This window comes from uncultured Alteromonas sp. (assembly GCF_963976965.1).
GTDB classification, from domain to species: domain Bacteria; phylum Pseudomonadota; class Gammaproteobacteria; order Enterobacterales; family Alteromonadaceae; genus Alteromonas; species Alteromonas naphthalenivorans.
In genome coordinates this window covers 57,672-100,703 of the sequence record NZ_CAXBMP010000017.1, presented here as the reverse complement: position 1 = coordinate 100,703, position 43,032 = coordinate 57,672, and the positions used below count along the sequence as shown (strand labels likewise).

The 43,032-nt window shown below is 43.9% G+C and carries 39 protein-coding genes (1 of these 39 cut by a window edge); 22 read left to right on the top strand and 17 right to left on the bottom strand.

The window, feature by feature from the left end; translation table 11 throughout:
* From AAC006_RS13835 to AAC006_RS13800, 8 genes are all read right to left on the bottom strand, one after another.
* Positions 1-225: type IV pili methyl-accepting chemotaxis transducer N-terminal domain-containing protein (locus AAC006_RS13835; protein WP_339891667.1), on the bottom strand; the 225-nt coding region annotated here is incomplete at its 3' end.
* A 232-nt stretch (positions 226-457) separates the two neighbouring features.
* Positions 458-1,045 (bottom strand): urea carboxylase-associated family protein, encoded by a 588-nt coding sequence (locus AAC006_RS13830; protein WP_013783624.1) that lies wholly within the window; start codon positions 1,043-1,045, stop codon positions 458-460.
* Between the two features lie 37 nt (positions 1,046-1,082).
* Positions 1,083-1,748: a guanitoxin biosynthesis heme-dependent pre-guanitoxin N-hydroxylase GntA gene (gene gntA / locus AAC006_RS13825; RefSeq protein WP_013783625.1), complete on the bottom strand. Its 666-nt coding sequence runs from the start codon at positions 1,746-1,748 to the stop codon at positions 1,083-1,085.
* 31 nt (positions 1,749-1,779) lie between these two features.
* On the bottom strand, positions 1,780-2,682 hold the full coding sequence (locus AAC006_RS13820; protein ID WP_013783626.1) for a galactosyltransferase-related protein: 903 nt from the start codon (positions 2,680-2,682) through the stop codon (positions 1,780-1,782).
* A gap of 269 nt (positions 2,683-2,951) precedes the next feature.
* The gene (locus tag AAC006_RS13815; protein WP_126873420.1) at positions 2,952-3,347 is read right to left on the bottom strand and encodes a hypothetical protein; all 396 of its coding nucleotides are present in this window, start codon (positions 3,345-3,347) and stop codon (positions 2,952-2,954) included.
* Complete coding sequence (locus AAC006_RS13810) at positions 3,347-4,351, bottom strand: YHYH protein (RefSeq protein WP_126873419.1); 1,005 nt, start codon at positions 4,349-4,351, stop codon at positions 3,347-3,349. The genes AAC006_RS13815 and AAC006_RS13810 overlap by 1 nt, the downstream gene beginning before the upstream one ends.
* 122 nt (positions 4,352-4,473) lie before the next feature.
* Positions 4,474-5,163: a response regulator gene (locus AAC006_RS13805; protein WP_126873418.1), complete on the bottom strand. Its 690-nt coding sequence runs from the start codon at positions 5,161-5,163 to the stop codon at positions 4,474-4,476.
* Complete coding sequence (locus AAC006_RS13800) at positions 5,163-6,572, bottom strand: ATP-binding protein (protein WP_126873417.1); 1,410 nt, start codon at positions 6,570-6,572, stop codon at positions 5,163-5,165. Before AAC006_RS13800 ends, AAC006_RS13805 begins: the two co-directional genes overlap by 1 nt.
* Positions 6,573-6,713: 141 nt before the next feature.
* Between AAC006_RS13800 and AAC006_RS13795 the strand changes: the two genes are divergently transcribed.
* From AAC006_RS13795 to AAC006_RS13785, 3 genes are all read left to right on the top strand, one after another.
* Positions 6,714-6,950 carry a hypothetical protein gene (locus AAC006_RS13795; protein WP_013783631.1) on the top strand — a complete coding sequence of 79 codons (237 nt, stop codon included), beginning with the start codon at positions 6,714-6,716 and terminating at the stop codon, positions 6,948-6,950.
* A gap of 214 nt (positions 6,951-7,164) precedes the next feature.
* On the top strand, positions 7,165-7,755 hold the full coding sequence (locus tag AAC006_RS13790; RefSeq protein ID WP_013783632.1) for a hypothetical protein: 591 nt from the start codon (positions 7,165-7,167) through the stop codon (positions 7,753-7,755).
* Between the two features lie 85 nt (positions 7,756-7,840).
* Positions 7,841-8,422, top strand: coding sequence for a hypothetical protein (locus AAC006_RS13785; RefSeq protein WP_013783633.1), 582 nt, complete (start codon positions 7,841-7,843; stop codon positions 8,420-8,422).
* A 54-nt stretch (positions 8,423-8,476) separates the two neighbouring features.
* Here the strand turns inward: AAC006_RS13785 and AAC006_RS13780 are convergent, their stop codons facing one another.
* Complete coding sequence (locus AAC006_RS13780) at positions 8,477-9,463, bottom strand: endonuclease/exonuclease/phosphatase family protein (protein ID WP_126873416.1); 987 nt, start codon at positions 9,461-9,463, stop codon at positions 8,477-8,479.
* A 294-nt stretch (positions 9,464-9,757) separates the two neighbouring features.
* Here AAC006_RS13780 and AAC006_RS13775 point away from each other — a divergent pair, with 294 nt between their 5' ends.
* Positions 9,758-10,369 (top strand): BON domain-containing protein, encoded by a 612-nt coding sequence (locus tag AAC006_RS13775; protein ID WP_126873415.1) that lies wholly within the window; start codon positions 9,758-9,760, stop codon positions 10,367-10,369.
* A gap of 370 nt (positions 10,370-10,739) precedes the next feature.
* Complete coding sequence (locus tag AAC006_RS13770) at positions 10,740-11,102, top strand: hypothetical protein (protein WP_244360699.1); 363 nt, start codon at positions 10,740-10,742, stop codon at positions 11,100-11,102.
* A gap of 43 nt (positions 11,103-11,145) precedes the next feature.
* Here AAC006_RS13770 and AAC006_RS13765 read toward each other — a convergent pair whose 3' ends face one another.
* The 4 genes from AAC006_RS13765 to AAC006_RS13750 all read right to left on the bottom strand — a co-directional run bounded on the left by AAC006_RS13765 (position 11,146) and on the right by AAC006_RS13750 (position 16,131).
* Positions 11,146-12,198, bottom strand: coding sequence for a DUF2891 domain-containing protein (locus AAC006_RS13765; RefSeq protein WP_126873425.1), 1,053 nt, complete (start codon positions 12,196-12,198; stop codon positions 11,146-11,148).
* A 159-nt stretch (positions 12,199-12,357) separates the two neighbouring features.
* Entirely contained in the window at positions 12,358-13,242 is an 885-nt protein-coding gene (locus AAC006_RS13760; protein WP_126873414.1) for a 5'-methylthioadenosine/S-adenosylhomocysteine nucleosidase, read from the bottom strand.
* Positions 13,243-13,426: 184 nt separating this feature from the next.
* Entirely contained in the window at positions 13,427-14,863 is a 1,437-nt protein-coding gene (gene pyk / locus AAC006_RS13755) for a pyruvate kinase (protein WP_062087417.1), read from the bottom strand.
* A gap of 416 nt (positions 14,864-15,279) precedes the next feature.
* Complete coding sequence (locus AAC006_RS13750) at positions 15,280-16,131, bottom strand: MurR/RpiR family transcriptional regulator (protein WP_126873424.1); 852 nt, start codon at positions 16,129-16,131, stop codon at positions 15,280-15,282.
* A 295-nt stretch (positions 16,132-16,426) separates the two neighbouring features.
* Here AAC006_RS13750 and zwf point away from each other — a divergent pair, with 295 nt between their 5' ends.
* From zwf to AAC006_RS13725, 5 genes are read left to right on the top strand one after another with little or no spacing between them, the layout of a single operon-like run.
* On the top strand, positions 16,427-17,923 hold the full coding sequence (zwf, locus tag AAC006_RS13745) for a glucose-6-phosphate dehydrogenase (RefSeq protein WP_126873413.1): 1,497 nt from the start codon (positions 16,427-16,429) through the stop codon (positions 17,921-17,923).
* A gap of 1 nt (position 17,924) precedes the next feature.
* Positions 17,925-18,617 (top strand): 6-phosphogluconolactonase, encoded by a 693-nt coding sequence (gene pgl, locus AAC006_RS13740; RefSeq protein WP_013783641.1) that lies wholly within the window; start codon positions 17,925-17,927, stop codon positions 18,615-18,617.
* A gap of 9 nt (positions 18,618-18,626) precedes the next feature.
* Positions 18,627-20,456, top strand: a complete 1,830-nt coding sequence (edd, locus tag AAC006_RS13735) for a phosphogluconate dehydratase (protein ID WP_339891663.1) — start codon at positions 18,627-18,629, stop codon at positions 20,454-20,456.
* A complete protein-coding gene (locus AAC006_RS13730) occupies positions 20,453-21,406 on the top strand; it encodes a glucokinase (RefSeq protein WP_339349437.1) in 954 nt (317 codons plus the stop codon). The genes edd and AAC006_RS13730 overlap by 4 nt, the downstream gene beginning before the upstream one ends.
* A gap of 3 nt (positions 21,407-21,409) precedes the next feature.
* Positions 21,410-22,057 carry a bifunctional 4-hydroxy-2-oxoglutarate aldolase/2-dehydro-3-deoxy-phosphogluconate aldolase gene (locus AAC006_RS13725; RefSeq protein WP_339349436.1) on the top strand — a complete coding sequence of 216 codons (648 nt, stop codon included), beginning with the start codon at positions 21,410-21,412 and terminating at the stop codon, positions 22,055-22,057.
* Between the two features lie 129 nt (positions 22,058-22,186).
* On the opposite strand, the gene AAC006_RS13720 is transcribed toward AAC006_RS13725, so the two are convergent.
* Complete coding sequence (locus AAC006_RS13720) at positions 22,187-23,041, bottom strand: D-hexose-6-phosphate mutarotase (RefSeq protein WP_339349434.1); 855 nt, start codon at positions 23,039-23,041, stop codon at positions 22,187-22,189.
* A gap of 191 nt (positions 23,042-23,232) precedes the next feature.
* Positions 23,233-24,228, bottom strand: a complete 996-nt coding sequence (gene gap, locus AAC006_RS13715; protein ID WP_126873410.1) for a type I glyceraldehyde-3-phosphate dehydrogenase — start codon at positions 24,226-24,228, stop codon at positions 23,233-23,235.
* A 240-nt stretch (positions 24,229-24,468) separates the two neighbouring features.
* Here gap and malQ point away from each other — a divergent pair, with 240 nt between their 5' ends.
* From malQ to msrB, 5 genes are all read left to right on the top strand, one after another.
* Positions 24,469-26,664 carry a 4-alpha-glucanotransferase gene (gene malQ, locus AAC006_RS13710; protein ID WP_338455335.1) on the top strand — a complete coding sequence of 732 codons (2,196 nt, stop codon included), beginning with the start codon at positions 24,469-24,471 and terminating at the stop codon, positions 26,662-26,664.
* A 114-nt stretch (positions 26,665-26,778) separates the two neighbouring features.
* The gene (gene glgB, locus AAC006_RS13705; protein WP_013783648.1) at positions 26,779-28,980 is read left to right on the top strand and encodes a 1,4-alpha-glucan branching protein GlgB; all 2,202 of its coding nucleotides are present in this window, start codon (positions 26,779-26,781) and stop codon (positions 28,978-28,980) included.
* Positions 28,981-28,988: 8 nt separating this feature from the next.
* Positions 28,989-31,076: a glycogen debranching protein GlgX gene (glgX, locus tag AAC006_RS13700; protein WP_013783649.1), complete on the top strand. Its 2,088-nt coding sequence runs from the start codon at positions 28,989-28,991 to the stop codon at positions 31,074-31,076.
* A gap of 112 nt (positions 31,077-31,188) precedes the next feature.
* The gene (gene gndA, locus AAC006_RS13695; protein ID WP_013783650.1) at positions 31,189-32,742 is read left to right on the top strand and encodes an NADP-dependent phosphogluconate dehydrogenase; all 1,554 of its coding nucleotides are present in this window, start codon (positions 31,189-31,191) and stop codon (positions 32,740-32,742) included.
* An 86-nt stretch (positions 32,743-32,828) separates the two neighbouring features.
* A complete protein-coding gene (msrB, locus tag AAC006_RS13690; protein WP_013783651.1) occupies positions 32,829-33,227 on the top strand; it encodes a peptide-methionine (R)-S-oxide reductase MsrB in 399 nt (132 codons plus the stop codon).
* Positions 33,228-33,407: 180 nt separating this feature from the next.
* Here msrB and AAC006_RS13685 read toward each other — a convergent pair whose 3' ends face one another.
* On the bottom strand, positions 33,408-34,277 hold the full coding sequence (locus tag AAC006_RS13685) for a DUF2989 domain-containing protein (protein ID WP_126873408.1): 870 nt from the start codon (positions 34,275-34,277) through the stop codon (positions 33,408-33,410).
* A 147-nt stretch (positions 34,278-34,424) separates the two neighbouring features.
* Between AAC006_RS13685 and AAC006_RS13680 the strand changes: the two genes are divergently transcribed.
* From AAC006_RS13680 to AAC006_RS13650, 7 genes are all read left to right on the top strand, one after another.
* A complete protein-coding gene (locus AAC006_RS13680; protein WP_013783653.1) occupies positions 34,425-35,870 on the top strand; it encodes a glyceraldehyde-3-phosphate dehydrogenase in 1,446 nt (481 codons plus the stop codon).
* Positions 35,871-36,028: 158 nt separating this feature from the next.
* A complete protein-coding gene (locus AAC006_RS13675; RefSeq protein WP_126873407.1) occupies positions 36,029-37,159 on the top strand; it encodes a M14-type cytosolic carboxypeptidase in 1,131 nt (376 codons plus the stop codon).
* Between the two features lie 101 nt (positions 37,160-37,260).
* A complete protein-coding gene (locus AAC006_RS13670; protein ID WP_013783655.1) occupies positions 37,261-38,919 on the top strand; it encodes an AGCS family amino acid carrier protein in 1,659 nt (552 codons plus the stop codon).
* 198 nt (positions 38,920-39,117) lie between these two features.
* Complete coding sequence (locus tag AAC006_RS13665; RefSeq protein ID WP_013783656.1) at positions 39,118-39,447, top strand: zinc ribbon domain-containing protein; 330 nt, start codon at positions 39,118-39,120, stop codon at positions 39,445-39,447.
* On the top strand, positions 39,444-39,737 hold the full coding sequence (locus AAC006_RS13660; RefSeq protein ID WP_013783657.1) for a DUF1315 family protein: 294 nt from the start codon (positions 39,444-39,446) through the stop codon (positions 39,735-39,737). Before AAC006_RS13665 ends, AAC006_RS13660 begins: the two co-directional genes overlap by 4 nt.
* Complete coding sequence (locus AAC006_RS13655; protein WP_126873406.1) at positions 39,727-42,711, top strand: DUF349 domain-containing protein; 2,985 nt, start codon at positions 39,727-39,729, stop codon at positions 42,709-42,711. The genes AAC006_RS13660 and AAC006_RS13655 overlap by 11 nt, the downstream gene beginning before the upstream one ends.
* Position 42,712: 1 nt before the next feature.
* A complete protein-coding gene (locus tag AAC006_RS13650) occupies positions 42,713-42,928 on the top strand; it encodes a hypothetical protein (protein ID WP_013783659.1) in 216 nt (71 codons plus the stop codon).
* A 63-nt stretch (positions 42,929-42,991) separates the two neighbouring features.
* Here AAC006_RS13650 and AAC006_RS13645 read toward each other — a convergent pair whose 3' ends face one another.
* On the bottom strand, positions 42,992-43,032 hold the final stretch of the coding sequence (locus AAC006_RS13645) for a hypothetical protein (protein ID WP_083820183.1). The gene runs 154 nt beyond the window's last position; 41 of the gene's 195 nt are visible here — the last part of the coding sequence; the start codon falls outside the window, past its right edge; its stop codon occupies positions 42,992-42,994.

Below are 43,032 nucleotides of genomic sequence, written 5' to 3'. Positions count from 1 at the left end.
CGTTTCAAGTATGTCGGTAGACGATGCGCTGTCTTCACCACAGGCATTTATTTTTTGTACAAGAAGGGCAATGCGTTGAGAGAGCATTCGCTGCTGCCCCGCAATATTGATAATTTCAGCATCAAGACGCTGACCGTTCAGCAGAGTTCGCATTGTGAATACAGATGCCGTAACAAGACAGGCAATGAGAAGCAGCGCTAGCGTGTACCGTATGCGAATGGACATAAAAATAACGTTTTTCTTAGAGTACCTAAAAGATAATTGATACCAAGCATTTACGCAATTTTCCAAAGGGACTAAATGCTAAGCTTTTTTCAAATTTTGAAAAAGTTGATGAGAAGCCCACTGTATTTAATTGGAGGAAGCAGTGTTGAAAATAGAGGGTAAAACGAATTTAAGATGATGGTAGGGCGAACTTGCTCTCAACGAGAGCAAGTTTAATGGTCTCAAATTTTGCTTATAAAGCGGGCAAAATTTCAAATTGAATTGGTTTATAGCGAAAGTTATTCGATTCGCCCGCAGAGCATGCAGTAAGACCTACAATCATGTCCATTTTTGCTTCAAAAATAGTGTAGTCACCTGCTTTACTCGTAGGCGGTAGCACGGCAATTTTTCCCTCGGGGCTTACATCCACGTTCATAAAGGTATTGAATGTAGTCCCAATATGATGTGCAGGAATGTCGAACTCAGCGAATGCGGCCACTAAGTTGCCATGGCATCCAGGTACGGGGGGGTCACTGGGATAAAAGTGTTTGAAGGTATCCACACTGCAAGGGGTTAAAAGAAAATCGTGTTCTTCCACCGTATCTTCAATGATCTCAAACATCACCTGACTTTCGTTGGAGTAAAGCTTACATCCTGATTTAAAGTGGGTGCTTTCGTTATAATCTAGCGAACGGCCTGACGACATAAACTCATTTTTATCGTGGGCGTTAAAAGCATATAAATCGGCAACTTGTTCCCCTTCAGGGTCAATAACTTTTAGCCGCTCACCTTTATTAATAGTGAATGCTGTGCCGCTTCTTGGTTGAATGGTTTGTCGCATTGCTGCCTCTTTATTTCTCTATTTGAATTAATGTAGATTAGTTTTGATTTGCATGGAAAGGACACTGCCAACGCTTAGGTTGCTGCTTTCCACTGTACTGATATGCTTCTGATTGCTCACCATGATTTTGCAACAAGGTATTTTTTGAACCACAGAAGGCTTCGTCTTGTTGACGAATGTGGTCTCTTAAATCTTCAAATTTTCCTTGTTCGCGAAGTAGTTCGAATTGCTCGTGAAGATTGAACACTAGCGCGGGGCGCTCAAAGCGTCTGCTTTTACGCTTCGCACCGGGGTGGAGTCCAATGATAAAAAATGCTTTGCCGCCCAAACTAAAACTAAAGTTAGGACTATGCGGATTTTCGTCTACTTGGTTATCCCAGCCGTGCATGCAGGTGTCGATGTCATGAAGTTGCTGAAGTTTGCGCCACATCAATTTATCAAAAACAATCTCGCTTAGAATCTCTGGTTGTTCAAAAGTAAGTACCAGCGAAGAATACATATCTTTATCAAGCTCAAAGCGATGAATGAAGTCGTAGATGTCCGTCAAGATGTCGGTATCATTCGTGTCGCATCGAAAATTATCATACTGCTTTACAGTGATTTTACCCTTGTTTAACGCAGTTTTAGCGCCTACACAAGGGTAATCGGCTTGGTTGATAAACGCTGATACTTTTTGCTCTAGATCAGGTTTTAAAATAGACATACTCACTCCTTGATTAGTCTTCCCACGCTTTTTAAGCAGATTGCTTAATCAACGCTGTATCATGCTCTTGTGAAGAAACTTCGTTTTCAGAGGACGTTTTTTCGCGCTTTGGCAATTGCAGAACATGAATACCAGCGGTTTCAAAATCTTCATTAATATAACCGGCTTCTGCGTATGCATTTAGCACATTGATACAAGGGTTAACGCCCCATTTAGCGTGGTAACGCTCGGCGTTTCTGACAAAATCTAGAAGGTGATTAATAGGGCAGCGGTAATTTGGGCGCTCTGGCGCAAAAGTCTGCAATTCGATTTGGTTTAATGAAAAACCCAATGAACGGCAATTGGTAAAAAAGTCTTCGTCGTTTAGTCCGAAGCCGTCGTAACCTTCATCGAAACCGCCGGTTTTCTTAAAATCTGTCTTGCTAATAAAAAACACTGTAGAACAAATGCTATCGTCACTAAACTTTCCATGATCATCTTCCTGTTGTCTTGACGGAATTTCGTTATTATCTTCGTCTGGTAATTCTTGGCTTTTAATTTGGCATAATGTGTCGTGGGGAAGGACCCATTGTGACTCTGGAACGAATGTCACTTTGGTAAATACCACTGAACCTGGACACCATGCATTCAATCCTTTAGCGATAAAGTTTTTATCTACAATGGCATCAACATTTAGGTAAGCTAAAAGGTTACTTTTGGCTTCTTGTAAACCGCGATTTCGTGCTCTAGCAATCGGTAATGCGCCATTAGCCACAAACTTATGCACGATATTAAACTTCTCACTTTTCGCTAGTGAAAGCGTTGAAGGAGAACACATCCAAACGATGACAAGTTCATCGGGAAGTGGGTTACACGACTCAAGCTGTTCTATGAGTCTGCAGAGTTTTTCTGTACGACTTTTTACTATCGTGACAACGCTGACGGGTGAATGCATGTAAACCTCCTAATTTCCCTTTGGTGAGTATTTGATAACCTAACTTCAGTGGTTGTTACCAAACGTCGCACTTACTGTCTTATCTGTAATGCCTACTTGCAGGTAACTTAGCAATTATTAGACCTTAGTCTAATATATTGAAAAGTTTGGAGATTATTTATTTTAGTGTTGCGTGCCAGTGCTTAGGCTTGCAAAGAATTCACTCAGTGTGAATCTATTTCATAGTGTGAGAATGGGGCCAACGCCCCATTTGGGAAAGGGTTTGGTGATCACTGAGAGGGAGTGTTAGCTGCATTAACATTGTTGGTTTTCACAGTGCCTAATTGGTCTATAGTTATCTGGTGTGTAGTTACCTGGTCTGTTTTAACTTCAATCTCAATTTCATCTGGTACTGTTTGTAAATATTCGATGGGCTCACTTCGAACACACAAGGTCTTTAAATTAAAAACTTGGCAGCTGCCTTTATAACGCTGCGTTTTGGCTACAAGGTAACTACATGCCTCGCCCTTAGTTTTTGTTTCGCAGGCTTCAAATGCTTCGTTGTGAATATGACCGCTATGAGCTAAAACTGTCGTCGAGCATGCCATTGCTAGTAAGGTTACCAATGAGAATAAAGGTAATGTACCGGCTAGTGACTTGCCTAATTTTACACGTATAGACGTCATTAATTTACCTCTATACTGCCTTGGGCACCTTGATAGCAGCCTATAAACATATTTTCGGCGGCACTCGCTGCATGGTAATGGTAGCCTCTTGTATCGTCTTCATGGCCTCTACACTCATCAAGATCATAGTCTTCTTCTCCATTGGCATTTAACATGCCGTAGATGCCGAAGCCATCAAGGGCATATCCCATGAGATTGGCATGATCATCAATACTGGTTACCACTTCGCTACAGCCTAATGATGCGTGATAATGATAGCCTTCAGCGGGGTTCACGTGGCCACCACAATCGTCAAACGCTGCAATGGTGTTCGCGGCTAATATTTGAGAGACGGGGGCAGGGCCTGCTATCACTACACCGTTTAATGAAACGCCCAAGTCAGCACCAATAGATTCGGGGTTTGATAGAGGGACTGGCGTGACTGGAATTAAAATGGTTTGTTGCATACCACCGTCATAATAGCTAATTGAGCACTCTACACAGTGATTTTGATATTCTTCGGCTACGTTGGGACGGGCTGCCGCTTCACAGGCTACCTGAGTATCTGTAACGAAAATTTCGCCAGTATCTTCATCGTATAATTCCCAGTCATCGCCATAAAGGGTTTTTACGTCCACAAAGAATTGCCCTTCCAGCTGATATACCTCGCCACTTCCGTCAAACCATATACCGCCTTGGGTGGCATCGTCAGTAATGGTGGACGGGCAGAAAGGTCCTATGTCTGTATTTGCAGGAGCACCGTTGATAACAACCTTGTAGCAATCGGTGGTGGTTCCATCTGTAAGCGTACAAGAGGTAGTGGTAATCGTTTCGGCCAAACCCGCAGCTAGAAAGTAGTCAGGGTTTGGACCAACAATGCTACTGTCTGTGTCGCTATCGCTATCTGAACCAGAGGACGTATCACTATCCTGTGTCGAGGAAGTGCTGTCGGAATTATCGCTATCAGAGCATGCTGATATGCCCAGTAGCACGAGCATGAGTAGTGCGTAGAATGACGTCTTCATATGTGGCCTCAGAACTGTTTTTTAGATTTGAATGTCTATTGAAATACCAATTCCAAGACTATCGCTAAAATGTGCAGTTTCTGTGCAGGTTCGAAGGGGCTTTAATGAAGATGTATCACAGGCTACTGTACTTTGTAGCCAATGCCATATACCGCATGAATAGGGCTGATGTGTTCTGCCGTCGCTAATTTGTGGCGAAGGTTTTTCATATGGCTGTCGATGGTGCGGTTACTTACCACTCTGCCATCTTCATAGCCAAGCTCCATAAGCTGGTCGCGGGAATAGACTACGCCAGGTTTTGTCATCATTGTTTTCAATAACCGGAATTCTACCGGTGTAAGCTCAATAATGTTGCCATCCACAGCACATTCAAACCGAGACATATCCAATTCGATATGGCGGAAAGTGAGCTTTTCTGATGACAACTCAGTTTGGGTTTGTTGCGTGGTTCGCCGCAATACCGCTTGTATCCGTGCTACGACTTCACGTGCTGAAAAAGGTTTACAAACGTAGTCATCAGCACCTGCTTCTAAACCAATAAGTCGGTCTATTTCATCGACTCGGGCGGTCAACATGATAATGGGTACCATAGAAAAACTACGTAGCGATTTGCAAATGGTGAGTCCGTCCACACCGGGCAGCATTCTATCTAAAATAATGGCCGACGGAGCTTCCTTTTTTACCGTATCAACCACGTGTGTGCCTTCATTTAATACGGTAGATGTGAATCCTTCCAAGGCAAGAAATTCAACTAAAATTTGCGCAATTTTATCTTCATCTTCAACAATGAGTACATGTTTGTGCGGTGTCATTAGTTATTATCCGTAGTGAAATATTTGGGCAATTCTGCCGTAATTTTAACGCCGCCGAGCGACGAAACTGACGCGCTAATTTTGCCACCATGGGCCTCAATAATTTGTTTACTAATTGATAAGCCTAGGCCAGCACCTTGTGTTCGACGCCTACGTGAGGCATCTTCTCTAAACAAAGGTTCAAATAATGCCGCTGCATTTTCTTTTGCAATGCTTGGCGCTGAGTCTTGAACAATAATAACGATAAATGAAGGTTGATCTGAAACCACCAACTCCACGGTACCTGGCGCATCAGTATACTCACATGCGTTAACCAGCAGGTTAAGCATAAGCTGTTTCAAGCGTTGGTGGTCGGCGTTAATGGTGATGTTGGGTGGGCAGGAACAAGTGAAGGTAAGCCCTTTTGTATCAAAAATATGCGCAAGGCTTTCGCTTTGTTGCACGATTACTTGGCTCAAATTCACTGACGAGAAATGATAAGAAAGCCCGCCAATATCAGACAGTGATAATTGGTATAAATCTTCAACCAATAAAGACAAGCGTGTGACCTCTTGGTCAAACGAGGCCAGTTGTTTTTGATCAAGTGGTCGAATCCCTGCTTTTATCAATTCAATTTCGCCCGATAAAATGGTGAGAGGCGTACGGAGTTCGTGAGAGATATCAGCTAGCCATTGACTTTTAGTATTTTTGTGCGCTCCAAGGGTATTTCCCAATGTATTTATGTGCCGCATCAGCTCGCCAAATTCATCAGGACGGTTTTCTGGCAAGTTGGTTTTATACTGGTGTGCAGTTAGGCCTTTAACGCTTTGTAATATTGCCTTAAAAGGGCTTAGCATGCGCGGCGTAACGCCTAATGCCAGTATAAGCGAGGCAATAAGCGACAATAGGCCTATAAAGATAATGGCTTGCAGCTGTTGTTCAGAAAAAGCGCGAGCCACATCAGAATCAGGTGTCTTAGGCGGGTAACTGGTAAGCCGACCTATGATCTGGCCGTTAAAGTCGAGTTTCACGCTTACTTCATTTCGTTCGTTTTCGTCTTCATAGGACGCTTGCCCAGATACGACGTCCCCAGACGGATTAGTGAGTAATGTAGGAGGGCCGGCAGATACATCTTCAATTTGATGTCTAGGGGGAGGGAAGCCACCAGGTCGAGGTCGCATTCCAGGGCGTCGATGGGGCATGCCAGTAGGCGCTACACTCTCTATTTGAATGTTGTCCCAACTGTTATTATTGCTGCTGTATTCTGCAATAAGTACGCGACTCAAACTCCTCAGGCGCTCTCGCTCCTGATTTTGAATAAATTCATTAAAGCCTTGCTCGAAGCTCCAACGTGCGAGTGCTAACGAAAGCGACAATGATACACAGGTAAAGCCAACAAGAATAACAAGAAGTTTATGGGATAGTTTCATTGTACTGAGTATATCTATGCTATTGCCATGCTAGCAATTGTTTCTGCTTTTATTCCCTCACTTCTACATGCTTCTTACACAGAATCTGCACATTTAGCGTGTATGCTGGATGTGAATTAGTTAATCTTCTTAGGAAAAGTCATGAAATTGTTAAAGCTTGTATTCGTTGCCACTCTTCTCACTGGAAGTTTAAACACATTTGCTCAACAGGGTCGTCCGAATGGTCCGCCACCTGAAGCTATTGAAGCGTGTGAAAATAAATCTGAGGGAGATACGGTCTCTTTCGAAACCCGCCGCGGTGACAGCGTGGAAGGTACCTGTGAAATGGTTGAGGAGCAACTGGTAGCGGTTCCTGAAAATCTTCGCGAACAGCGCTAATTCCCCGCTCTATTATTCCCATACCCATCCAAAAACGTAAACTGGCAGTGTAAAAATACACCGTCAGTTTCTGCTTTGTTATTACAGAACGCTCTAACAAAAAAATACCGAATATGGCATACTCGTCAATTATTAAGCTATGAATTTTTAGTGCGCCCCGTTATTTGTTTTTTTCACAGCGCATTGGCTTAAAATACTTTATTGGAGGCCTAGTATGCAGTACAGTGACGAGCGCCTTAACGAGCTAATAAACGCCCGAAATTCAGAGGTTCCAGACGTATTTAGCATCCAGTGTGATGGTATTGAACTTTATGTTCACGTTAGCCCTTACGTATGGATCCGCCCTTGGGAAGGACGTGACCATACGGCGTTTTCTGTTGGGCTAGCGCCAGGATGCCCGAATGCATGTCGGTTGTTCGGTAAAATTGATGTGCCTTATTTGCATATTTCGCTAGAGATCCTTAAGCAAGCTGCGGCCAAGCGCGTGACTGAAGTAGGAATATCGTTTTTAACGAAACGAGGTGCAGGGGTGAAAAGCTTTGCCATTCACCCAAGAGGCGGTTTGACATCAGTAGATGAAAGCCGTGCTTATCAAGATGCTTACGTAAATGGCTACCGCTTTGTAGTGCATGTTTATCAGCTACGGAGTGGAGGGCTTGGAAAGCGCTTTGCTGAATGGTTCTTTTTCGGTGAGCCAGACCCGTCTGTAATTTTGGCAAAAATACGTCGTCAGCAAGATAACCTTGCAGACTCAATGCATTTTGAAATATGTCAATTGTCTACGGAACTTCCTAAGTCGGCGTAAATCTTAATTAGTATAATAAACTATGGTTCACTTGTGAGCGTAATTACATCTATATAAAGTGAGTAAAAATCAAGTGGAGAGAGTTGTGAACTCTGAATCGGTAGTTGAACTTCGCAACTATGAAAAAAGCCAGTTAAAACAGGTTAGTGTTATTTCGGGTATTTCACCTAATGCCATGCGAAGGGTATTTGGTGGGTGGATATTATTTGCTGCATTAGTAGGAATAATTGTTTCTGTTGCACCGGATTTAGATAGTCAATTTATTGGTTTAACCCTATTTGTTTTAGTGGCCTTCACAGTCGTAATGTTCTGGCAAAGCCGAATCTCTGAAGGTTGGCCAGCCATTATTTGCGATGATGAATATATCGGTGTGGTAAGAGATCCTGTTCTGCGTGAATATGTGTGTGTTAAAAAAAGCATAATTACCGATGCACAACCTTCATTGATTAAACCCAACAAAAAAGCGGTTGAAATGAGTTTGGATACTAGCGCACTTAGCGAAACCGATACCGCTATTTTGAAACAAGCAGTGTGGCCGCGAGAAGACAAACTTATTGGTCTTGCCCACTTTAAGCGTCGTGAAGAAGCATGCGAAAGCGTAATGTGGTGCGTAAATCACAATACGAAAGCAGTTAGGTCAGTTCCAATACGCCGTGTGCCTACCTAGTTGTAAGCCTTTTCAATATTAAGCCGCTTTATAGCGGCTTTTTACTTTCTGCATTCAGGCTTTTGGCTTTAGCTTCAATCGCGTTAGCAGCGGGTAGTGATCTGAGCCAATATCAGGCAATTTCCTAATGTCTTCCAGCATAAAGTGACTCGAATGAAACACATGGTCCAATGGCCATTTAACTAGCGGGTAGTGGGCGTGAAAAGTATTAAAAAAAGCACGTCCGATTCTTGGGTCAAGCATACCGCTTATTTTCTTAAATTTTCTGGTAGTAGGCGACCATGCTACATCGTTCAAGTCCCCAGCTACTATTATAGGCCCGTCCTTTTTAGCTATTTCATGGCCTACCATAGTGAGTTCGACATCTCTGGGCCTAGCCGTTTTGTTCTCTGTGGGGCTGGGTGGCTTCGGATGAAGAAAGTAAAGTGTCACATCTTGTCCGTCCATATCAATGGTAACAAGCATGGAGGGCACGTCATCTTCTACTAAGTAGTTGAGTTTGGCGGTTTTCAATGGGTATTTACTGTAAAGGTGCATACCATACAAATTTTCCAAAGGGCAATGCTGCTGGTGAGGATGAGTTTCGTTTAACGCAGATAGGGCTATTTCCCAGCGCTTGTTAGATTCAAGAGTAACGACGAAGTCTGGATTGGTGTCACGTACATGCTTTAATAACTTTTCGTAATCTTCATTGGGCATAAAGACATTGCTCGATAGGATACTAATGCTCTCACCCGCATCTTGAGAAGATGCCTTAACCACTTCCTTTTTGTAAAACAAAGTATAAGGCATTATCCAAATAGCTTGGTAAATCGCGCAGGCCATTAAACTAATATAAAGGAATGCGGTAATAAGCGTGTTGAATCCAGAGAGCTCCGATGGATACATAACGCCTCGGGCAATTATTACTATCACCATTAAACCTAGTAATTGAAGCCGTGGAAATTCCCATACCCTCACTAGCCAATGTTTCGACGGTAGTGATGGCGCTAATGTGACAGCAATAAGAAATATCGCCATGGTGTTCAGTAAAATATTCATTGTCGTTCCTGACTAAGTTGTTTTTTGCTTTGCTGTCTTGCTTGCGAACTCTTTAAACAAGACAAACTCGGCTATTGCTCGATTAATAATAAGTATATTGGTTAACGAATATTCAATTTTCGTTCCGGTTGAGCAAGATGTAAGTAAAAAATGCGCATAGGTCGAAAAGTTTGCAGAGATGTTAACAAGTGATAATTAAAGTGAAAGTGAAGTAAATTGTTATAAATCAGTCGGTTGCTGCGTTGGCTCGAGTTTCGCATTAGCTATTGGGAGTTTCAACAAAGGAGAACTGTTATGAAACGTACATTACTTTCTATACTTGTAGCGACCTCGATGACAACTGCAGCTTTTGCTGGTGACATGGAGACAGATAACAAATGGGAAAAAGGCGCTAAGGATGCGTGGATAGACGGCAAAGCCGAAGCAACACTACTATTCAACGGCAACCTTGATTCATTCGATATCAATACAGACGTAAACAACGGTAACGTTGTTCTGACAGGTAAGGTAGATCATTCAGTTGATAAGAAATTAGCAGAAGAGTTAGTTTCAAATATCGACGGTGTTATGTCAGTAGACAACCAGCTTTCTATTATTGAAGAGAAAGACATGGATAAAATGGCAAGCGACATGTCGGATGACGCTGAATCAGAATATGATGAGCAAACGGGCACGCTTACTGATGCCAAAATTGCTACTGTTATTAAAACTCGCCTATTAATGGATAGCGACATCTCTGGTTTCGATATTGATGTAGATGTTGAAGCCGGTAACGTTACACTAACGGGTAACGTAGACTCAGACGCCGAGCGTCAACTTGCTGTCGAAATAGCGAAAAATGCTTCAGATGTAAAAAATGTTGAAGATAATTTGCAAGTTATTACTGAAACAGCCATGAAACACTAAGCAGTTATTAGTAAGATGAAAGGGGCCAATCGGCCCCTTTTTTAATGTCTATCAAACCCTAGAATTCCATAATAACGCGATATATCGAGTAGTAAAGTGACATTTGCGCTTATTTCAACATGCCGTTTTTTCGCAGCAACATGTAGTATTTTCCCATCCAGTTTACAACTTTTGTCTTACAACCTTTGACGAATTTTCTTTCTAACCCTTGATGCGTATACTCTTCGCGGTAATCAGGTAGCGTTAAGAAATTTGGAACACAATGTGCAATACAAGTTGTAATTAAGTGTTTAAGTTACAACGTGCAGTAGTCATTTAGAACCAACGCGTTCTTACATGGATAATAGCAAGTTAGTATAAAAGGAAGTGAATGATGAAAGTATTAAATTGGTTAGTTTCAGGTGTGTTGATTTCACTGCTTATTGTGCTTGCAGGCGTGTTAACAAACAACATGGCTTATGTGGGTAAAGCGAACGCAGATGATTCAGACAAATCCCACCATGCCTCTATCGTAAAAGTAGAACGCATACTTGCTCAGACCGAGTTCGATGTATCTCAGAAGCGAGATTTATTACGTAAAACACGTATTGAGTTTTACCTTGCAGAAGCAAAGCAGGCGGACTTACGTAATTGGACATTTAAGCGTGATGATTTAATCGACCGCGCAAAGAACATTTTAGTCCATCACCAAACACAGTTTACTTCAACAACTACAGAGTTTGCGAGCATCTAAGCTCGCCAACTCTGCTTCATTTAATCTAGTATTAGTAAGTGGTTTAAAGCCCGCGTTGGGTTTCCAGATAAGTAGCAAAGCTGCCAAGCCAGTGACTTCCCATATAATGCATATCGTTTATCACAGCATCGACTCCCGCTACCTTATGTGATTGTGCTGCACTGTTAATTGCTGCAACACGCTTATCGTCTGACGGCAATGCAGAGGCAATACCTTCAAGCATCCATGCACGACTTAAATTTAAACCATCTAGATGCGCAAGTTTACCATCACTTTTATCCACTACAGTGGCTACGTTTATCCATGAACCATCGCCATCAATAGGAATGCTGGGTAAAAAAGCAGACAGCCATTTTGCATAACGCTCGCTTGAATATACTCGGCGCATCAAGTCAGCTTCTGCAACACACGGTGATAAGAAGTCCTGGCCTGATGGTTCGTAAGCTAGCGGGCAATTCACGTCATTGGCATATAACTTTGTGATGGTTTTGGTAAGCAAATTTTCAAATGCAACATCGCCAGCCGTGCGGCTCCAATCTAACATAAGCCCGAATGCAAACGCGGTTTGACTATGTTCGCCCACTCGAATAGGAAATGAAAGCTTAGGGAGCCAATCTGTTACGTTGGCGACGATTTTTTGCTCAAGTGTCAGTAGGGTGGTTAGCCACCGTTTAGCTTCGGGTGAATTCCACTCACGTAATTCACTGGTTAGTTGTAAAAACCAAGCAAGCCCATAGGGACGTTCAAAGCTTGTACCTGTACCCTCACGGTTAAAGTAAGCGACTTCACCAGCGATATTCTCTTCGGTAAAACTGATGTCGAGGTGTTTTATAATGTCCGGGTAGTGAGGCGTTTCTGGATATTGGCTCGCAATGCGGGTTAATAACCAATGCCCATGTACAGATGAGTGCCAATCAAAGCAGCCGTAAAACGCGGGATACAGCTGTTTAGGCGGCTTAACATGTTCGGCCCCTGTCATCATGTGTTTAATGATGTTTGGGTATTCTTTATGAACACAGGCTAATGCGAGTTGGGCGAAGCGGTTTGCTAACGTTAAGTCACTCGATGAGGCCTTTGTGTCGGCAGTGTTCGCCATCAGTGATGGTGAAACTAGGGTGAGAACGAGTATAAGCTTAGGGAGCAAAGTCAATTTCATAAAATAAATGCCAATGTGTTTTTAAGAATGAAAGTGCCAAGTTTTTTTCAAGGGTAAAAATAACTCGGCGGCAAATAATAAGGCTAGTCTTTAAGACGGTTATAAAGGCTTTGGTAATGACGCGATATACGCCTCAACAACGGCTTTGACGAACACTTGGCAAGCCTCTGCCGTGTTAGGGTTATACTCGCCATGATTGGTAATGTTGTTTGATAGAATACGAATGCCAAGAAAAGGTACGCCATAAGCATGGGCAATTTGCGCTGCTGATGCTGATTCCATTTCCTCTACGCTGGTACCTAGGTTTTTGTGAAGCCATGCAATGCGGTCAATTTCGTTATTCCAAAAATTACCGCTGCCGATGGTGCCTTTCACAACGTTTCCACTTTTGTGTTCCTTGCTTAATGACATCGCGAGCTTAAGTAAGGTTTCGTCACCGGCATAAAAGCGAATCTTTTCAGCATCTGACGCACTATCACCTTCACCCGCACTGCCTTCTGACGCCATTAAGTCCATTGGGATCCACGTAAGAGGACGAGAGCCTTCGCCCGCTTCTAGCTTAGGGGTTTTGAAATTACTCGCGTTTACGCTTTTTTCGCCCAATACGATATCACCAACGTTTAGCTTAGGATCGTGCCCACCGGATGTACCCTGATTAATAATGATTCTTGGTTGGTAGCGACTTATACCTATAGCCGTTGCCGCAGCAGTGTTCTCTAAGCCTTTTCCTGTTTTGGCGACCACGATAGGGTGCCCGTTTAACGTCCCCAAATAGAAGGTGGCGTTACCTGAATGTTCAATACGAACGTCGGTTAAAAGTGATGCGAAGTACTCTGCTTCAATTGGCATGGGTCCTTGAATCATGATTGGCGCTAATGGCGTTTCAGAAGCGGCTACTATTACACTTTTCATGGATGATTCAGCCATGCTGTTAAAGCAAAGTAGCGCAAAAAGCGCGGAAAAAAGAGGAGCGGTTATTTTCATTATTATTCCGTTGAAGTAAGCGTGGTAAGTAAAACTACAAGTGAAAGACACCTTTCATTTCTACCAGTTTGGTATGTGAATTACAATGTGTATAGGCAGTAGGTGCCCGTGATACAGAACGTTGAATACGCATAAAAAAGGCAGCCATTGGCTGCCTTTAAAAAGTATTAAGTAGGAGTAACGGTTATTCTACTTCAACAATTTTAAGCGTATTGGTTGCACCAATTTTTTCCATTTCATCACCGTATGTCAAAATGATGTTGTCGCCGCTTTGCACTAAACCTTTGGCTTTAAGTGCTGCAACGACATCATATTTTAATTGACCAGGTTCGCTTTTCGATGAATCGAAATAAACAGGCTTAACACCGCGGAATAAGGCCATAGTGTTTAATGTACCTTCATGGCGAGACATCGCAATGATAGGCAGCGAGGTAGTAATACGCGACATTAACTTAGGCGTGTTACCGCTTTCAGTTAACCCTACAATAGCTTTAACGCTGGGTAGGTGGTTTGCTGCGTATACTGCTGACAACGCAATTGATTCGCTAGTAGATGAGAAAAGCTCATCCATGCGGTGCTTAGAAATTTTAACGCTAGGGTGCGTCTCGGCACCTTCACAAACGCGCGCCATCGCTTGAACAGTTTCAATCGGGAAGCTACCTGCTGCAGTTTCAGCTGAAAGCATAACCGCGTCTGTACCATCTAGTACCGCATTGGCAACGTCCATAACCTCTGCGCGCGTAGGCATAGGGCTATCAATCATCGATTCCATCATTTGCGTTGCTGTAATAACAATTTTGTTAAGCTGGCGTGAACGGGCAATAAGCTTTTTCTGAACACCCACTAGCTCGGCGTCACCAATTTCAACACCTAGGTCACCACGCGCAACCATCACCGCATCTGATGCACTGATAATGTCTGTGATAGCTTCATCAGTGGCTACTGTTTCAGCACGCTCTACTTTAGCGCAGATTTTTGCATAACAGCCTGCTTCTTCAGCTAGCTTTCTTGCGTAATTAAGATCTTCACCACTACGAGGGAATGAAACCGCAAGGTAATCAACGCCAATTTCAGCAGCCGTGATAATGTCTTTCTTATCTTTTTCAGTAAGGGCTTCAGCTGACAAACCACCGCCTTGACGGTTAATGCCTTTATTGTTTGATAATTTGCCACCAACAGTTACTTCTGTTAGTACTTTACGACCTTCTACGCCGGTGACTTTAAGTTGAATACGACCGTCATCAAGTAACAAAATATCGCCAGCACTTACGTCATCAGGTAGTGCTTTATAGTCGATGCCAACTTGCTTGGCATCGCCCGCATCGCGGTCTAGTTCAGCATCAAGTGTAAAGCTATCGCCAATAGACAACTTAACCGCGCCTTCAGCAAAACGAGCAACACGAATTTTTGGCCCTTGCAAATCGCCTAAAATGGCAACGTATTTACCTAAGTTTTTAGCCGCTTCTCTTACGCGTTTCGCACGCTCGATATGATCTTCCGCCTGGCCGTGTGAAAAGTTCATACGAACCGTGTTCGCACCGGCGGCAATTAGTTCTTGAATTTTTTCGAGTGAATCAGTGGCAGGGCCAAGCGTTGCAAGAATTTTCGTTCTTCTGGTCATTAGGAGTCCGTCGCAATTTTTAAGTGATGTAGCACAAGTAGATATATGGCTAGCCTGCGTATTTTGTACAAAGGTTAACCTGTAATCGCTTTACGTAATTTTATTACAGAATAGTAGATGAATCTGACATAAATGTGAATGAAAGATGAAGAAATGGGAACTGAGCCGACCAGTTGCGTCATTCATCTCAATAATAGAGTGTTAATGCCATCCACTGCCTTTTCTGTATTTTAAATAATCAATAGTTAAGCTTGTTTCCACTTAACTAGGGTAGCAGGTATGGCGAAAAAATGTGGTTAATTACCGAAGAGAGTAGGGAGCGGGGCATTTACCGAAGTATTACAAGTATAGCGAACCCGAGTTAGGCACCAATGCACGTATTGGTAGGCTAACTCGAATGCGTGAAGCAGCAGTACTTATTCGTTGCGCTTTTCGTAGCGAGAACCGCGCAAGGTATCTTTCACCCGCTTTAAATTCTCTCTAAACTTATTACCGCGTCGTAACGTGAACCCTGTAGCAAGCACGTCTATGAGCGTAAGTTGCGCAATACGTGATGCCATTGGCATATACATATCAGTATCTTCCGGCACCTCAAGCGACAATACATACGTACATTCATGTGACAATGGGCTGTCGGCTGACGTTATACCAACCACCGTTGCATCGTTCATGCGGGCAATCTGTGCAATCTCTACCAAGCTTTTGGTTCGGCCGGTATGTGAGATAAGCACCACAACATCGCCAGTAGAACAATTCATGCAGCTCATGCGCTGCATCAAAATGTCTTCAAAGTAGACCACTGGCACATTGAAACGGAAAAATTTGTTTAGTGCATCGTGTGCCACAGAGGCTGATGCGCCAAGTCCAAAAAACGATATCTTTTGTGCTTGAGTTAACAAATCTACAACGCGATTAACCACTTGCACGTCTACAGACTGTCGCGCAACTTCAAGAGAAGCCATGGTCGATTCGAAGATTTTGTTGGTATAATCTTCTGGCCCATCGTTTTCATCAACATGACGGTTTACGTACGGCGTTCCATTTGCGAGACTTTGTGCTAAATGAAGTTTAAAGTCTGGAAAGCCTTTCGTATCTAAACGTCGACAAAAGCGGTTAACTGTCGGTTCACTAACATCCGACATTTTGGCCAAGGTTGCTATACTCGAGTGAATAGCTGTTTGCGGATTCGCAAGGATCACATCAGCCACTTTTCGTTCTGATTTGCTGAATGACGCTTTATTTTGTGTAATTTTTTCTAAAATATTCATACAGAAAGCAATTAGTAAGGGAAAATTGATGTAGGTTACCCGACTCATAGTACCCAATGTGACGGAAGTGACAAGAAAAATGTAATTTTTTGACATTTTTTATCATTTCTGGGGAACAAAAGGGGCCAAGTTAGGGTACTAACCCGTTAATATATAGAAATGAGATTCAATAGTTTCCAAAAGTTGTAATTTTACTACATTTGGTGTTAACTATATGCTAATAACACGTGGATGGCGTTAGAAGGTACGTCTACCTCACGTTAGTTTCACACATACATTTAAAAGGTCGACGAAAATGGTATTGGAAAATTCCTACGAACCCTGTGATTTCGTGCTCTTTGGCACATTGGGTGATCTTTCACGACGCAAATTACTGCCGTCATTATATCAGCTTGAAAAAGCAGAGCTTATCCACCCAGACACAACGATTGTTGGCGTAGCTCGCCACGAAATGGAATTAGAAGACTATATCGCTGAGGTGCATACAAACTTAGTTAAGTTTGGTGATAAAGAGCTTTGTGAGCAAACGTGGGAGCGCATGAAAGCGCGTCTTCATTATGCATGTGTCGATATGAAAGATATCGCTAGCTACTGCGTTTTAGAAGACCATGTTGACCCTGCTCGTACTATGGTGTGTTATTTAGCAACACCGCCTTCTATTTATGGCGATATCTGTCGTGGTTTACACGGCTGTAAAATCATCGACTCGAGTGTGCGTGTGGTACTTGAAAAGCCAATTGGCCATGACCTTGAGTCTTCAAAAGTAATTAATGAGCAAGTTGCCGAATACTTCGACGAGAAACAAATTTATCGTATCGATCATTACCTTGGTAAAGAAACGGTACTTAACCTTGTTGCACTTCGTTTTGCTAACTCTATCTTCGCGACCAACTGGGATCACAACTGTATTGACCATGTTCAAATTTCAGTTGCAGAATCGGTAGGTATTGAAGGCCGTTGGGGCTATTTCGACGACGCAGGTCAAATGCGTGATATGGTGCAAAACCATTTGCTTCAAATTTTAAGCTTAGTGGCCATGGAGCCACCTACAACACTGGATGCTGACAGCATTCGTGATGAAAAGCTTAAAGTACTTAAAGCACTGCGCCCGATTAATTCAACGAACATTAGCGATAGCACGGTTCGTGGACAGTACACAGCAGGTTTTGTTAAAGGTGAAGAAGTACCAGGCTACTTGGAAGAAGAGGGTGCTAACACTCAAAGTAGAACGGAAACCTTCATTGCTATTAAAGCAGAGATTGATAACTGGCGTTGGGCGGGTGTTCCGTTCTACCTTCGTACTGGCAAGCGTATGCCATCGAAAGTCAGTGAAGTGGTTATCTACTTTAAGCGTCAGCCACACAATTTGTTTGGCGATAGCTTTAAAAACTTGCCACCTAACAAACTGGTAATTCGACTTCAGCCTGATGAAGGTGTTGAAATTACCGTAATGAACAAAGTGCCTGGCTTAACCAGCTCTGGCTCTATGGATTTACAAAAATCAAAATTGAACTTGAGCTTCTCTGAAGCCTTTGCTGACGATCGTATTCCTGATGCCTATGAAAAGCTGCTTCTTGAAGTCATGCTAGGCAATCAAGCGCTGTTCGTTCGCCGTGATGAAATTGAACAAGCCTGGACATGGGTTGATTCAATTTTAGAAGCATGGAAATCGTCTAATGAACCACCAGAGCCTTATCAGGCAGGTACGTGGGGACCGGTAGATTCAATTGGCCTTTTGGCACGCGCGAATCGCAGTTGGTACGAAAGCAAAACGGTAAAGAAGAAGAAATAATATGGCTTTAACAACTCTTTCATTCGATACACCCGATGCGCTCACCTCAGCCTTTGCTGAAGACTTGGTGAGCATTCTTAAAACTGGCATTAAAACTCGCGGGCGTGCTTCGCTTGTGGTGAGTGGCGGCAGAACGCCTCTTGCGCTGTTTAAGCAGTTGAGCGAAACCGACATAGAGTGGGACAAGGTAGATATAACCCTTGCTGATGAACGTTGGGTGGAAGAAGGTCATGAAGCCAGTAACACCAGTTTAGTAAAAGCGAACCTTATTCAAAATAAAGCCAGTGCAGCACATTTCGTTGAATTAAAAAGCGACGTTGCTGATGCTAGCGAAGGCGTAAATGCTGCTGAAAAAGCGATTGCAAGTATGTCCCAGCCTTTTGATGCGCTAATTTTAGGCATGGGTGAAGACGGTCATACCGCATCACTATTCCCCTGTTCTGAACAAGTCAATGATGGCTTGAGCATGAACAGTGGCCGCACATGTATTGCTGTACAACCTACAACTGCACCCCATCAACGTATTTCACTTACGTTGCCGGCGTTGCTAAACAGTCGACATATTTTTCTGCATTTAACCGGTGATAAGAAAAAGCAGGTTCTGCTTGATGCACTGGATAATGCTACCGAAGCGCAAAAGCCCATCACGGCCGTGGTAAACAGAGCCCCGGTAACCTTGATGTGGGCGCCATAGGAGACAATGATGGATTCAAGAATTGCAGAAGTTACGCAGCGTATTATAGAGCGTAGCAAAGACAGCCGTAAGGCATACTTAGAAAAAATTGAACACGCACGCCGCCAAGGTCCTCACCGCGGTGTGCTTTCGTGCGGAAACCTAGCTCATGGTTTCGCGGCTTGTGGAACAGAAGATAAATCTGATCTGCGCTCGATGACAAAAGCAAACGTGGCGATTGTATCTGCTTACAACGACATGCTTTCAGCGCATCAGCCATACGAAACGTATCCTGCGATTATTCGCGATGCAGTAAAAAGTGTAGGCAGTGTGGCTCAGTTTGCTGGCGGTGTTCCCGCTATGTGTGACGGTGTGACTCAAGGTCAAACCGGTATGGATTTGAGCTTAATGAGCCGCGACAATATTGCCCAAGGTGCTGCTATTGCGCTTTCGCATAATATGTTCGACTCAACCCTCATGCTAGGTATTTGCGATAAAATCGTACCTGGATTATTAATGGGTGCGTTAAGCTTTGGTCACTTGCCAACAGTATTTGTGCCAGCTGGTCCTATGCCTTCTGGCTTACCGAATAAAGAGAAAGCGCGTGTTCGCCAAGAATATGCAGAAGGTAAAGTAGGGCGTGATGCGCTACTTGAAGCTGAATCTCAGTCTTATCACTCTGCTGGTACATGTACTTTCTACGGTACAGCAAACTCTAATCAGCTAGTGGTAGAGATGATGGGCCTTCATTTACCTGGCTCTTCGTTTGTAAACCCAGGTACAGAGCTTCGTGATGCCCTAACGAAAGCGGCCTCTATTCAAGCAACACGTATTACTGACTTGGGCGATACGTACCGTCCAATCGGTCATATTGTTGACGCAAAAGCCATTGTGAATGGTTTAGTAGGCTTGCTAGCAACAGGTGGTTCCACAAACCACACCATGCACTTAATTGCTGTTGCACGTTCAGCCGGTTACATCATTAACTGGAATGATTTCTCAGATATTTCTAATGCTGTGCCTTTACTTACTCGTATTTACCCTAACGGTTCTGCCGACATTAACCATTTTGTAGCGGCTGGCGGTATGTCATTGCTTATCAAGCAATTGCTAGATGCTGGGTTGTTGCATAACGACGTTAATACTATTTGTGGTGAAGGACTAGACTTCTATACCAAAGAGCCAATGTTGAAAGACGGTGAGCTTGAATGGCGTGACGGTCCTACCGAGTCTTTAGACAAAGAAGTGCTCGCCACAGTAGAAACGCCGTTTAAACCAGATGGTGGTTTAAGTGTGCTGGAAGGTAATCTTGGTCGCGGTGTAATTAAAACATCAGCGCTTCGCACTCCACATTGCACTATTAAAGCGCCAGCAGTGGTGTTTGAAGATCAGTTCGACTTAGACGCTGCATTTAAAGCGGGCGACTTAGACAAAGATTGCATTGTTGTCGTTCGTTTCCAAGGGCCTTCGGCTATTGGTATGCCAGAATTGCATCGTTTAACACCGCCTCTTGGCGTGTTACAAGACAAAGGCTTCAATGTGGCCTTGGTCACTGACGGACGTATGTCTGGTGCCTCAGGTAAAGTTCCAGCCGCAATCCATGTTACCCCAGAAGCCTATAAAGGCGGTTTGCTTGCAAAAGTAGAAGCGGGTGACTTGATTGAGCTTAATACAGAAACAGGCGCATTAACGTTGAACGTTGATGAAGCTACCCTTGAAGCCCGTGAAGCGAAACCTGCCGATATTGGTCACCACCATATTGGAATGGGCCGAGAAATGTTCGGCGGCATGCGTGCTATCCTTACCGGTGCTGAAGAAGGTGCATGCTCGTTGTTCTACAACCAGGAGCAGGCGCTATGAGCCAGAAGTTTGTGGCCGATGTAGGGGGCACTAACATTCGCGTAGCTCGGGTTACCGAAACAGGTGTAACCGATATAAAGAAATACATGTGTAATGATTTTGCCAGTATCGATTTGGCAATTTCACAGTATTTTGCTGAAATGCCTGAATACCAATTCACCGAAGGGTGTATTGGTATTGCTTGCCCGGTATTGGGCGACCAAGTAGTGATGACAAACCATAGCTGGGCGTTTTCGCAGAATGCGCTATGCTCGCAGTTAAAATTAGATTCATTATTTGTGATTAACGATTTTACCGCTGTGGCACATTCATTACCGGTTTTAAGTGATTCACAAGTGGTTCAAATTGGCGATGGTACGGCGAAAGCCGGTGGTAACATTGCGGTATTTGGCCCAGGTACAGGCTTGGGTGTAGAGCATATCACGATGACCTCTACAGGCTGGCAAACCCTAGACGGCGAGGGCGGTCATGTTGACTTCTCTCCTGTTGATGAAACTGATGTTGTGGTATGGCGTCACCTGCAAAAAAGCTTCGGCCGCGCTTCTGCTGAAGAAGTAATGTCTGGCAGGGGATTACATAATATTTATACCGCACTGGCACAAGATGCAGGTAAAGAAGCTACATTCGCTGAACCTGCTCAAATTACAGAAGCCGCATTAGCCGGTACCTGTGATATTTCAGCCGCTACCTTAACGCAGTTCTGCAGAATTATGGGCAGCTTTGCGGGTAATTTGGCGTTAAATATGGCCACAACAGGTGGTATTTTCATTGGCGGTGGTATAGCAAACCGTTTCCCTGAATTCATTCAAAATAGTGACTTTAGAGCCCGTTTCGAAGCGAAAGGGCAGATGAAGCACTATGTGAAAGATATTCCTACTTATTTGATAGCAGAGCCTGATCACGGCTTATTAGGTGCAGCTGCTTATCTTCAACAACATACTGCGAGCTGATTTATGACAAGTAAATGGAAATATTCGCCAGCTGATATCTTTGCTGCTGGCCCTGTTGTACCTGTATTGGTTATCAACGACGTGGAAAAGGCAGTTCCGCTAGCAAAAGCCCTTATGGCAGGTGGCATTAAAGTATTAGAAGTTACTCTTCGTACGCCTGCTGCTATCGACGTTATTAAGCGTATTGCTGATGAAGTGCCTGATTCTCTTATTGGTGCTGGCACAGTAACGAATGCACAGCAGCTTAAAGCGGTTATTGAAGCGGGCGCTAAATTTGCAATTAGCCCTGGTATGACAGCTGATTTGCTAAAAGCGGGTATGGAAGCAGAAATTCCACTTATCCCAGGTATTTCTTCAACGTCTGAACTGATGAAAGGGAAAGACGCGGGTTACACCCATATGAAATTCTTCCCAGCTGAAGCGTCTGGTGGTGTGAAAGCGATTAAAGCGATCAGTGGCCCGTTCCCTGAATTTACATTCTGCCCAACTGGCGGCATCAGCCCAGGTAACTACAATGATTACCTAGCCCTTAAAAATGTTGTTTGTGTTGGTGGTTCTTGGTTAGCGCCAGACGATGCGATTGAGTCAGGTGATTGGGATCGTATTACGCAACTTGCTAAAGAAGCCGTTGCGGGTGCCAACATCAGCTAATTAAAAAGCATTTAAAAAAAGCCCCGGTAATGGTGACTGATATGACGTCACTTATTATCGGGGCTTTTTTATTCAAGCCAATAAACGGGTCGTTAGCGTATTACTTTATTTAAGCCGTTAAACGGCTCGCTAGCGCAACACAGGCGTTATTATTTGTACCATAGCGTGAGACTCACTTGGCTGTAGCGTCTTGCCTTGGGTAATAGACGACTCTACACAAACCATATGTTTGTAGCCGAACGGATCCATATCAGAAATTGACGCAGCGCCTTGCCACGGGTTCCATACCACCAATGAATCATGACCTTTTGAGCCAACATCGGTGAAAGGGGTATCGTTTACTACAATAGACGCCTTATCAACCGCGCTCATATGAATACGGTCGGTTTCACCGGTAAAAGTATAAAGTTCAGGTGTGGGTTTTATCGCCCAGTCGTCCAGTTTATCTTTATAGTCGCCAGTTATACCTTCAAGACGAACGGCTTGAATATGATCAACATGGAAGTAACTGTGTAACGCGCAGTTGTAAGTAAATGGCACTACGCCTGTGTTTTCTGTTATTAACGATACGCTGAGAGTGTCACCTACAGTAATGGAAAGGGTAACCGCACAGTCATGTTCAAACCCTTCCGCACGAGTGAAGGAGGGGGCGAGCGTAATATGGGTGCCAGTTTCATCTTCACTTGATGAAGTTAATTGCCACACTTGTGTACGCAAAAAACCATGGGCAGGCAGCTCACCTTTCGCTTTACCATGGTCATCACTAAACCATGGCCAACATACAGGTATTCCACCACGAATGGGGCGTTCACCGTTAAGGTAGGCATGGGGGCTTACCCATAAGCGTTCTTGGCCATCTTTTTTTGGAATAAAAGATAAGACATGTCCGCCGAATAAACTGATTTTTGCTGAACCGAGGTGGTTATCTACCTCTAAAAACGTCAATCCGTTTGATTCGCTTACTTGCAATGATTTTGTTGACATAAATCCTCCATGAAGCAACGTGCTGATTGTACCGTTGTCGAGATTTCCACAAGGTCTCGCATTACCATTTAATAATGGCTTATTGTGCATTGAAAATAAAAAAGGTGCGAATAGTATTCGCACCTTTTTTCAGTCTATTAACAATGTACTCAATAACTGATCAACAAAGTCGCCGTTATTGATAAACCTGATTACTTAGAAATGTGAGCAACCAAGTCTAGAACTTTGTTTGAATAGCCCCATTCGTTGTCGTACCAAGAGATAACTTTTACGAATGTGTCGGTAAGTGCAATACCCGCTGTTGCATCAAAAATTGATGTATTGGCGTTGCCGATAAAGTCATTTGATACTACTGCGTCTTCAGTGTAGCTCATGATACCTTTCAGCTCGCCTTCAGATGCTTCTTTCATTGCCGCACAAATAGCGTCGTAGCTAGTTGGTGTTGCTAGGTTAACGGTAAGGTCAACCACTGAAACGTTTGGCGTTGGTACGCGGAAAGCCATACCTGTTAGCTTGCCGTTAAGTGCAGGAATAACTTTACCTACTGCTTTAGCAGCACCAGTTGACGATGGAATGATGTTTTGGCCAGCGCCACGACCACCGCGCCAGTCTTTCATAGAAGGACCGTCAACGGTTTTCTGAGTAGCTGTAGTCGCGTGAACTGTTGTCATTAGGCCGTCTACAATACCGAACTTATCGTTAAGTACTTTAGCTAGAGGCGCTAAACAGTTAGTGGTGCACGATGCGTTCGAAACAATAGTTTCACCCGCGTAGCTTTCATCGTTAACACCCATAACGAACATAGGGGTGTCGTCTTTAGAAGGTGCAGACATAACGACTTTCTTCGCACCAGCCTCAATGTGCTTAGCAGCAGTTTCTTTTGTTAAGAATAAGCCAGTTGATTCAACTACCACGTCCACATCTACTTCATTCCATTTAAGGTCTGCAGGATCTCTTTCAGAGGTGATGCGGATAGTTTTGCCATTTACAACTAAGGCGTTGTTGTCTACTGTAACTTCACCGTCGAATAAACCGTGCGTTGAGTCGTATTTTAATAAGTAGGCAATGTAATCTGTATCTAATAAGTCGTTAATAGCAACTACTTCGATGTCTTCACGGGCAGCAGCCGCACGCATTACTAAGCGACCAATGCGACCAAAACCGTTAATACCGATGCGAATTGTCATGACGTACCTCGATTATTTTTGAATATGAAAATAAATTACGTAAAGTATGGATCAAAATGCCATAATTGGCAAAACAAAAACGCTAAACTGTTGGAAAATTACGAACAACAGCTTATGCAATCGTATTCAGTTTTCATAGCGCGACTGTTTCTAGAATAATGTTAATATTTTGTACGTATAAGCAAATTTGCTTTGTGCAAATTAAGCGTGCCTCTCACAGGAATACAGGAACAAGTTACGATGACACAAGATCTTCTGCAACAACTGGTTGAAATGCGTGGAATAGAGACTCAATACGTCGACGCATGGGGCAAACCAGCAACCATCGCAGAGTCAAGTAAAGCCAAATTACTTAACGTGCTGGGTTATGACACCGCCAGTGAAGAAAAGATTCAATCGCAAATTATAGACGACATTAGCTCAGTTTGGTTATCTCCTCTGAACCCTGTTCAAGTGGTTCGTAGCGATGAGGCTATTGTTATCGTTGTGCGCCTACCTATAGAACTTGTAAACGATGAACATGTCATTACAGTTCACTGTGAAAACGGAAAAATTGAAAAGCATACGTTTACACCGGTAGACCAAGAAATGACGACGATGGCGCACATCGATGAGGTGGAGTTCCATGAATACGTGGTGTCTTTGCCACTTAACTTGCCGCTGGGTTATCACACCATGGCGTTAAGTGCTGACGATGATCAATTTGCAGAGTCTCGCATCATTGTTGCACCAAAAGCCTGCTTCACCCCAGAGCCTATTGCCGCGGGTAAAAAGATTTGGGGTTTGAGCGTGCAACTTTATTGTGTGCGCAGTGAAAAAAACTGGGGAATAGGGGACTTCACCGACCTTGCAACGCTCATTGAAAAAGCGGCAGGCGTAGGGGCAGATTTTATCGGGCTTAATCCTATTCATGCACTTTACCCTGCTAACCCAGACGCGTGTTCTCCTTATGGTCCTAGTTCTCGCCGCTGGCTAAACTACTTGTACATTGATGCTTCTGCTGTTGAATGCTTTGATGATGAAAGTGTTCAAGCCGTGGTGAATGCAGAAGAATTCCAAAAAACGCTAAGCCATGCTCGTGCAACTGAACATGTAGATTATGAGGCTGTCGCGCATATCAAATTGGCGGCGTTAAAAGCGGTATTTGATGTCTACGATGCTCGCCATCTTCGTAAAAATACCAAGCAAAATAAAGCATTTAAAGCGTTTGTTACCGAAGGTGGTGAAAGCCTAGATATGCTGGCGGTATACGATGCGCTTCAGTCACACTTAAAAGCGAAAGGAAAAGACTGCTGGGGGTGGCCTGTATTCCCTGAAGAATACAAAGACTACCACAACCCTGCTGTTGCGAAATTCAAAAAGGCGAATGCTGGTAATGTGAAGTTCTACCTATTTTTACAATGGATAGCAGCGCAACAGTTAGAAGCGGCAAGCAGCAAAGCCACTGAGTGCGGTATGACCATTGGTTTATATCGAGACCTTGCGGTAGGGGTGAGTGAAGGTAGTGCTGAAATTTGGGGCAACAAAGATTTATACTGCGTTGACGCTAGCGTAGGTGCACCACCTGATATTTTAGGGCCTTTGGGGCAAAACTGGGGGCTTCCTCCTATGGATCCTCGCAAGCTCTACGAACAGGCTTACCAGCCAATCATCGACTTATTTTCAGCCAATATGGCGTCTTCAGGCTCTCTTCGTATAGATCACGTAATGGCACTGCTACGTTTGTGGTGGGTAGTTAAAGGTGATGATGCGAAAGAGGGCGGTTATGTCTATTACCCGGTAGATGATTTATTGGGTATTTTGGCCCTTGAAAGTCATCGTAACCAAAGCTTAGTGATTGGTGAAGATTTAGGCACCGTGCCTGAAGAGATTCGCAGTAAGTTGGCAGACAATGGTGTGTATTCCTACCGTGTTTTCTTCTTTGAGCAAGCCGAAGATGGCGGTTTCTTCTCGCCTAGCCATTACCCTGTGCAGTCTATGTCTACACTTACTACACACGACATGCCTACGCTTATAGGTTACTGGCATTGTCTTGACTTGGCGCTTGGCAAAGATATTGGCCTTTATCCAACAGACGATATTTTACAAACCTTGTACGCCGATCGCCATGCAAACAAACAGTCAATATTAGATTCATTACACGGTCATCATTCAATTCCTGAGAATGTTGGAAGCGATGTGAATACTACTGGCATGACTGGCGAACTTAGTAAAGGAATGCAAGTGCATATGGCTGGTGGCTCAAGTGCTTTATTAAGCTTGCAGCTAGAAGACTGGTTACAAATGGACAAGCCCGTAAATATTCCAGGTACTTTCAATGAGTACCCTAACTGGCGTAGAAAGCTGACCAAGAATGTTGAGGCTATTTTCGAGACTCATGATATAACAGAGTTGGCAGCTCAATTAACGCAAGCACGTAAACAAGCGAGTGCTTAAGTTATAATTTTCATTTTTTAAAGTGAATATGTTGGCGTGCAAATACGCGCGCCTTTGCCTAATATTAGGGCAGTAAACCCGCGTTTTCTTGCGGGTTTTTAATAGGAGTAGCAGATGCAGGTAACGCGGGTAAAGCAGATAGCGCAGCAATTAGAGCATGCAACATGTTCTCAGCCGTTTTCCGTTCTTGGGCCAATTGAAACAGGAAGTAAAACTAAGATTCGAGTATGGCGTCCAGACGCATCATCCATCGAAATAAGTTGGCCAGATACCGCATTGCCAAAGGTTATGCTGAAACCGCTCACTGAAGCTGGTTTATTCGAGGGTGAAATTACAAAGGCCCAAAGTGCGCAGGTTTATTGGGTGACTATCCACAATAAAGCCGATAGCTACATCTATTGTGACCCTTATCAATTCGTTGATAATGCATACCACGCTGTGCATTACATCGACAGCAAACCAGAAAACCTATATCACCAAGCCGGTGCTCAACTCATCACTGTTACGCCTGAAAAAGGGGAGGCACTCCCTGCCACTCGTTTTTGCGTGTACGCGCCAAACGCTTCTTCAGTTTCATTAATTGGTGACTTTAACCAATGGGACGGACGCTTACATCCAATGGAAAAAACCTCATTGGGCTATTGGGTATTGGTTGTTCCAAACCTAGGCGAAGGGGAACGTTATAAGTATCAAATTAAAGACGCCCACGGGCATGAATTACCGCACAAAACCGATCCTCTAGGGTTTAGCGCTGAGCAATACCCTTCTCATGCGTCAAAGATATTTAACCACGATAAGTACCAGTGGAACGATGATGCATGGCTAGCATCTCGTAAACAAAATAAATATGCCAACCCAATGAGTATTTACGAAGTGCACCTAGGCTCGTGGAAGCGCCCTGACGCAGACAGTGGTCAGCGTTATTTAACTTATGAAGAGTTGGCCGACGACCTCATTCCTTACGCAAAAGAGATGGGCTATACCCATCTAGAGTTATTACCGGTTTCAGAGTTTCCGTTTGATGGTTCGTGGGGCTATCAGCCAGTGGGCATGTTTGCGCCAACTAGCCGTTTTGGTAACCCTGATGCATTTAAATACTTTGTCGATAAATGCCACCAAGCTGATTTAGGGGTAATTATTGATTGGGTGCCTGCACATTTCCCGGAAGACGGCCATGGTCTTGCGCGCTTTGATGGCAGCCATGTTTATGAATATGAAGATCCAAGGCGAGGTTGGCATCCGGATTGGAATTCGTGCATTTATGATTTTGGCAAACAGACCGTTCGTCAGTTTCTCGTCGCCAATGCGTTATTTTGGTTAGATAAGTTCCACGTGGATGGATTACGAGTCGATGCGGTTGCTTCTATGCTTTATCTCGATTATTCCCGTAATGAAGGCGAGTGGATCCCGAATGTGGATGGCGGGAATGAAAATTACGAAGCCATTAGCCTGCTACGCTGGATGAATGAAGAAGTATATAAACACTATCCTGACGCCATGACTATTGCCGAAGAATCTACGTCCTTCCCGAAAGTATCACGGCCTGTGTTTGAAGGTGGATTAGGTTTTGGCTTTAAGTGGAATATGGGCTGGATGCACGACTCGCTAACGTATATTGCCAAAGATCCTGCTTATCGTAATTACCATCATGGTGAAATTACCTTCAGCATGGTTTATTCCTTTGACGAAAATTTCGTGTTGCCTATTTCTCATGATGAAGTGGTGCATGGCAAAGGCAGCTTATTGCACAAAATGCCCGGTGATGAATGGCAGCAGGCCGCTAACGTACGGTGCTATGCTGGCTTTATGTATGGGCACCCTGGCAAGAAGTTAAATTTCATGGGCAATGAATTTGCACAAAGCAAAGAATGGAACCATGACACCAGCTTAGATTGGCACCTACTGGAACATAAAAAACACAAAGGTATTCAAAGCTTATATAAAGCATTGAATCAGTTTTATACCAGCACTCCTGCTATGTACGAACAAGATCACAGTCATCATGGTTTTGCCTGGGTTGACCATGAAAATGCCGACCAAAGTGTGGTGTCTTTTGTTCGCACGTCGCTAGATGGTAAGCAAAAAGTCTATGTTATTTGTAACTTTACGCCTATACCAAGAGAACATTACCGCGTAGGGGTAGATGGGGCCGGCGAGTTGGCACTTGCACTAAATACTGATAGTCAGGTATTTTGGGGGAGCGATTATCCTGTGGACAGCCATGTCACGCCTACGCCGGTAGCATGGAATAACCGAGACCACTCGATCAGTATTAATTTGCCCCCTTTATCTACCGTATTTTACATTACGAAATAGGAATTACGTTGGACGCGAAACAGAACGTCACAAAGGTAAACCATGTTTTATTAGGTGAAGCGTTTCCATTAGGTGCTACGCCTTATGATGATGGGTGCAACTTCGCTGTTTATGCGCCAGATGCGAAAGCGGTGGCGTTATGTCTCTTTCACAACGATACCGAAGAACCTATAGAAGAAATATTGCTGCCTGAAAAAAGCGGCGATATTTGGCATGGTTTCTTTCCCAATGTAAAAGCAGGTCATTTATATGGCTATCGAGTGGAGCGCGGCGAAGGGCAACTGCACGGTGTGCCCACCGATAAATTGCTTATCGACCCTTATGCAAAAAAACTAAGCAGACCCATTCATTGGGATGCTAGGCAGTATAAATTCGACTCGCAATTTATGGTGCCTAAGTGTGTGGTGGTGGCAGACGCCGATTACCCTGAAAGTGTTATTCGCAAGGTCGAGATCCCAAAACACAAACGTATTGTTTATGAAGCGCATGTGAAAGGGTTAACAAAGTTACACCCCGATGTGCCAAAAGAACACAGAGGTAAGTACCTTGGGGCAAGCCACCCCGCGGTTATTGCCCACCTAAAAGCGCTAGGTATTACCACGGTTCAGTTCATGCCAATGTGCTCCTTTATGCCAGAGCCTTACATTACGGAAAAAGGGTTAACGAATTACTGGGGCTATAACCCAGTTAACTTTTTCGCGCCGGAACCTCGTTATGCCAGCAAAGATGCTTTGGCCGAAATTAAGCATATGGTTGATGAATACCATAAAGCGGGGCTTGAGGTGATTGTAGATGTGGTTTACAACCACACGGCAGAGGGCGGTAAAGGCGGCCCTATTTTGTCATACAAAGGTTTCTGCCCATATCAAGCGTATCTGTTAGAGCAAACTAAGCGGGGAGAGTTGGTTTATTCTAATCACTCTGGATGCGGTAACACTGTGCATACGTCTCATCCTTACATGATGACCCTCATTTTAGACGCCATGCGTTTTTGGGCAACCACTATTGGTGTAGATGGTTTTCGTTTCGACTTAGCGGTAACCCTTGGACGAGAGCCACAAGCTTATAATAAATATGCTGGGCTAATTCGCGCCATCGGGCAAGACCCCGTATTAAAGCAAACCGTTTTACTAGCCGAGCCCTGGGACATTGGGCTTGGTGGCTATCAGGTGGGTAACTTCCCCACGCCATGGCTAGAAGTGAACGATAAGTACCGAGACACGGCACGTGCGTTTTGGCGCGGTGATGAAGGCTTAGCAGCCGATTTTGCTACTCGCTTTATGGGTTCTCGCGACCTATTTCATAAAGGCTACCGGCATATTTCCACATCGGTGAATAACATCACCTACCACGATGGTTTTACCCTACATGATTTAGTGAGTTATGCCGATCGCCATAACCTAGCTAACCTAGAAGAAAATCGTGATGGTCACGGGCATAACTTATCAGCTAACTATGGCGTTGAAGGTGAAACCCAAGATAAAAATATATTGGCACTACGTGAACGCCAGAAGCGTAATTTATTTGCCACGCTTATTTTCTCACAAGGCACGCCACATATTTTAGGGGGCGACGAACTAAGTCGCACGCAAAACGGTAACAACAACGCCTATTGTCAAGATAATCCAATTAGTTGGACGCAGTGGGAAATGAACAAGCGTCAGCAAGATTTCCTTAGCTTTTGCCAGTATGTTATTCGCCTAAAACAAGGTTCTACCTTGTTAAGCGAGATAAAGCTAGAAGACGACCATTACTCGTTATCGAAAAATGTCAGCCAAATTAACTGGTTCAAACCTGATGGCACCGATAAAGCCTCTGAAGATTGGAACGCGGCACACAATAAAGCTTTTGGTGTTGAAATTAGAGGGTGCGCGGTAGGTGAACAAACCCCAGAGCATTGGTTTATGTGTGTAAACGCCAGCGACAACGACGTGAGGTTTAATCTACCTAGTTTGTCACCGAAAGGCGGCTGGACTTTGCATTTAGATACTCGCTACGCTTCACTCAGCGAGCAACCCAAAATCTGTATTCAAAAAGTATTTTTACAAGCGGGTAAGTCTCTTACTCTGTTTAGTTTTAACGAATTTACCTCGTAAGCTTTACCTCTGACGAAAAAAATAGCATACCGAACGGATATCGGCCCGGTATGCTGTTCTTTATTGGTACAGGTGGTATTATGCTCTCCCATCTGAATGTGAGGGTTTTTCTATGCAAAATGAAGGTGGAAATAAGCACGCCACAACAGCGTGTGATATTGGTTTTATCGGTTTAGGTGTAATGGGTAGTAACCTTACAATGAACTTGGTAGATCACGGTTATCGAGTAGCGTGTTTCGATTTAGACCAGCATAAGGTCGATGCTATTCTCGTAAAAGACGCCAGTGAGCGAGATGCCAACGCTGAACCTCGCGTTGAAGGTTGCAGCTCTTACACCGAATTACTCAGCAAACTAAAAGCCCCTCATCTTATTATTCTTTCTGTTCCTGCCGGCGACCCTGTCGACCATGTATGTAATCATCTTATTGATGCGGGTATTCATGCCGACGATATCGTGGTTGATACTGGTAATAGCTTGTGGACAGACTCAGTTGCACGGGAAGAGCAATATAAAGGCAAGTTTATCTTCTTTTCTACTGCGGTTTCTGGTGGGGAAGTAGGGGCACGCTTTGGGCCATCATTAATGCCATCGGGCAACCCTTATGCGTGGACCCGAATTGAGCCTGTACTTAAAGCGATTGCCGCTAAGGTCGATCCTGAAACCGGTAAACCTCTTGAGAGTTTCGTGCCAGGTAAACCCATATTAGAAGGTGAGCCGTGTGCCACTTATATTGGCCCAGTTGGCGCAGGCCATTATGTGAAAATGGTACACAACGGTATTGAATACGCTGATATGCAGCTTATTTGTGAAACCTATCACGTGATGCGCGAAGCATTGCAAATGTCGCCTTCTGACATTGCTGCTGTATTTAGACGTTGGAATGAAGGTAAGCTAAATAGTTACCTAATGGAAATTAGCGCTGAAGTGCTCGACCAACTCGACCCAGATACCAAGCAGCCCCTTGTTGACGTTATTCTAGATAGAGCAGGGCAAAAAGGCACTGGTCTTTGGACTGCGGTTAGTGCATTGCAAGTAGGTAGCCCTGCGCAAACCATTACGTCGGCTGTATTTGCGCGCAGTATTTCTAGCTTAAAAGATGAGCGTGTGGCAGCAAGTAAGGTGCTTTCTGGCCCTGAACCTGTGGTTCATTCGGATGAGCAGAAAGAAGACATCATCAATAAATTAGAACAAGCGTTATACTGCTCTAAAATTTGTGCTTATGCGCAAGGCTTCCAACTAATGGCTATCGCTGCCAAAGAGCATGGTTGGCAATTAGAGTTTGGTGAAATAGCAAAAATTTGGCGCGCGGGCTGTATCATTCGTGCCGTTTTCCTACAGTCTATTTCTAAGGCTTATGAAAACAACGAAGAGTTGTCGAACCTGCTGATGGATCCGTTCTTTGCAGAACAGATTTCAGAATTTCAATCTGATTGGCGTCAGTCAATTGCGCAAGCCACTATTGCAGGCGTTCCATGCCCGGCTATGATGTCATCACTAAGTTACTATGATTCCTATAGAACGGCGGTGCTGCCGGCTAACTTGCTACAAGGTCAACGGGACTTTTTCGGTGCCCACACGTATCAACGTGTAGATAAGCCTGCGGGTAAAAAGTATCACTTAGAATGGAGTGATCCCCAACGCCCGCAAACTTCTATAAAACGCTAATACGGTTCCTGTACTAAATTGAAAGGTGTGCCAGGTTCTTTAGGCGCACCTTTTTTCTTTTTAAGGGATGAATTTTAGGAGAAACGATGTCTGAGCAAAAATGGCAAGAAACGCTGTCTGAAGAAGAATACCGAGTGTGCCGCAATGCCGGGACAGAGCGACCTTTTACCGGGGCGTTGTTAGATGAAGCCCGAGAGGGAACTTATGTTTGTAAGTGCTGTGGAGCGGATTTGTTTTCATCACAAACTAAGTTTGATGCTGGTTGTGGTTGGCCCTCTTTTTTTCAGCAACTTGAAAACGACAATGTTGGCTACCGAGATGACAATACGCACGGCATGCATCGTGTAGAGATTTTCTGTAAACAATGTGATTCTCATTTGGGGCACGTGTTTCCAGATGGCCCAGAGCCAAGCGGTCAGCGCTATTGCGTGAATTCAATTTCACTGACATTTAAAGGTAATGGTGACGTTGTGGTAAAAGGCTAGGCTCGAACTCTGTAGCGATTACATTGAGTAGGTAGTCTTTCACAAGGTAAACAGTCGAACAAAAAATATACAGCTTTAGCTTCCTTAACCTAAAAAATAAAAAAATCCGCTCATGTTTGGCGGATTTTTTCTTTTTTTAGCACTTATTTCTGACGAAAAAAATGTAATTCATTTTCATTATTACAGTCTATGTAGCTTAAGTGCGCTCGCATCGAATTGACTGTTATCAAGGGCAGAGACAATATCACTAACCACGCTGTCTAAAATATCAACCGGAAGATTAAATTTTTTGCCAAGTGATTCCCTTCTAGCTGAGGGTATGTTTTCGTCAAAGTATTCGCTTACGCCTAGCCATACATAAGCCATTCTATAGTTTTCTTTATCCGTACCTAACGACACCAATGATAAGTACACCGCACTGTCTATGTCATCTGCATCTTTGTATAGGCTTAGTGCTTTATACAAGGTATTAATTGTGCGCTCAGGATCCGTTTTAATTTGCGCCGAGGCCAAAGAAATAAGTAACTCAGGATCGTTAACTTTGTTGCTCGCGGCGTAGCGCTCAAACCGGTGAAACGCCTCGTTGTCATTGTGACGAGACCAGTGGTAATAAGAAAGGTAAGGGTCAAGGGAACGTTTAGTCTCGCGGGCTAATCGGGTAAGTTCGCGTTGAGCAGTAATGACCCCCTTAAGGCGGGTGGCTTCTTTGCCTTTACGTTTTATGTGCTCAATATGCTGTGCTTCTTCCACGCAGACCAAGTAATCTTCAAACGCTAATAATAATGGGTATTTGAACGCGTCTGAGGTATCTGTTTGGTGGTTGTATCTTAATCTTATGATGTCGGCCCGCTCGTGACGACAACGTGCATCTAGGCTTAAATCTAAACACATTTCACTGTTGGTTTCGCAAATTTCACTAATAGTGGGTTCGAACCAATCGCTACATCCAGACAGCATGACGGTCATCGATAGCGTGGTGATAACATTTTTATAACCTGTTGGAAAATTACTAAATAAAGTGCCTAGAACAGGCAAATTTTTTGATTTCATGAAATTTATCAACAATTTGGTCATCCTTGTTTGTTTCTTTAAGATACTGCTCGTCACCGTCAGACGAAATCTTCACCTAGTGTACCCTAAAATATTAAAAAACTGACGTGTCACATACCGTTAATTTACGTCGATAAAGGCAAAAACATGAACCAACAGTTTGAGCAGGAATTACAAAGCAGCTGGCAAGAGCGTCAGGAATACGCGGAAATGATGTTGCCCCTTATCGGTAAGCTATACCGAAATAGCGCAGTAGAAATTTCAGTTTATGGCCGCTCTTTATTAAATGCCAGTGCAACTGATGTGATCAAAGCGCATCGCAAAGTACGCTTGCACGAGGGAGTAAAATTGCGACTTCGGGAGAGTTTCCCAATTTTACTTGCGCTGAGCGAAATGCAGATTGCCCCTGCTCAAATTGATATTGGTAAATTGGCCTTCGACTTTAATTACGGTTCGGCGGTAGACAACGACGACTTAAATGCATTTTTAAGTGAGAAGTTAGGCGACGTTATTGATAAAGAGGACGATCAGAAGCCTCAAGACGTTGTACTTTATGGATTTGGTCGTATAGGTCGTTTGTTAGCGCGTTTGTTGATAGAACGCCAAGGTAAAAACAATAAGCTACGTTTACGCGCCATTGTGGTACGTGGCGGACGCGATGGTGATTTGGAAAAACGTGCTAGCTTACTTCGCCGTGATTCAGTGCATGGGCCATTTAACGGCAGTATCTCTATCGATCATGAGCGTAATGCATTAAAAGCAAACGGTTCATTTATACAAGTGATTTACGCGAACAGCCCAGACGAGGTTGATTACACCCAATACGGTATCGACAACGCTATTATTGTTGATAACACGGGTATATGGCGTGACCGCGATGGTTTAGGTTTACACCTTAAAGCGAAAGGTGCGTCTAAAGCGGTACTGACGGCACCAGGTAAAGGCGATATTAAAAACATCGTACATGGGGTAAATCATGACGAGATTACGCCAGACGACACCATTCTTTCAGCAGCAAGTTGTACTACCAATGCGATTACGCCAGTGCTTAAAGCGTTGGATGAAGAATATGGCATTGAAGACGGTCATGTTGAAACGGTGCATTCATACACCAATGATCAAAACCTAATTGATAACTATCACAAGGGTGACAGACGCGGTCGTAGTGCGCCACTTAATATGGTTATTACCGAAACAGGCGCAGCAAAAGCGGTATCGAAAGCTTACCCTAAGCTTGCTGGCAAGCTAACTGGTAACGCTATTCGCGTGCCTACGCCGAATGTATCACTGGCTATTTTGAACCTTAACTTAGCGAAAGGCACAGATAGAGTAGCAGTGAATGAATTCTTACGGGATGCTGCACTCTTTTCTACCTTACAACACCAAATCGATTACACCGCAAGTAAAGAGATTGTCTCTACCGACTTAGTGGGCTCTCGCGCAGCGTCAGTGGTCGACTCGCAGGCTACAATAGTGGCTGATAAGCGTCTTACCCTTTATGTTTGGTACGATAACGAGTTTGGTTATAGCTGTCAGGTAATGCGTGTTATTCGGGATATGGCAGGGCTTAGTTTCCCCACACTGCCGCTTTAATATTCAATTTGAATAAAAACCGACCGCTTAGGGTCGGTTTTTTATTTGTGTAAACAAAACCGTGCCGCCAAGAGGCATAAATAGCGCATTGGCACATGGTATTTGTGTTACCGACTATGCTAAATTACCGCTAAAATTAAGAAGAGAAACGACAGTTTATGCATATTTCTAGTCAATTCGATAGCGGCAACATTGACGTGTTAAGCGCTGAATCGGTTGAAGACATCCGTCTTGCCATTCCAAAAGATAATCAATCTGAGTTTGCCCAGTGGTTTCATTTTCGCTTAGTTGGCGAGACGTTTGTTACCCACACAATGACCTTAACTGATTTAGCAAAGTCGGCGTATCCAGATGGCTGGAAAGGCTACAATGTGCTTGCATCATACGATCGCCAAACCTGGTTTCGTATCCCCAGCGAGTTTGATGGCGATAACCTCACATTCTCTCTAACACTCGAACAACCTAGTGTTTATTTCGCTTACTTCATTCCTTACAGCTATGAGAGGCACTTAGATTTAGTGCACGATGCGCAAATGTCACTGCTATGTGAACATCGGTTTCTAGGCTTAACACTAGATGGCCGCGATATGTCCATGCTAGTGATTGGAGAAGAAACCCCGAACAAGAAAAAAGTATGGGTAACTGCCAGACAGCACCCAGGTGAGACCATGGCGGAGTGGTGTGCGGAAGGCTTAATTTACCGTTTGCTAGATGAGCAAGACGGACTGGCGCGACAATTGCTGGATAACGCTGTGTTTTATGTAGTACCTAACATGAATCCTGATGGCAGCGCACGCGGTCACTTGCGCACCAACGCGGTAGGCACCAATTTAAACCGCGAGTGGGCTACGCCTAGCGCTGATAAAAGCCCAGAAGTACTTTATGTCATGAACGCAATGGAAAACATAGGCGTAGATATGTTTGTCGATTTGCACGGTGATGAAGCACTGCCGTACAATTTTGTGGCAGGCTGTGAAGGTAATCCAAGTTATTCTAATGAAATTAAAGCGCTAGAAAATACGTTTAAAGATGCGCTACTAAATGCAACGCCAGAATTTCAAGATGAGTTTGGATACGATAAAGACGCGCCAGGTGAGGGGAACTTAACCGTGGCAGCAAATGCAGTAGGTGAGAAGTTTAACTGCATGTCTTACACCGTTGAAATGCCATTCAAAGACAATGTCGATGTGCCTGATGAAATTTATGGCTGGTCTGTTCAGCGCAGCAGACAGCTAGGTGAGGATTTACTTATTGCCGTAAATGCCGTAGTAAAGAAGTTAAATGGTTAATACGTTAAATTAGCATCACAAAAAAGCCCCTTTTCATCGGGGCTTTATTAATAAATACAATAATAGAAATCATAACAACAAGATAATAAAGGGGTGATACCTTGGAAGGGTTATATAGTTTTCTCGTCATACTGGATGGTTTTTTAGGCGGCGCAGGGTGGTTTCCTTACGTATTGCTAGGTGTAGGTCTTTTCTTCACTATCTACCTTAAATTTCCTCAAATTCGTTTTTTCAAACACGCTTGGCAAGTGGTAACCGGTAAGTTCGACAAAGAGAGCGACCCAGGTGATACCACTCATTTTCGCGCACTTACTACCGCGCTATCAGGTACGGTGGGTACCGGTAATATCAGTGGTGTGGCGTTCGCCATATTCTTAGGTGGTCCAGCAGCTTTATTTTGGATGTGGGTAACGGCCTTTTTAGGTATGACTACGAAATTCGTTGAAGTTACCCTTTCTCACAAATACCGTGTGAAAACCGAAGATGGCACCATGGCGGGTGGTCCCATGTATTACATGGACAGACGCTTAAACATGAAATGGCTAGCGGTGGCTTTTGCCATTGCCACGGTAGTGAGTTCATTCGGTACCGGTAACTTGCCGCAAAGTAATGGTATTGCGCAAAGTATTGAAGCCACGTTTGGTTTCGAGCCTTGGGCAGTAGGTAGCGTGCTGGGTATTTTACTTGCGCTTGTTATCCTTGGTGGTATTCAACGCATTGCTGCTTTTACTGCGCGAGTCGTGCCGGTAATGGCGGTTATTTACCTTATTGGTGCGTTAGCGGTTATTTTCGCAAACGTTGAAAATATTATTCCTTCTTTCACCGCGGTAGTTAAAGATGCATTTACAGGGTCTGCGGCTGCAGGTGGCTTCCTAGGCGCATCACTTGCGTATGCGTTTAACCGTGGTGTAAACCGTGGTTTGTTCTCAAACGAAGCGGGGCAGGGTTCTGCGCCAATTGCGCATGCTGCGGCTAAAACAAAAGAGCCTGCGTCTGAAGGTATGGTGTCACTACTTGAACCTTTCATCGATACCATCATTATCTGTACGGTGACTGGTTTGGTTATCTTGTCTTCTGGTGTATGGAAAGAAAAGCATGAAAACGTATTCGATCGTTCTGACATGCTCTTTGTTCAAGGCCAATATGATGACAGCGATCAAGCCGATGTCGATAAGCTTTACGGTTACCTAAACGACGTAGAAGGTAATGAGATAACAGCGTACACAGGTAGCATCACAGTAGTAAATGGCACTGCGGTTAGCGATGGCTTTACCTTGTTAAATTCACGCTCAGTTGCTGAAGATGTTAAATACAACATTGGTAGCGAAGATTTATTTACCGGTACGCTTAAAATAGAAGAGGGTAAACCCGTACGAGATAACCTAGAAGTGAGCGGTAAATCCTTGGTGCACTCAGCGGCACTAACGACCATCGCCTTTACACGCGGATATTTCGGTAACTTCGGCCAATACATAGTGTCTATCGGGCTTATGCTGTTTGCGTTCTCAACCGCTATTGCGTGGTCGTATTACGGTGACAGGGCGATGACTTACTTGCTCGGCCCCCGTTCGGTAATGCCATATCGTGTTATTTACGTAGCTGGCTTTGTATGGGCTGCGTTTTCTGATACCACTTTGGTATGGGCGTTGTCGGCAGTGGCCATTGTAGTAATGACTTTACCTAACCTATTTGGTATTGTGCTGCTCTGTAAAGAAATGAAAGAAACCGTTGACGATTATTGGTCTAGACATAAAAAATAATTGTTAGTGTGAACGTGGTGTGCAGGTCAACGTGGTAGCCTTTTAAGTTTGGCTTTCACACCACAATTACAATTAAATTGTATTAATGCTCATCTGCCTTTGAATAGGCTTTGCAATACGCATTTCAATACGTAAAATACTCACCTCTAAAACCAATGCTACCTGGTTATTTCCGCATCATTCCTACAGGAGCAAATTATGGCACTCGTTGACTGCCCATCGTGCAATAAAAAAACGTCTGACAAAGCAAAAATATGTCCGCATTGTGATTTCAAAATAGGCGATGCTTCCTCAGAAGATATTGAACGTAAGAAAAATCTACAAAAATTCAAAAAGTTACAGAGCATTCAAAATCAATCGCTTATTGCCATGATCATATTTGTGGCGGGATTCGGTTTTATGTATTGGGGCGGAACAAGACCTGGCGACTTGCAACATAATCTCGCTATTGTAGCCAGTATTGCAGGCTTCGTGTGGTATCTTGTCAACCGCGTAAGAATTGTACTTATTAAACGATTCCGTTCATGAATATAGAAGTATTACTAAATAGTATGACGCCAGAGGTGTACGAACGCCTGCGTCAATCGGTGGAAACCGGTAAATGGCTTGATGGTACGCCATTAAGTGAAGATCAGAAAGCCAGCTGTATGCAAGCAGTTATGCTGTATCAAGCAAAAATTGAGAAATCGTCGGAACATATGACGGTAAATGAAAGCGGCGAAATAGTGCATAAAAGTAAATCAGATTTTAAACGTGCACTTTCCAAGCAAGAAGATGATAACAACACTATAGCGCGGTTTAAACAGGATGATATTTAGTCGGTTCTTTGCTCCTTCTCACACCAGTCAGAATCCCGAAAAAAGACTGGAAGCCATTCAAAACCTGTCGCCGGAAAAGCCCACAGACAAAACGATTTTACATGAATTAGCATTTAACGATGCCAATGCTGATGTCAGCCTTGCAGCCCTTAACAAACTAAATACGTTTGTATTGTGGCTTAAAATGTCACAAAGCGCCCACCATGCGAAGGTGAAAAAAGTTGCTGAACGCACCGTAGAAGCAGCCTTGATGGGACAGGGTGATGTAACCATAAACGCGAATGAAAAAGCGTCATTTTTGCGTGAAAGTGCCAATGGTGAATTAATTCAGACTGTATTGGTTAACGACCCAAGTTTATTGGCAGATAATAATCTTGTGATGACGTTGCTTCACAAAGTCGATAAGCCAGCTTTTACCCAAACCATTTTTCTTCATCATGCAGATAACGCACTGCAACAGGCTATTTTGGCCACTATTGAAGATAGTAGTGTACTGCAAAAACTGGAGAAGAAATGCAGAGATAATGCTATTCACGCGGCTATAGCTACAAAGCTTCAAGTATTGAAAGCGCAAGCCGAAAAGCCTATTGAATTAATGCGACGCGTTACTCTGTGTTTGTCTAAATATCAAGCGCTGGTTGATAAATCAGATGTTGAAGATATTGACAAGCGACAAGCCGAATTGTTAAGTGAATATAATGACTTAATGACAGATTCATCGATATTGAGTTCAGACGATAAGACGGCGGTAGACGCTAAATTCGCACGCATTAGCGAAAAGGTATCACGTCACTTATCGCGTATTCGCCCTGAGTGGGAATCGCAAAAAGCGGCAGAAGAAAAAGCCGAGATTGAAGCCCTTTGTAAGCAGCATTTATCGCATGCCACTACACAAGTTAATTGGCTGTATGGTGAGCGCTTGTGTGAGGCGACCCTTGCTGATGTAGCGGTAGTGAATGAGTCGGTACGCGCGTTAGAAGTAAGCGCAGATCACATGGCTTCATTAGGTGGAAGCACTAAATTGCTTGACGAAGTTCGTACTGGAATCGCTTCATTAAACAATAGTTTAGAAGCCTTTTCCATGCAACAGCAGTACGGTCAAAAGCTTCTGATTTGTTTGTCTCAAGTAGAATCTCTTGCGGAAGAGTCCCTTGCAGAAGAAGCTAAGCAACAACAGGCGACAAGTACGCCTTCTGAACCAGCAACAAATGGACAAGAGGATAAAGAGAACGGGCTAACAGAACAAACTGCTGAAGCGGCCAAAGCTGTAAACACTGATGCAACTGAAAGTGTATCTGTTGAAGGAGACGCTGTTCAAAATGGCACCGATCAAAATGATGACGTTAGCCATAAAGCCCCAGAATCAATCGAAGCCGAATTTAAAGCGTTAAGTGAAAAGTATCACGACTTACGCAATGAACTTATTTCAGTACCAAGCGCCCTTAATAAGCGCTGGCATGCAGCTTCCCGTGTTTTCAGTCAGAAAAAACAAGCTAAAAAAGCAGAAGTAGACCAGGCGCTTCGTCAGTGCAGAAAGCAAATCAGTGTGATAGATAACTTAATCGCCCAAGGTAAGTACCGCGGGGCTATTACTAAGTTTGAAAAGTTATCTGCAAGCTTTGAATCTATGCCTGAGAGTGTTAAGAAACAATTGGCTAAGCGTTTTGAGAAAACTGCCGAAGATATTGCTCACCTTGAAGGCTGGCAAGATTATATCGCGGCCCCTAGAAAACCTGCACTGGTAGAGGAAGCGCAGACATTAGCTTCAACTCCCGTCGAAGATATAAAACAGCGTGGTGAAGCCATTCGTTATCTTCGTCAGCAGTGGCTTTCGTTAGGCGCTGGCAGCGACGATGACGCGCTTCAGAATGCTTTCGACGCCGCTTTAGAACTTGCGTTTCAGCCTTGTCGCGAGCATTACGCTGCATTGGATGCTGAACGAGAGAAAGCGCTTAAAGCTCGTCAGTCATTAATTGAACAAGTTGCTGCCATCGATTTGTCACAGGACGAAGCGGTGCTGGCTAAACTGTACGATAGAACCGTTAAGCAGTGGCATGAGTGTGGTCAGGTTGAAAAGCGTGAATACGAGTCGTTAAAGCAACGGTGGAACAAAACCATCAGCCCGCTGCAAACCAAAGTGAACCAGTGGCATGCGATGAATAAAAAAGCGAAGCAGCAACTCGTTGCGCAAGCATCAGCGCTGTTAGCAGAGGAAGATATTGCTAGCGCCACTGAAACAGCGCAGCAGCTTCAACACAGTTGGAAAGCCATAGGCCATGCCGGTAAGCGTGATGAAAGCCGATTGTGGCGTGAGTTTCGCTTAGCAAACGATGCATTATTCGGACGCTTAAAAGAACAACGTAAGGCGCAGTCATCAGCATTTGATGAAACCTTTAATACCCTTTTTACTCTATTAAATGGCATTGACTCGGAGTCTGATGAATCGACGATTGCTACTTCAATACAGGATATTGAAGCACGTGCGAAAGCGTTGCCTGGTGCAATGCGTGCTAAACTCGATAAGAAAATAACCGGTATTCAAAAGCAGCAGCAAACACGCGCTCAGCAGCGCCAGGTTCGCAAAGTACAGCAGCGTGCTCAATCGGCTATTTCAGTGTTAAGTGAGAGCCTGCGAGCAGGAGACTTTACTAACATCAGTGATGATGACGCTGACATGCTTAAAAAGCGATGGAAGTCCGCACTGTCTAAGCCTACACCTGTTCAACAAAGTCGTCATTGGTTAACGGTGGCGTTAGAAGCTGCTACTGATTTACCTAGCCCTGAGAGCGATAGCAGCATGCGAACCAATGTGCAGCTAGCCATGATGACAGCGAAACTAGAGAAGGGTGAGAGCCTGTCTCCAGCGCAGTTGTTAGAAGATTGGATTGCGCATGGGAAAGTTGATGACCAAGAAACGCATTTACTTGAACGAATAGTCAATGTATTGGATAACAATCCAGAGGTGGTTGCTTAAGATGAAAAGCCAAGTTGAATTTGGTTTTGCCAGTGAGATGACGGCATATCGTTTTATCAACACGGTTAAACACATGGATGTTGATTCACTTGTCGTGAAGTTTGGACGAAGTGATCGTCACGTGTTGGTATCTTACCGGTATGCGGTAGATGAATTTGATAGAACGCTATCAGAATTAGACGATTTAGCGCGAGAGCTTGGCGGCGAAGAAGTATAAAAAGAAGTATAAAAAAAAGCTGATGGACAATGTCCATCAGCTTTTTTCGTGATAAAGCGTGTATTAACAGTCTTTATCTTCGGCGTCTGCGCCTTCTTTAACAT

What these genes read in the sequence shown, in the direction of transcription:
- AAC006_RS13830 (WP_013783624.1), bottom strand. Translation starts at nt 1,045, where the DNA reads ATGCGACAAACCATTCAACCAAGAAGCGGCACAGCATTCACTATTAAT.
- gntA (WP_013783625.1), bottom strand. Translation starts at nt 1,748, where the DNA reads ATGTCTATTTTAAAACCTGATCTAGAGCAAAAAGTATCAGCGTTTATC.
- AAC006_RS13820 (WP_013783626.1), bottom strand. Translation starts at nt 2,682, where the DNA reads ATGCATTCACCCGTCAGCGTTGTCACGATAGTAAAAAGTCGTACAGAA.
- AAC006_RS13815 (WP_126873420.1), bottom strand. Translation starts at nt 3,347, where the DNA reads ATGACGTCTATACGTGTAAAATTAGGCAAGTCACTAGCCGGTACATTA.
- AAC006_RS13810 (WP_126873419.1), bottom strand. Translation starts at nt 4,351, where the DNA reads ATGAAGACGTCATTCTACGCACTACTCATGCTCGTGCTACTGGGCATA.
- AAC006_RS13805 (WP_126873418.1), bottom strand. Translation starts at nt 5,163, where the DNA reads ATGACACCGCACAAACATGTACTCATTGTTGAAGATGAAGATAAAATT.
- AAC006_RS13800 (WP_126873417.1), bottom strand. Translation starts at nt 6,572, where the DNA reads ATGAAACTATCCCATAAACTTCTTGTTATTCTTGTTGGCTTTACCTGT.
- AAC006_RS13795 (WP_013783631.1), top strand. Translation starts at nt 6,714, where the DNA reads ATGAAATTGTTAAAGCTTGTATTCGTTGCCACTCTTCTCACTGGAAGT.
- AAC006_RS13790 (WP_013783632.1), top strand. Translation starts at nt 7,165, where the DNA reads ATGCAGTACAGTGACGAGCGCCTTAACGAGCTAATAAACGCCCGAAAT.
- AAC006_RS13780 (WP_126873416.1), bottom strand. Translation starts at nt 9,463, where the DNA reads ATGAATATTTTACTGAACACCATGGCGATATTTCTTATTGCTGTCACA.
- AAC006_RS13775 (WP_126873415.1), top strand. Translation starts at nt 9,758, where the DNA reads ATGAAACGTACATTACTTTCTATACTTGTAGCGACCTCGATGACAACT.
- AAC006_RS13770 (WP_244360699.1), top strand. Translation starts at nt 10,740, where the DNA reads ATGATGAAAGTATTAAATTGGTTAGTTTCAGGTGTGTTGATTTCACTG.
- AAC006_RS13765 (WP_126873425.1), bottom strand. Translation starts at nt 12,198, where the DNA reads ATGGCGAACACTGCCGACACAAAGGCCTCATCGAGTGACTTAACGTTA.
- AAC006_RS13760 (WP_126873414.1), bottom strand. Translation starts at nt 13,242, where the DNA reads ATGAAAATAACCGCTCCTCTTTTTTCCGCGCTTTTTGCGCTACTTTGC.
- pyk (WP_062087417.1), bottom strand. Translation starts at nt 14,863, where the DNA reads ATGACCAGAAGAACGAAAATTCTTGCAACGCTTGGCCCTGCCACTGAT.
- AAC006_RS13750 (WP_126873424.1), bottom strand. Translation starts at nt 16,131, where the DNA reads ATGAATATTTTAGAAAAAATTACACAAAATAAAGCGTCATTCAGCAAA.
- zwf (WP_126873413.1), top strand. Translation starts at nt 16,427, where the DNA reads ATGGTATTGGAAAATTCCTACGAACCCTGTGATTTCGTGCTCTTTGGC.
- pgl (WP_013783641.1), top strand. Translation starts at nt 17,925, where the DNA reads ATGGCTTTAACAACTCTTTCATTCGATACACCCGATGCGCTCACCTCA.
- edd (WP_339891663.1), top strand. Translation starts at nt 18,627, where the DNA reads ATGGATTCAAGAATTGCAGAAGTTACGCAGCGTATTATAGAGCGTAGC.
- AAC006_RS13730 (WP_339349437.1), top strand. Translation starts at nt 20,453, where the DNA reads ATGAGCCAGAAGTTTGTGGCCGATGTAGGGGGCACTAACATTCGCGTA.
- AAC006_RS13725 (WP_339349436.1), top strand. Translation starts at nt 21,410, where the DNA reads ATGACAAGTAAATGGAAATATTCGCCAGCTGATATCTTTGCTGCTGGC.
- AAC006_RS13720 (WP_339349434.1), bottom strand. Translation starts at nt 23,041, where the DNA reads ATGTCAACAAAATCATTGCAAGTAAGCGAATCAAACGGATTGACGTTT.
- gap (WP_126873410.1), bottom strand. Translation starts at nt 24,228, where the DNA reads ATGACAATTCGCATCGGTATTAACGGTTTTGGTCGCATTGGTCGCTTA.
- malQ (WP_338455335.1), top strand. Translation starts at nt 24,469, where the DNA reads ATGACACAAGATCTTCTGCAACAACTGGTTGAAATGCGTGGAATAGAG.
- glgB (WP_013783648.1), top strand. Translation starts at nt 26,779, where the DNA reads ATGCAGGTAACGCGGGTAAAGCAGATAGCGCAGCAATTAGAGCATGCA.
- gndA (WP_013783650.1), top strand. Translation starts at nt 31,189, where the DNA reads ATGCAAAATGAAGGTGGAAATAAGCACGCCACAACAGCGTGTGATATT.
- msrB (WP_013783651.1), top strand. Translation starts at nt 32,829, where the DNA reads ATGTCTGAGCAAAAATGGCAAGAAACGCTGTCTGAAGAAGAATACCGA.
- AAC006_RS13685 (WP_126873408.1), bottom strand. Translation starts at nt 34,277, where the DNA reads ATGAAATCAAAAAATTTGCCTGTTCTAGGCACTTTATTTAGTAATTTT.
- AAC006_RS13680 (WP_013783653.1), top strand. Translation starts at nt 34,425, where the DNA reads ATGAACCAACAGTTTGAGCAGGAATTACAAAGCAGCTGGCAAGAGCGT.
- AAC006_RS13675 (WP_126873407.1), top strand. Translation starts at nt 36,029, where the DNA reads ATGCATATTTCTAGTCAATTCGATAGCGGCAACATTGACGTGTTAAGC.
- AAC006_RS13665 (WP_013783656.1), top strand. Translation starts at nt 39,118, where the DNA reads ATGGCACTCGTTGACTGCCCATCGTGCAATAAAAAAACGTCTGACAAA.
- AAC006_RS13660 (WP_013783657.1), top strand. Translation starts at nt 39,444, where the DNA reads ATGAATATAGAAGTATTACTAAATAGTATGACGCCAGAGGTGTACGAA.
- AAC006_RS13655 (WP_126873406.1), top strand. Translation starts at nt 39,727, where the DNA reads ATGATATTTAGTCGGTTCTTTGCTCCTTCTCACACCAGTCAGAATCCC.
- AAC006_RS13650 (WP_013783659.1), top strand. Translation starts at nt 42,713, where the DNA reads ATGAAAAGCCAAGTTGAATTTGGTTTTGCCAGTGAGATGACGGCATAT.